The following is a 55,140-nucleotide window of genomic DNA, read 5'->3' as shown; positions in this document are numbered from 1 at the left end:
GGTCATCGCACCACCCACCGACCCGATGGAGGACAACATGTCCGGCACCATGAGGAAGAAGCACCTGCTGGCCGGCCTGGCCGCGGCCGGGGTACTCGGCGTGGGGATCGCGGCGCCGACGGTCGCGTTCGCCGCGGACGGCGGCACCTCGACGCCGAGCGTCAGCGCCAACGAGACCGGCAGCGGCAGCGGCAGCGGCACCGATAGCGGCAGCAGCAGCGATAGCGGCAGCGGCAAGGACGAGCGGCAGCAGCAGCGGGCCGAGCGGCAGGCGGAGTTCGCCGAGGCCCTGGCCAAGGAACTGGGCGTCTCCACCGACAAGGTGACGGCCGCGCTGGAGAAGGTGCACGAGGCTCGGAAGCCGGCCGACCGGCCCGAGCGGGGTGACTCCGCCGACCGACAGGCCGCGCTGAAGGAGCGCCTGGCGCAGGCGGTCGAGGACGGCAAGCTCACCCAGGAGCAGGCGGACGCCATCACCGCCGCCGCCGAGGCCGGCGTCTTCCCCGGCCCGGGCGGTCGCGGCGGGCACGGCGGCCCGGCCGGCAGGTGACCGCACGCCGTCCGCCCCGGCGACCTCCGGGGCGGACGGCGGCGGCTCCGGCGACCTCCCGGGGCGAACGGCGGCGGCTCCGGCCTCGGGCCGCACGGCTCGGGCCGCCGGCCGCACGACTCACGCCGACGCCGCACGACTCACGCCGTGGCGGGCGGCTCAGGCGCCCGGTGGCGGGGCGAAGACGCCGACGTGGTTGCCGGCCGGGTCCGCCAGGTGGGCGAAGGTGAGCCCGTTGCCGGTGGACTTCAGCGGCACCAGCACCTTGCCGCCGGCCGCCTCCGCGCGCCGGCAGGCGTCCGCCACGTCGGCCACCTGCACGTAGAAGATGGCGTAGTCGGGGCCCGCCCCGCCGGTGCCCCGGATCGCTCCGCTGATCCCCGCGCCGGCGCCACCCTCGGTCGTCCGGTACGGCGCTTCAGCCGTGCCCTCCTCGGTGAAGCTCCAGCCGAACAGGTCGCCGTAGAACCGCTGGGCCTCGTCCGGCCGCTCGGCGCCGATCTCGAACCAGGTGACGGCGTTGCTGATGGTCATGTGTGGCCTCCCGTTCCCCGCGCCGGCCGGTCGACCGGCGCCGTCAGGAGAAAGCCTCGGCCCCGCCCACGACACCGTCCTGTCGGTGTTTTCCCGGCAGTTCGACCGGATCCCACACCGGCGGAAGTGTCCAAGAGGGACAGGATGCCGTGCGTGGGAGGGCAGCGCCGCCCCGTCTCAGACCAGGCTGAGCCGGTGGATCCGGTCGTGCGGGATGTCGAGGTCGTCGACGGCCAGCTCACGCTCGGGGATCCGCTCGCCGAGGGCGGCCACCGAGGTGATCCGGTCGGTGCGGAAGGCCCGGATGCCGCCGCGCAGCCGGCACCAGGCCAGCAGGTACCAGTGCCGGGGGTTGCCGAGGAAGCCGAGCGGCTCCACGTCGCGCAGCGAGCCGGCGCCCGCCCGGTCGGCGTAGCGGATGCGCAGCACGCGGCGTGCGCGTACGGCGTCGGCGACCCCGGCCGGGACGGGCGCGACGGGCCCGTCGCCGATCAGGTGCACCCGCGCGGCCAGCCGGTGGGCCTCGGCGGCGTCGGCGGCCGGCATCACGGCGAGCAGCTTGCGCAGCGCGGTGCCGGCCGCGGCGCCGAACGGCGTGCCGCGCATGCGGTGCAGCGCCACCGCCAGGGCGACGGCCTCTGCGGGAGTGAGGTTGACCGGCGGCAGGGTGCGCGCCCGGTCGAGCGCGTAGCCTCCGGTGCGGCCCGGCTCGGCCCAGATCGGCACGCCCGATTCCTGGAGGGCGCCGATGTCGCGCTCGATGGTGCGGGTGCTCACCTCGAAGCGCTCGGCGAGCCAGCGGGCGCTGCGCGGCCGGGGCGACACGGCGCGCAGCTCCTCCACCAGGGCGTAGAGACGGTCCGTCCGGTTCACCCCCGCAACCTACGACGGGGGTGCGACGCGACCGCTCCGCCCGCGGGCCCAGTTGTCGCAGTGCCCGCAGCCCGTGGTCACGGAGCGCAGCGGGGCCACGCCGCCTCCGACGGAGCGCGGGACGGACCGGCTCAGGCGATGCAGGCGCAGACGATCAGGGCGGCGCCGAAGTGGGTGGCGGCGCTGACCCGGGCCGCCGGGTGCGGCTCGTCGGAGCAGATGATCTCGCCGAGCCTGCCCGGGGTGAGCAGGTCCAGCACGAAGAACGCCAGCGCCATGATGGCCAGCCCGATCAGGCCGAAGAGGACCGTCGAGGCCAGCCCCTTGGCGAAGTCGCTGTAGCTGGTCAGGATCGCGGTGAACACGATCCCGGCGATGCCGAGCTGGTTGGCGGCGAGCAGCAGCGCGGCGTTGCCGTTGCGCCGCACCCAGATCAGCTCCCGCAGCTTGCCGGGAGTGAGCACGTCGACCAGCCCGAACCCGGCCGCCATCAGGGCCACCCCGACGACCCCGAACACGACGCTCTGCCAGGCTCCGCTGAGCAGATCCTCCAGCACCGACTGCCTCCCCGACCTCTGCGCCCGGCGGGGGTGCCGGCGCGGTGATCGAGACGATAGCGGCAGTACGCCAGCGGCGGCAGCCCCCGCCCTACAGCGACAGGTAGCGCTGCCGCTCGTAGGGGGTGACCTCGCGGCGGTACTGCTCCCACTCGGCCCGCTTGTTGCGCAGGAAGAAGTCGAAGACGTGCTCACCGAGCACCTCGGCGACCAGCTCGGAGCCGGCCATCACGTCGATCGCCTCGGCCAGGTTCTCCGGCAGCGGCTCGTAGCCCATCGCCCGCCGCTCGGCGCTGGTCAACGACCAGACGTCGTCCTCGGCGCCCGGCGGCAGCTCGTAGCCCTCCTCGATGCCCTTCATGCCGGCGCCGAGCAGCACCGCGAAGGCCAGGTAGGGGTTGGCCGCCGAGTCCGGCGAGCGGACCTCCACCCGGGCCGAGTTCGGCTTGCCGTAGGCGGGGACCCGGACCAGCGCCGACCGGTTGAGGTGACCCCAGCAGACGTACGCGGGGCTCTCGGTGACCCGGTCCGGCAGCGCCTGCGGGAAGAGCCGCTTGTAGGAGTTGACCCACTGGTTCGTGACGGCCGTGTACTCCCGGGCGTGCACCAGCAGCCCGGCGATGAACGCGCGGGCCACCTTGGACAGCTTCATCGGGTCGCCGGCGTCGTGGAACGCGTTGCGCTCCCCCTCGAACAGCGACAGGTGGGTGTGCATGCCGCTGCCGGGCTGGTCGGTGAAGGGCTTCGGCATGAAGGTGGCCTGCACTCCGGTGGAGAGGGCGACCTCCTTCACCACGTGCCGGAAGGTCATGATGTTGTCGGCGGTGGTCAGCGCGTCGGCGTAGCGCAGGTCGATCTCCTGCTGGCCGGGGGCGACCTCGTGGTGGCTGAACTCCACCGAGATGCCGATCCGCTCCAGCGCCAGCACCGCCTGCCGGCGGAAGTCGCGGGCCACCGCGTGGGTGGTGTGCTCGAAGTAGCCGCCGGTGTCGACCGGGACCGGCACCGAGCCGTCCATCGGGCCGTTCTCCAGCAGGAAGAACTCGATCTCGGGGTGGGTGTAGAAGGTGAAGCCCTTCTCGGCCGCCCTGGACAGCGCCCGGCGCAGCACGTGCCGGGGGTCGGCCCAGGAGGGACCGCCGTCGGGCAGCAGGATGTCGCAGAACATCCGGGCGCTCTCGCCGCTGACCCCGCCCTCGAACGGGAAGACCTGGAAGGTCGTCGGGTCCGGCATGGCCACCATGTCGGACTCGAACACCCGGGCGAAGCCCTCGATCGCCGAGCCGTCGAACCCGATGCCCTCCTCGAAGGCCGCCTCCAGCTCGGCGGGGGCCACGGAGACGCTCTTGAGCGTGCCCAGCACGTCCGTGAACCACAGCCGGACGAACCGGATGTCCCGCTCTTCCAGCGTACGGAGGACGAACTCCTGCTGACGGTCCACTTCCACCCCTCGCGACACTGTTGTCCGCCTTCGACCGGGGGCGACCCGGCCTGACCGACCAGTCTCCACCCGCCTCGTTACGCCGACGTTACGCGACCGGCCGGCACGCGTCCCGCCCTGTCCGCGGCTCCCGCCCGACCGGCCGACCCCCGCCCGACGGGACGGGCCGCCGCCGTCGTCGCGTCGCCGCCGGGCCCGCCGCCGCCGTCCGGTAGCGCCCCGCGGCGGTGGCCGCCGTCTCGCCCCGCCCAGCGTGTCGGGCCCGGACGGCTGGGGCAAGATGAGGGCATGCCCACCCTGCGTCTCGCCCTGTGCCAGGTCAACCCGACCGTCGGCGACCTCGCCGGCAACGCCGGCCTGGTCCGTGACTGGACCCGCCGCGCCGCCGCCGCCGGCGCCCAGCTCGTCGCGTTCCCGGAGATGGCGCTGACCGGCTATCCGGTCGAGGACCTGGTCTTCCGGCGGTCCTTCGTCGCCGCGTCGAAGGCCGCGCTGGAGCGGCTCGCCGGCGACCTCGCCGCGGACGGGCTGGGCGAGCTGCCGGTGCTGGTCGGCTACCTGGACGCCGACGGCCCGCCGCAGGTCAGCGGCGACGCCGAGCCGGGCCACGGCGCCCGCAACGCGGCCGCCCTGCTGCACCGGGGCGACGTCGTGGCCACCTACTTCAAGCACCACCTGCCCAACTACGGGGTCTTCGACGAGGACCGCTACTTCGTCCCCGGCGACGCGCTGACCGTCGTCCGGATCGGCGGGGTGGACGTGGCGCTGACCATCTGCGAGGACCTGTGGCAGGCCGGCGGCCCGTTCGCCGCCGCGCGCCAGGCCGGCGTCGGCCTGGTCCTGAACATCAACGGCTCGCCGTACGAGCTGAACAAGGACGACATCCGGCTGCCGCTGGTGCGCCGCCGGGCCGCCGAGGCGGGGGCGACCATCGCGTACGTCAACATGGTCGGCGGCCAGGACGAGCTGGTCTTCGAGGGCGACTCGATGATCGTGACCGCCGACGGCACGCTGCTCACCCGGGCCCCGCAGTTCGTCGAGCACCTGCTGGTGCACGACGTCGAGCTGCCGGCGGCCGGGGAGCCGGCCGGCCCCGACCAGGCGCTGGCCGACGACATGCGGGTGGTCCGCGCCGCGGTCGACGCCGTCCCGCCACCGACCGGCGGTCCCGTCGCCACGGGCGGGACCATCGCCCCCGTGGCCGACGAGGCCGAGGTGTGGCAGGCGCTCGTGCTCGGCCTGCGCGACTACGTCAACAAGAACCGGTTCCCGTCGGTGGTGCTCGGCCTCTCCGGCGGCATCGACTCGGCGGTGGTGGCCGCGCTGGCCGTCGACGCGCTCGGCCCCGACCGGGTGGTCGGCGTCTCGCTGCCCAGCCAGCACTCCTCGGAGCACAGCCGGGAGGACGCGGCGGAGCTGGCGAAGCGCACCGGGCTGGACTACCGGGTCGAGCCGATCCAGCCGATGGTGGACACCTTCCTGGCGAACATGTCGCTCTCCGGCGTCTCCGTGGAGAACCTCCAGGCGCGGGTCCGCGGGGTGATCCTCATGGCGCTGTCGAACCAGGAGGGCCACCTGGTGCTGACCACCGGCAACAAGAGCGAGCTGGCGGTCGGCTACTCCACCCTCTACGGCGACTCGGTCGGCGGCTTCAACCCCGTCAAGGACGTCTGGAAGACGCTGATCTGGCGGCTCGCGAAGTGGCGCAACGCCGACGCCACCCGCCGGGGCGAGACCCCGCCGATCCCGGAGAGCTCGATCGGCAAGCCGCCGAGCGCCGAGCTGAGCCCGGGCCAGTTGGACAGCGACACGCTGCCCGACTACGACGTGCTCGACCCGATCCTGATCGGCTACGTCGACGGCGACCTCGGCCGCGACGGGCTGGTCGCGTCCGGCCACGACCCGGCCGTCGTCGACCGGGTGCTGCGGATGGTGGATACCGCCGAGTACAAGCGGCGGCAGTCCGCGCCGGGCACGAAGATCTCGATGAAGGCGTTCGGGCGGGACCGGCGGCTGCCGATCACGAACCGGTGGCGCGAGGACGGCTGAGCCGTGCCGCTCCCGGGCCGGCGCCGGCCCGGGAGTGACATCCTCCACTGAGCTCTGCCGCCGGCCGGTCGGGTGGTGCGACGATCGCGGCGGAACCCGGGGACCGCGCACGCGGCCTCGAGGAAGGAGAGAGTCATGGTGGAGTCCACCCCGTCCGAGGTGACCGCCCTCTACGGCGGCCCGGCCACCCGGCGGGTCCGCACCCGCGACCTGATCGCCGCCAAGGAGCGCGGCGAGCGGTGGCCGATGCTCACCTCGTACGACCAGTACACCGCCTCGATCTTCGACCAGGCCGGCATCCCGGTGCTGCTGGTCGGCGACTCGGCGGCGAACAACGTCTTCGGCTACGAGACGACGGTGCCGGTGACCGTCGAGGAGCTGCTGCCGCTGGTCCGCGCGGTGGTCCGGGCGACCCGGCACGCGCTGGTCGTCGGCGACCTGCCGTTCGGCTCGTACGAGGAGGGCCCGACGCAGGCGCTGCGCACGGCGGTGCGGTTCATGAAGGAGGGCGGCTGCCACGCGGTGAAGCTGGAGGGCGGCCGGCGCTGCGCGGCGCAGATCGCGGCGATCACCGGTGCCGGTATCCCGGTGATGGCGCACATCGGTTTCACCCCGCAGAGCGAGCACGCCATTGGCGGCTACCGGGTCCAGGGGCGCGGCGACGCGGCCGACGACGTGATCGCCGACGCCCGTGCCGTGGCCGAGGCGGGCGCGTTCGCCGTGGTGCTGGAGATGGTGCCCGGCGAGGTGGCCAAGCGGATCACGGCGGAGCTGCCGATCCCGACCGTCGGCATCGGCGCCGGCCCGGACACCGACGCCCAGGTGCTGGTCTGGCAGGACATGGCCGGCCTGCGCGCCGGCAAGGCGCCACGTTTCGTGAAGCGCTACGCCGACCTGGCCGGGACCCTCACCGACGCGACCCGGCGCTTCGCCGACGAGGTCCGCGGCGGCGACTTCCCCGCCGCCGAGCACACCTTCTGACGCCGGTCAGCCGGTCCGGCGGCCGTGCGCGCCGCCGGACCGTGCGCCGGGCCGAGTTCGGCCGGCGCCGGGGAGCGGCCGCGCAGAGCCCGGCCGGCGTCGAGGGCACAGTGGAGGGCCGCTGCCCGGGCAGACCCGACACCGCTTCGCGGCCCCGGCGAGGCTGGCCCCGCCCGGGGTCAGAGGTCGGTGACCCGGATGCCCGCGTGCGCCTTGTAGCGCTTGTTGATGGCGATCAGGTTGGCGGTGAACGCCTCGATCTGGTGGGCGTTGCGCAGCCGGCCGGCGTAGACGCCGCGCATGCCGGGGATCCGGGCGGCGAGCGCGGCGACCACGCCGACCAACTCCCGCTCCTCGGTGCAGATCAGCACGTCGAGGTCGATCCGGTCGATCTCCGGATCGGCCAGCAGCGGCGCGCTGACGTGGTTGAAGGCGGCGCAGACCCGGGAGTCGGGCAGCAGCCCGGCAGCCTGCTGGACGGCGCTGCCCTCCGGCACGGCGAGCGCGTACGGGCCCTGCTTGTCGAAGCCGAGCGGGTTGACGCAGTCGATGACGATCTTGCCAGCGAGGGGCTCGGCGAGCGCGGCGACGGTGGCGGCGTGCCCGTCCCACGGCACCGCGATGACGACCACGTCGCTGAGCCGGGCCACCTCCTCGTTGCCGGCACCGGCGACCTCGGCCCCGGCCGGGACGCCCGGCAGTGCCGCGATCTCCTCGGCGGACTGCGCGGCCCGCTCGGCGGACCGGGATCCGATCAGCACCGTCTGGCCGGCCCGGGCGAACCGGTAGGCGAGGCCCCGCCCCTGGTCACCGGTGCCGCCGATGATGCCGACGGTCAGCCCGGACACGTCGGGCAGGGTGCTCGCGTCGTAAGCCATGCCGCCATCCTCGCAAACCCGCCCGCCGGCAGCAGCGGCCGGCACTGTGACAAACCCCGCTGCCGCCCCACGCCGACGGCCGCGAGGCGGGCGGCGGCGACCGCCGGGCAGGCGGCAGCCGGCGCGCACGCGGCGCACGAACCGGCAGGCGTTGGCCGGCGCGCGAACGGACAGGCGGAGGCCGGCGCGCGAACGGACAGGCGGAGGCCGGCGCGCGAACGGACAGGCGGAGGCATGGTCGGTGGGCAGGCGGCGTCAGGCCCGCTCGAAGGCGACCGAGCGGGCGACCGGGTCGGCGGTGACCAGCCGGACCCGGACCCGCTCCCCAAGCGGCAGCTCGCCCAGGCAGCGGGCCCGCACCGGCGGGTCGTCCAGCGCCACCGTGCCGCCCGGCCGGCGACCCGGGCGGGCCCGGCCGTCCGGGGCCGCGTCGACGTCCAGCACCGCCGCGTCGAAGGTCTCCCCCACCCGGTGCTGGAGCAGCACCGCCTCGGCCAGCTCGATCGCCCCGCGGGTGGCCGCCGAGGCCGTCCGGTCGGTGGCGGCCATCACCTCGGGCAGCCGGGGTAGCGCCGTGCGGGCCCAGTCGGGCACCGGCCGGCCCTCGTGCAGGGCCAGGCAGACCTCCGTGGCGTACCGGTCGGCCAGGCGCCGCAACGGCGCGGTGACATGGGCGTACGCTGCCGCGACCCCGCCGTGCTCCCGCTGCTCCGGCGGCACGCCGTCGAAGGCGGTGTACGCGGCGCCGCGCATCAGCTCGGCCGCCTGGTCGACGAAGGCCGCCGCCCGGGACTGCGACGGGTCCAGCCCGGCGATCACCTCGCCGGGGCCGGCCCCGTCGGGCCAGTGCACGCCCAGCGGGGCGGCGGCGGCCCGCAGCCGCGCCACCGCCTCGGGCTTCGGCGCCGGCATCGTGCGCAGCAGGCCGATCCGCCCGGCCAGCATGATGTCGGCGGCGGCCATCCCGGTGAGCAGGGAGATCTGGGCGTTGTGCTCCTCCATCGGCACCGGCCCGCGCAGCACCAGCCGCCAGCCGTCGCCGTCGGCCTCCACGTCCTGCTCGGGCAGGGGCAGGTTGATCGCGCCCCGGCGCAGGCCGCGGGCGGTGAGCAGGGCCCCGATCTCGGGCAGCAGGGCGATCGGGTCGGGCAGCCGGCCGGCGTCGGCGGCCGCCTGGACGCCGACGTAGTCCAGCTGGGCCCGGCTGCGGACCAGCGCCCGCTCCAGCGTGACCCCGACGGTGCCGCCGTCGGAGTCGAGGTCGACGGTCCACACCACGGCGGCGCGCTCGACGGCCGGCAGGAGGCTCGCCGCGCCCTCGCTGATGGTCTCGGGGTGCAGCGGCACGGTCCCGTCGGGCAGGTAGACGGTCTGCCCGCGCCGCCAGGTCTCCTCCTCCAGCGCCCCGCCGGGGCGCACGTGCGCGGCCACGTCGGCGATCGCGTACGTCACCCGGTAGCCGCCGCCGGCGCGGCGGGCGAGGTGCATCGCCTGGTCGAGGTCGCGCGAGCCGGCGGGGTCGACGGTGACGAACGGGATGTCGGTGCGGTCGACGGCCGGCCGGGGCGGCGCCGCCGCCGCGTCGTCGGCCTCGCGCTGCGCCGCGGCCGGGAAACCCTCGGGCAGTCCCAGCTCGCGGCGCAGCGCGCCGAAGTCGATGCGGGGCGCGAGTACGCGTCGGATCACCACGGGGTCAATCCTGACAGTGTGGTGGATGATCCGCTTCCCGGCGCGCGCCGGGAGCCGCGACGCCGGGATCAGCCGGTCGCCTTGCGCGCGCCCGCCCGCCCGGCGCGGGGCGCGGTGGCCCGGGCGGGCGCCTTGCGCGCGGTGACCTTCTTGGCCGGCGCCTTGGCGGCGGTGGTCTTCGCCGGGGCCTTCTTCGCGGCCACCTTGCGGGTGGTGGCCGACAACGTCGCGGTCGCCTTCCTCGCCGGGGCCTTCTTCGCCGCCGCCTTGCGGGCGCCGCCGGTGGGTCGGGTCGCGGCCGTCTTGCGGACCGGCGTCGTCTTCGCGGCGGTGGTCTTCCTCGCCGGGGCCTTCGCCGCCGTCGTGGTCTTCTTCGCCGCCGTCGTGGTCTTCTTCGCCGCCGAGGTGACCTTGCGGGCGGCGGTGCCCGTCCTGGCGGGAGCCTTCTTCGCCGGCGCGGTGGTCTTCTTCGCCGCGGTGGTGGCCTTCGTCGCCGCCTTCTTCGCGGGGGCCTTCTTCGCCGCGGCCGTCGTCCGCTTCGCCGCCGCCGTCGTCGTCCGCTTCGCCGCGGTGGGCGCCTTCTTCGCCGCGACAGCCGTGGTCTTCTTCGCGGCCGCCGTGGTCTTCTTCGCCGTGGTGGCGGCCTTGGTCGCCGCCTTCTTCGCGGGGGCCTTCTTCGCGGGGGCCTTCTTCGCGGGGGCCTTCTTCGCCGCGGTGGCCGTCGTCCTCTTCGCTGCGGTGGCCTTCTTCGCGGGGGCCCGCCCGGCGCCACCGGCGGCCTTGCTGGCCGGCGCCTTCTTCGCCGCGGTGGTCGAGGCGGTCGGCCGCGCGGTCCGGGTCGCGCCCGCGGAACGCTCCGCCGCGGCGGTCTTCCTGGCGGGCGTACGTCTGGCGGCCGGGCGGGTGGTGGCCTGCTGTGCTTCGGCCATCTCGGTTCCCTCCTTGGGGACGTGCTCTCGCCCTCGCGGAGCACGGGGTACCTCGACGCGGGCCGTCCCGCGCCGCCTATCTGTCCTCCCCGGCCCAGCGGGCGTCCTCGGCGTCCCACGCTTCGTTGCGCTCCCGCACCAACTGCAGGGCGTTCTCCGCGTCGGCGGCTGAGGCGTACGGCCCGAGAACGTGCTTGGCGGGGCACACGTCGGCATCGGTCTCGACCCGGTGGTGTCGGGTGCACCAGTAGTAGTGCGCACCGCTTCCGCTGTCGCTCATGGGATCACTGTGCACCGCGAACCACCCGGCCGCCACCGGAACACCACAAGTCGCCGATGTTCTCCACAGTAGACGTGGTTCCGGCCGCAGGGGCGGGAACTGCGAAAACGCCGCTTCCGGGCCCTCCGGGGCCGCCCGGCGGGGCCCCGACGGGGCAGCCGCGGGGCGCGCCGGTGTCGCACAATCCCCCGGTGCGACGCGGGGGAGGAACATCGGTGTGGCTGCGGCGCGGGCTGGCCGTCGCGGCGCTGGCGGCCGTGCTGGCGACGGTCGGGGTGGTCGTCGGGCTGCCGCTGCTGCGGGACCGGTCGCAGCAGCGGCTGGAACAGCGGGCGGAGCGGGAGGTGACCGCGACCGCGCAGCTCGCCCGCACGCGGCTGCTCGCCGACCCCCGGGCAGGGGAGTCGACGCTGCGGCAGGCGGCCGGCTCGGTGGCCGGGGTCGAGGTGCTGACGGTACGCGGCGACGGGCCGGCGGTCCGGCTGGTGTTCCGGGTCCGGGTCACCAAGACGGCGGCGTCCGTCTTCGGCTGGCAGCGGGCCGACGCGTCGGCCTGCTTCGCGCAGGTCGTGCACGCCGAGGCCGGCCCGGCCGCCCTCGAACGGCTGTCCTGCCCGGACTGACCCGCCCGCACGCCGCAGGTGCGGTCGACGCCGCCGCCCGGCGGCACCCGGGGCGGGCATCGGCTGAACAGCCGGTTCCGGTGGACGGTGACCGTCGGCAGGATCGGGCGTCGTGATCGACACGACGTCCGACACACGGACGTGCCCCGGATGCGGCGCCGCCACGGTGTCGCTGGCCGAGGCCGTCCCCTGGTGCGCCGGCTGCGAGTGGAACCTCGACGCGTACGACGGCCGGCGGCGTGACCGCGAGTTCGGCTGGGCGTGGGTGGACCGGTGGACCTACCGGCTCGCATTCCGGATGACCCGCGGCCAGTACGCCCGCCTGGTCGGGCGCCCGCTCGGCGCGAACGGGCGGGGTGGCGCCGCGCTGCTGACCGCGGGGGCGTCGCTGGTGCTGATCGGCGCGGTGGTCGCGCTCGCGGTCACCGGGGTCTGGCTGCTCGTGGCGTTCCCCTTCCCGAGCCTGTCCGTCCTGCTCGGCGTGGCGCTGCTCGGTCTGGCCGTCGCGCTGCGGCCCCGGTTCGGCCGGCTCGACCCGGACCTGGAGGTGCTCACCAGGGAGCGGGCACCGGAGCTGCACGCCCTCGTCGACGAGGTGGCGGCGGCGGTGGGCGCGCCCGTCCCGGACGTCGTCGGGGTGGACGGCGACCTGAACGCGTACGCGGGTCTGGTCGGGGTGCGCAGGCGGCGGGTGCTCTGCCTGGGGCTGCCGTACTTCGGCGTGCTCGGCCCGCAGGAGCGGGTGGCGCTGCTCGGCCACGAGCTGGGTCACTTCGTCAACGGCGACCCCCGCCGGATGCTGCTCAGCCAGCCCGCCTTCACCATGCTCGGCTCGGCGGCGGACCTGGTCCGCCCGGTGGACACCGTGCCCCCCGGCGGTCTGGTGGAGATGGTCGGCGAGGCGCTGGGCAAGGCGTTCGGCTGGGTGCTGTCCCGACTGTTGTTCGGCGCGCACCTGGTCCTGGTCAGTATCGCGCTGCGGGACAGCCAGCGCGCCGAGTACCTGGCCGACGAGATGTCCGCCCGGGCCGCCGGGACGGCGGGCGCGGTCGGCCTGCTGGACGTGATGCTCGCGATGGAGTCGACGGCGCGCGCCGTACGCCGGGAGTCGCGAGCCGGGCACGGCGCGGACCGGTGGCGGACGGCGGCGGCCGAGGCCCGCGCGGCGGCCGAGGACCGGCTGCCGCTGCTGCGCCAGCTCTCCGTCCGCGACGAGGTGTCGCTCTTCTCCTCGCACCCGCCCGCCGGGCTGCGGCGGCGGATGCTGGAGAGCCGGCCGGCGCACGAGGCGGCGGTGGTGCTCACCGAGGAGCGGATGGCGCGCATCGACGCCGAGCTGGCGAAGGAGTACGCCCGGGTCGCCCGGGAGATCAGCTGGGCGGGGTGACGCGGGGCGGGCCGCCGACCGGAGGGCGGGTTAGGGTCGCCGGATGGGTGCATCGGACTACATCCTGCGGATCCGCGAACGCGTCGGCCACAGCCTGCTCCTGCTGCCGAGCGTGAGCGCGGTAATCCGCAACGACGACGGCGAGCTGCTGCTCGGCAAGCGCGCCGACGACGGGCGCTGGTCGGTGATCAGCGGCGTCCTCGAGCCGGGCGAGCAGCCGGCCACGGCCGTGGTCCGCGAGGTGTGGGAGGAGACCGGCCTGCACGTGGAGCCGGTCCGGCTGAGCAGCGTCCTCAATCACCCGCACACCTATCCCCACGGCGACCGCTGCGAATACCTGAACCTCGGCTTCCAGTGCCGGCTGCTGGGCGGGGACGCCCGGGTCAACGACGACGAGTCGGTGTCGGTGGAGTGGTTCTCCCCGGACCGGCTGCCCGAGCTGGACCGGCACGCCCGGCTGGTCCTCGCGCACGCCCTCGGCGCCGAGCAGGCCGCCTGGTTCCTGCCTGCCGGCACGGTGTGGACCGAGTCCGATGAGTGACCTCGACCCGGCCCTGCGCCGCTACCTCGCCGACCTGGTCGCCGCCGCCCGCGACGTCCTCGGCGACGACCTCGTCGGGGCGTACGCGGCCGGCTCGGTGGGGCTGGGCGCGTACCAGCCGGGGCGCAGCGACGTCGACGTGGCGCTGGTCTGCGCGGACGCCCTCGACCTGGCGCGCAGGCACGAGCTGGTGGCGCGGCTGCGGCACGAGGCCCTGCCGTGCCCCGCGCGCGGGCTGGAACTGGTCGTCTACCGCCGCGCGGTCGCCGCCTCCGGCACGCCGGAGCCCGGGTTCGAGGTCGAGCTGAACACCGGCGCGCGGATGGCGTTCCGGGCCACCTGGGCCGCCGCCGACCGGCCCGCCGGGGACGGCCTGTTCTGGTACGGCCTGGATCGCAGCATCCTGCACCAGTGCGGGCACGCCCTGCTCGGGCCGCCGGCCGCCGAGACCTTCGCCGACCTCTCCCCCGCCGACCTGCGCCGCCTGCTGACCGACGCGCTGCGCTGGTGGCTGGCCCTGCCGACCCCGCCGGGCGACGGTCCCGCCCCGGGGGCCGAGGACGCGGTGCTCGGCGCCTGCCGGTCCCTGGTGAAGGTCCGCCACGGCGTCTGGCTGTCGAAGGCCGACGCCGGCCGCCGGCTGATCGCCGACGGCTGGCCGGCGGACCCGACCGCCGGAGGCTGGCCGAACGGCCCCGCCGTCGGCCCGGCCGCCGATCCGGCGGCCCGCGACGGCGGGCCCGCCGACCTGGTCGCGCGGTCGATCGCCGCGCGGGCGGGCGGGCCGCCGCCGAGCGGGCCGGAGGCACGGGCCTTCCAGCGCCGCGTCCTGGCCGAGATCAGCGGCTGACCGGCTCCACCGGTATCCACAGCTCTGCCTCCGCCTCGGCGCCGTCCGCCCAGTGCCGAGTACGGGAGATCTCCGGTTGCGTCTCGCGCCCCCTCGGCAATGATCCGTGGGCAGGCGGATGGTGTTGAATCGGCTCCGTGGCGAAGACCTTGAAGATCACCACTCGGAACGCAAGTTTCCAGCAGTGGCAGGCGCTGCTGACCAATCGCAACAAGCGCCAGCGTTTGCGGGAGTTCCTGGTGCAAGGGGTCCGACCGATCACCCTGGCCCTGGAACAGGGATGGGAGATTCGGGCTCTCCTCTACCCCGACCGGCAGGTCCTGTCCCGGTGGTGTCGGGACCTCCTCGATCAGGTCTCGACTACTCGCGTAGCTCTTGCACCGGAGCTGATGCATGAACTAGGCGGCAAGGAGGAGGAGGCGCCCGAGTTGCTGGCTGTGGTGGCGCAGCCCGAGGACAGCCTGGGTCGTATTCCGGTCGGGCCGAAGATGCTTGTCGTGGTCTTCGATCGCCCGAAGACCCCGGGCAACATCGGCACTCTGATCCGTTCCGCAGACGCCTTCGGGGCCTCGGGTGTGATCATTACCGGCCATGCAGCTGACCCTTACGATCCGAAGGCAGTCCGGGCCAGCACGGGATCCCTGTTCGCCCTCCCAGTCGTGCGAGTCGCCAGCCATCGGGAAGTTCTCGACTGGGTGGCCGCAATGCGTGCGTCCGGCCTTCCACAGGTTCAGATCATCGGCACGGACGAGCATGGCGAGGTGGATGTCGCGGCGCATGACCTGACGCGCCCCACACTCCTTCTCGTTGGCAACGAGACACACGGACTCAGCTCCGGCTGGCAGGAGGCGAGTGACCGGATGGTCCGCATCCCCATCGTCGGTGCCGCCAGTTCGCTGAACGCGGCGGCAGCCGGAACGGTCGTGCTGTACGAGGCCGCACGGCAGAGAGCCAAGCAGGGGTAGGTCACGCCGTGCGGGCCCGAGGGTCGTCGTCCGGCCCGGCCGTGGTGCGGACAGAAACTCCGGGCACCGGATGCCGGTGCCCGGAGTGCCTGCCGTACCGATCAGAGCTGGAGGCCCGCCTTACGGCGGATCCGGCTGGCCCCGATCAGGAGGCCGCCGGCGGCCAGCAGGCCGCCGCCCAGGGAGAGGGCCACGGCGGAGTCGTCGCCGGTGACCGGCAGCTCCTTGTCGTGCTTGCCGTCGTGCTTGTCATGGTGCCGGTGGTCGTACTTGCCGCCCCGGATGCAGACGGTGACGGTGACCGGGTCGGAGACCACGGCCTTGCCGTCGAAGGTGCCGGTCGCCCGGGCCGTGTTGACCACCTTCCCGCGCTTGACGTCGGCCTTGGTGACCACGTGCGGCTTGACGGCGTGGCAGTCGGTGCTCGTGCCCGGCGCCAGCGTGGTGCTGTTGCAGACCACCTGGCCGGCGGTCGGGTCGTTGACACCGACGTTGGTGATGGTGACGGTGCCGGTGTTGGCCACCCGGTAGGTGTAGAAGATCTTGTCGCCCTTGGCGGCGTAGCCGTCCTTCTCACACTTCTTGCTGCAGTCCGACTCGACCCGAGCCTTCTTGTCGATCGACAGGCTGACCTGCTTCGGCGGCGCGGGCTTGGTGGTCACGGTGAACGTGGCCTCGTTGGACGGCACCGTCTGCTCGCCGAACCTCCCGAGCGCCTGGGCGGTGTTGACGATCTTGCCGTTCTTCACGTCACTCTTCTTGACGGTGTACGTGCCGGTGCAGGTGGTGCTCTCCCCCGGCGCGAGCGACGTGTCCTCGCAGGTGATGCCGGTGACCGTGTCGTCGTCGATGGTGATGTCGGTGATCGGGTTGGTCGTGCCGGTGCTCTGGTTCGTCACCGTGTAGGTGTAGGTGATCACGTCACCGGCCCTGACGTCCTTGGCCGGGGATCCGGTCTTGGTCAGGTGCAGCTTCGGGTTCACCCGCGGGTTCGACGCCGCGCAGGTGTTGCTGAGCACGAAGAAGTCCGCGGTTCCGGAGATCACCGCGGTGGCGCTGATGAGCGTCCAGCCGGCCGGGGTCCGGATCCACGCCTTGCTGGTGCCCATGTTGTTGACGATGGCGCTGTTCGGGTCGGTGGGGATCGTCCTCGTGACGTTGCCGGTCGGCGTGCTGAACGTCGCGGTGACCGTCTGGAAGGTGCCGGTGGTGTTCGGGTTGCCCGGCAGGTTGAAGACCCACACGTCCTCGTTCGCGAAGGGCCCGCCGCCGAGGTTGGGGTCGCAGTTCTGGGTGACCTGCGACGCCATCGTCGGCACGTTCCCCGGCTCGATGTTGATCGTCGACGCGGCGGTGGCCGGCGAGCCGCCCGCGAGTAACAGGGCACCGGCCAACAGCGCGAACGCCGCCAGCCGTGCGTAGATGCCGCCCCGTCTGCGCGGCGTAGAGGTCTTGCTCATGTAATTCCCCCGTGGTGTGGATGGTTGACACCGGGGGCAACGAGGGGTACCAGGGTACGTCGCGCCCGAAAAGCTAGAATCCCCCACAAGATGGATATATCGGGCATTTTTGTCGGCGCGGGGCCATCGGCGAACCGCCGACGGGAAATCCTGCTGCGCGGCCCGGCAACCACCCGGTGACCGCGACCGGTCTGGTGGGCGACGGACGAGTCGACCTGTACGCCGGATCATGAAGGTGAAACTTGCTCTGAGCAGGCGCGTTTCGTTCGCCTGACACCCGCTCAGGGCGCCGCCAGGGCGTCTGGCGCGAAACAGGCCGCCAGCCACCCTGGCTGTCAGTCGTCGAACTCAAACCCGCTCGCCTCGGCGTCCGTGATCAGCCGCCGCATGCGTTCGCCGTCGGTTGCGACCACGTTCATCCGAGCTCCCAACTCTTCCAGCGCGCCTCGATCGGTGCCGTAAGCGCAGAACATGCCACCCTCGGGGTCATAGGCGAACCGGCCTTCGAGAGTCTGAGCCTCGGTGCTGACGAGAACTTGCGCGACACCTTCCCAGAAGTACCCGTTGGGCTCGTGACCAAGATCCTGGACCAGGTCGTCAACTGGCGTGGTCCCCGCATCCAGCAACAGCGAATACTGCCCAGGGGTCGTCTCGATCAGGCTAAGCAAGGTCATCGGAAGAGCCTGGCACCCATCGGTAGGCGGCGACAAGGATCTGGCAGTCGCTGCCACGGACGCGATTCCGGCTGTTCGCCCTCTCCCACGAGGCCCGCAGCCGGCTCAACACGGCGCTAGCCACCGGCAACTTCATCGGCGCTGCTATCGGCTCCGCGGCCGCGACCACGCTCTGGTCCGCGGGCGGCTGGACAGCGGTCACGATCACGGGAGCGTTGCTCTGTTGCTTCGCGCTCACCGTGTGGGCGCTGGGACGTCGGGGCCCACTCGTGATCGCTTCACCGTAACGGATAGCCGTAACGGGCGCAGCAAAACCTCCCCTCAACCGCGCGACAATGACATATGGCGCTCGTAGCGCTCCGGAGTCGAACTCGCCATAAGACCCTCGCGCCCAGTCCACGCTCCGCTTCTCGGCTGTGACAGGACGTTGGTCGGCGACTAACCTGCCCTTCCTCGATCGCCGGGCCCTGTCGCACATCACCTGACGGAGTTGTATCGCACATCAACTGGCGGATCACAGCCGGCCGCCGGCGAGCGTCGGGCTCCAGTTGATGTATTACGGAAATGTGCTCAGATGATCCGTTACACATCCGGCTAGACGATCTTTGTGTTCGTAGGGTAGCCCGCGAGGGGCTAAGTCGTCGGGATCCATGGCGTGGCCATGTGCCGTAGGTGGCTGGCTCCGAGTCGTGTGGCTGGTTCTGGGTCTTCGATGAGTTCGTTGCAGAGGCCAAAGAACTCGGTGGTCGGGCCGTCGGGTTGTAGGTGCTGTGTGACTGCGTCGTGCAGGTGATCGGCGTATTCGCTGTTGTAGGCGGTGGCGAGAGCGCGAGCGATGAGGCGCAGGCCGTGTGCGTCGTTGCGTTGCAGCAGTGCTTGGCTGGTGGCGTCGGTGACGGCGGTGTCGTGCGGATCGAGGATCAGGCGTAGCAAGACCTCGCCGGAGTCGTTGCGGTGTGCCCATCGGGCCAACTGGCGGCCGGCCTGTGCACGGACGGACCAATCCTGCGAGGAAGCAGCGGCTGTGACTGCAGTCAGGTCAGCGTCGGGAAGCGGCATGCTGGCCAGGCTCTCATGGTGTTGATCGGAGGCCGGTCCGTCGTGGCGGTTCTGGTCTTCGGACCTTGAACCGGGCGATGGGCTTGGTGGTCGTGCGAGGCACTTCCGTCAGGAGTTGGTCGCCGTCGTGGACGCGGAAGGTGGTGTCGGCGTCTTCGATGGTGACGGTTCGACCGGCGTGGCCGAGGCCGACGTGGATCCTCTGGCCGGCGATGACGAGGGCACCGCGGCTACTGACCGTCGTTCGACGCGAAGTGGCTGGGTTGCCGGGGTGGGTGGGTCGCCGCCGCCTGGGCGCGCGCCGGCCGCTGCCGCTGTCGCTCTGCGGCCGTCACGCCTGATGCCGGTGGCTGGCGCGGAGAGCGGGAAGCCCGGGGCCACTGCAGACGGGATAGCGGGGAGAGTGGTGGAGGTTCCTCGCCGGCAGCCGGCCTGCGCCGCGCCTGAGCAGCGCGGCGCTGGGAAGGGCCTGCCGGGTCCGCGCGGCAAGCCCCAAGCATGGGGGCGGTGGCCGCGCGTAGGCATGCCGGTCGTCCAGGAGCCAGCTCCACAGCCGCTCAGGGTCAGGTCAACCGCTCACCTGGGAGGGGAGGGGCGGCCGCCGGTGGCCAGCTCCGGCCCTGGGAGCCGGGTCCGTGCCGGGCGAGGTTGGGTCAACTGCGCCACTGTGGCGGTGTCCGCCGGGGGCGCAGTCCGTGACACGAGAGCCGACCCAGGCTGTGCCGGCAGCGTCCGTACGTGCGTCAAGGTCCGCTTGACGTGGCGGGCCGGGCACTTGGAGGGCGGGTCGGCAGCAGACGGGATGGCTAGGTCGGGGCTTCCTGCTCGCGCGAGGCTCGCTCAGGTGCTAGGCGGGTTTTGGCCGCGCCGCCATACCTCACCTTGGACGGCGTGACGCTCTGCCGCGTACCGCTCTTGCGTAGACCTGGCATCGCGGGCCGAAGCCGAGTCCTCGGGCGAGGAGAGACGCTTTCGGTCACGCCAGCCAACGAAGACGAACGTCGCGATCAGTAACGCGGCGAACGCTATGAGGGACACCACCACCGGCTTCATGCCATCGACGCTACGGCATACGCGCCAGAACGCCCTCCGCCTCAGTCCGGCCGACCGGTCGGGTGACCAACTGGGTGACGACGACGCGGCCAACGCTGGACGCTCATAGAACGGGGGCGGACCGTTCCAGCAGGTCACCCCTACTGCTCCCCAACTCATCGACGGCTGATCATTCCTTCACACGGAAGAAGTCGGTGCCAAGCCGTGGCCGAAGATCGTCGGGCAGTGCTCAGGACGAAGACGTCAGGTCGTCCCGGCACCCTCAGGACGATCGGTGGGTTCACTTCGTGGGGCGGAACCGGCAACATCAACGACCGGATTGAACATCAGCGCGGGAGGCATCACCATGAGCCCGGACGAGGCTGAGCAGCAGGCGAGGATCAGATTCCTCCAAGCCGGGACGGGATTCTTCCGCGCCGGACAAGTGGCTGCCTGGGTGGGAGTGTTCTATGCCTTCGTGGCCGTGATTCAGCGAGTCAGCGGCTAAGGGGCCGGGCCGCCGGCACGTCATCTTTTGCAGGCTGCGGGGGTGTGGGGCACACAGGGGCACAAGACACCGTGAAATGTCGTGAAGTATCGACCAACCATGGCAGCCCGAGACGCCGCCTGAGCAGGCGTCGAGAAGCATCGCTGCTGGTGACCGGATAGCCGATCTAAGTTCCGCCTCAACGTCTGACGTTGGGTCCGGCTCAAACCGACCTCGTCCGTCTCGTTAGGGCATGCCCGCGTATCGAAGTGGGAGCGACGGTCGGGGCCGACGCCACGCGACGTAGGTCAGGATGGTAAACGTGATCAGAAGTACCACCGCGACGAGGATGATCAACCATCCAGATTGATCGCCAGCCTCACGCACCCTGAGGCATGGGTCGCCCTCGGCGTGGTGGACGCGAATGTACTCACCGATAGTAACAGCCCGGTTTGCATCGACCGTAACGCGCAGAACGGATTCGCACACCTCGTCGCGATTTGTAGTGAACTGAACTGTCAGGAAGGTTCTCGCTCCGCGATGCTCGACGTCCATCACCTCGGCGACTGCCTCTGATCCCCGACGCTCGTCTGTGATCGACCATGTGGCCAGGGCCGTGAGGACAATCGCAAAGACCAGACTGAACGCCGAGAACACCCGCAGGAGGTTTCGGCTTGGCCGTCGACGGTTCATGGCCGGACTTTAGAACGGGTCAGCAACGACGCTGGCGTGGTCAACGCGTCTACAGGTAGCCCACGCGTCGAGCTGGCCGCCACTGGGCCGTCTGGGCCGTCGGGGCCGTCAAACGCCGACCAGAGCTGACCAGCAGCACCCGAAGAAACAGCAGGTCAGCCACCATGTGTTGGCGGCTGACCTGGGGGCGACGGACGAGTCGACCTGTACGCCGGATTCTGTGACCGGCACGCGCCCGAAGGCACGCGCCGGCGGCGGCCATCCATCTCGGCCTACCGTCGCCGGCAGGCTCCAGCGGCCTACCCGCAGACATCGGGCGGGCAGCCCTCAAGCGTCTGCGCGGGTCGTCATCCTGCGATGACAACCCTTTCTTGGCCTTGCTCCGGGTGGGGTTTACCGAGCCACCCCGGTCACCCGGGGTGCTGGTGGGCTCTTACCCCACCGTTTCACCCTTACCGTCCCCGATTGGGTCGGCGGTCTGTTTTCTGTGGCACTGTCCCGCGGGTCACCCCGGGTTGCCGTTAGCAACCACCCTGCCCTGTGGAGTCCGGACGTTCCTCGGCGGCGGGCCGGAAGCCCGCCGACGCGACCGCCCGGTCGACTCGTCCGTCGCGCACTCATCCTAACGACGCGCGCCCCGCGTCTATTGCCACCCCTTCCGGGAATAGGCGTCCACCACCCCGGGACACAGCGACCGGCGGCCGGGCAGGGGACGTAATAGCCTCTGGGGACCATGGACCTCTCCGACGTCGCGCTGCTGCTCACCGCCGGTCTCGCCGCGGGCACGGTCAACGCGGTGGCCGGCGGGGGCTCGCTCATCACGTTCCCGGCGATGATCGCCGTGGGCCTGCCGCCGGTGCCGGCGAACGTGAGCAACTCGGTGGCCGTCTTTCCCGGGTACGTGGCGAGCGTGGCGGGCAGCCGGCAGGACCTGCCGCGCGGGCGGGCGCTGGCCACGCTCGTGCCGACCACGATCGTCGGCACGGTCGCCGGCGCGCTGCTGCTGCTGGCCACCCCGGCCAGGGCGTTCGAGCTGGTCGTGCCCTTCCTGGTGCTCGGGGCGACGGCGGTGCTCGCCTTCCAGGACCCGCTGCGCCGGCTGGTCGGGCATCCGCGCGACCTGTCGCCGCGCCGCCGTACGGTCAGCGTGCAGGCCATGGTCGCGGTCGGCGCGGTGTACGGCGGCTACTTCGGCGCGGCGCTCGGAGTGATGCTGGTCGCCGGCCTGGCCCTGGTGCTGGACGCGACGCTGGCCCGGGTCAGCGCGATCAAGAACCTGCTCTCCGCCGCGGTCGGGTTGACCACGCTCGTGGTGTTCGCGCTGTTCGGCCCGGTGAACTGGGCGGCGGTCGCGCTGGTCGCCCCGGCGACGCTGGTCGGCGGGTACGCCGGCGCCCGGATCGTCCGCCGGCTGCCGCCGGTGGTGCTCAGGACCCTGATCGTGGTCTTCGGCTCGGTGATCGGGCTCTACCTGCTCTCGCGCGCCCTGCGCTGACCCGGCGCTGCGGGAGCGACGAGACCCCCGGGGCGGCCCGGGCCAGCGCGGGACAGGGACGCCGGTTCAGTACGCCTCGCCGACCGGCTCCTCCGGCGCGCGCTCGGCGTCGGCGGCGGCCCGGTTCCAGCGGGACCAGAGCACCCGCTCGCCGTGGCCGGCGGCCATCGCGTGCGCGCAGCCGAGATACACCAGCGCGCCGGCCGCGAGCACCGCGGAGCCGACCCAGAACGGCAGGGCGAGGGAGTGCTCGGCGAGCTTGCCGGAGAGGATCGGCGCGGGCGCGGCGGCGCCCCAGCGGACCAGGTTGAACGCGCCGGTGGCGAGCCGCCGGTCGCCGCCACCCAGGCCGAGCGCCAGGTCGGTGAGGTTGGCGTTGGCCAGCCCCATGAACAGGCCGGAGACGACGAGCACCACCAGCGACTGCGCGGTGCTGCCCGAGGTGGCGAAGAGGACCATGCAGACCAGCAGGCCGGCGATCGCGACGCCGACGGTCTGCACGGCGCCGATCCGGTGCGCGAGCCGGTGGCCGAGCAGCAGGATGCCGACGGCCAGGCCGATGCCCCAGCCGGTGAAGGCGAGCCCGAGCGGGATGACGTCCAGGTGCAGGAACAGCGGTGTGTAGCCGAGGACGACGAAGAAGACGAAGTTGTAGGCGGCGGTGACGACGCAGAGCGCGACGAACGCCGGCCGCCGGTAGGTGGCGAAGATCTGGCCCACCCGTACGGGCGGCTGCCGGTCGGCCGGCTCGCGCAGCCGGCGGGCGGCGACGGCGAGCGCGAGGACCATGAAGACGCCGCAGACGAAGAACGGCAGCCGCCAGCTGACCTCGCCGAGCAGGCCGCCGAGCAGCGGGCCGACGGCGAAGCCGAGGCCGAGCGCGGTCTCGAAGAGCCCGACCACCCACTCCCGGTCGACGGCGAGGCTGACCAGCACCACCATGGCCGTGGCGAAGAACATCGCGTTGCCCAGCCCCCAGAAGCCGCGCAGCACGGAGAGCTGCACGATGTCGCCGCTGAACGAGGCGAGGATCGCGGCGACGCCGACGATCGAGACCCCGGCGACGAGGACGGGCTTGAAGCCGAACCGGCCGCTGGCCAGCGTGGCGGGGATCATGCCGAGGGCCATCACCGCGATGTACGCGGTGAAGAGCAGCTCCACCTGCCAGTGGGTGACGCCGATGGCCTCGCCGATGGCGGGCAGGATCGGGTCGACGACGGCGATGCCGGAGATGGCGAGGAAGGCCACCAGCACGGTGGCGTAGATGGCACTGCGGTTCGGTTCGGAACGCCGATCCACTCCGCCTCCCAGATAGCTGTATAGTACAGGTAGTTTTCCTGTACTATACAGCCATGACGGACGACCGGACGACGGAGAGCGAGGACGACGTCCTCGGCCGGATCGAGACCGAGGTGGCGCTGCTGATGCGGCTCGGCGAGGCCACCCGGCGGGGCACCGGCAACGCCGAGCACCGGCTGCTCGACCGCGCGGCGTACGTCATCCTGCGCCACCTGGACCGCGCCGGCCCGCAGAACGTCTCCGCGCTCGCCGCCCGGCTCGAACTCGACGGCTCCACCGTCACCCGGCAGGTCTCGGCGATGCAGCGCGACGGGCTGATCGTGCGCGAGCCCGACCCCGCCGACGGGCGCGGCACCGTGGTCTCCCCCACCCCGATCGGCCTGCAACGCGTGGCCGCCGTCCGGGCCGCCCGCGCCCGGCTCTACGGCACCATCCTCGCCGACTGGCACCCCGACGACCGGCGGACCCTGGCCGAGATGCTGCACCGGCTCAACCAGTCCCTGGAGTCCCGCCCCCGCCGCTGAGCGGGCGGTTCCCGCCGCGTCGGCACCTGGGCACCCGCCGCGCGCCTTGCACCCGGAGGCGCGTCGCCCCCGGGCCGGTCACGACCCGGGGGCGAACGGGCTGCGCGAGCCGCTCAGGCGACCGGTTCCGGGGCGGCGTCGGCGTCCCGGCGCCCACCTGGCACGACCCGCGGGTCGCCCTCGTCGGCGAAGTAGTCGTCCGGCGTGGTGCCGTCGCCGCCGTCGCGCACCTTCGCCGCCCGCAGCACCACCGTCAGCAGCGCCGCCACCGCCAGGTTGACCAGCACGGCCACGATCCCGACGTAGATCGTCTTCGGGGTGTCGAAGCCGAAGTCGGCCAGCGGGAACGCCGAGCCGCCGAAGTGCCTGCGCCCGGTGGCCGCGTTGGGGATCTGGTAGAGCATCCACATGCCCAGCCCCATGCCGGCGACCCAGCCGGCGACGAGCGCGCCCCGGTGGAACCAGCGGGTGTAGAGGCCCAGCGCCACCGCCGGCAGCGTCTGGAGGATGATCACGCCGCCGATGAGCTGGAGGTCGATGGAGAACTGCGGGTCGAGGAAGACGATGCAGGCCACCGCCCCGACCTTCACCACCAGCGAGGTGATCTTCGATACGTTCGCCTCCTGGGCCGGGGAGGCGTCCCGCTTCAGGTACTCCTTGTAGATGTTGCGGGTGAACAGGTTCGCCGCCGCGATCGACATGATCGCCGCCGGCACCAGCGCGCCGATCCCGATGGCCGCGTACGCGACGCCCGCGAACCAGTCGGGGAACTGCTGGTCGAACAGGACCGGCACCACGGTGTTGCTGTCCACGCTCCCTTCCTTCGCCCCGGGCAGCGGCTTCACCCCGGCCGCGATGGCCATGAAGCCGAGCAGCGCGATCAACCCGAGCAGCAGGCTGTACGCGGGCAGCGCCGACATGTTCCGCTTGATGACGCCCCGGTTCCGGCTGGCCAGCACGCCGGTGATGCTGTGCGGGTAGAGGAACAGCGCCAGCGCCGAGCCGAACGCCAGCGTGACGTACTGGAGCTGGTTGTTGGCGCCCAGCAGCACACCGTCGTTCGGGTTCGGCGACGCGTCGAACTTCGCGTCGGCGGCGTCGAAGATCTCGCCCCAGCCGCCGAGCTTGTACGGCAGCCAGATGACCGCCACCAGGATCACGATGTAGATCAGCGTGTCCTTGACGAACGCGATCAGCGCGGGGGCACGCAGCCCGGACTGGTAGGTGTACGCGGCCAGGATCGCGAACGCGACGATGATCGGCAGGTGCCGGGCCAGGGCGCTCTCGCCGGTGACCCCCATCGTCTTGAGCACCGCCTCGATACCGACCAGTTGCAGCGCGATGTAGGGCATCGTGGCCACGATGCCGGTGATCGCCACCAGCAGCGCCAGCACCGGGGAGTCGAACCGGCTGCGGACGAAGTCCGCCGGGGTGACGAAGCCGTGCCGGTGCGAGACGGACCAGAGCCGGCACAGCACCAGGAACACCAGCGGATAGATCACGATGGTGTACGGAACGGCGAAGAACCCGGCCGCGCCGGCCCCGAACATCAGCGCCGGCACCGCCACGAAGGTGTACGCCGTGTAGAGGTCACCGCCGACCAGGAACCAGGTGATCCAGCCGCCGAAGTTGCGCCCGCCCAGCCCCCACTCGTCGAGGTGGGCCATGTCCTTCGGGGCGCGCCACCGCGCGGCCACGAACCCCATCCCGCTGACCAGCAGGAACAGCAACGAGAAGACGATGATCTCGGTGAGGTGGTCCCGCCACATCAGCGCACCACCTTCGTTCGCGACTGCGGGGCTCGCAGGCCCGGCTCACTCCTCGCGCTCACCGGCCACCCCGCTTCTTCGTCATCTGGTACACCAGCGTCGTGGTGGCCACGCCGAGCAGGATGTAGGCGAGCTGGAGCCAGTAGAAGCGGGGGAAGCCGAGGACACGGGGCGAGTCGCCGTTGAAGAACGTCGGGATCAACGGCACCAGGATCGGAATGAAGAGCAACCAGTTCCAGGGGCTCTTGTCCTTCGCCCGGGTCGACGCGGTCGCCCGCGCCTCCGGATCCGGGGCGGCCGGTTCGGGTGCGGCCATCTGACACACCTCCGGGTGGTCGTGGATCGTCAGGTGACCGCCGGAGGTTACGGCCGTGTGACTGCCGTCACGTTCAGCCCGAGGGCGCTGCTGCGCCGAACGGTTGATCCGCTGCGCCAAATGGTGGGCCACCGATTGCCAAGTGGATCTGGCACCATGCCCTGATGCCGACCTTCTCGTCGTACGACGGCACGACCCTCGCCTACCATCGGCTCGGCGAGGGCCGGCCGCTGGTCTGCCTGCCGGGTGGCCCGGCCCAGGCGTCGCGCCACCTCGGCGACCTCGGCGGCCTGTCCGCCAGCCGGAAGCTGCTGCTGCTCGACAGCCGAGGCAGCGGCGACTCGGCAGTACCGGCTGACCCGGCCAGCTACCGCTGTGACCGGATCGTCGACGACGCCGAGGCGCTCCGCGCCCACCTGGGGCTGGACCGGATGGATCTCCTCGCTCACTCGGCCGGCGCGAGCGTCGCGCTGCTGTACGCCACCCGGTTCCCGCACCGCCTTCGCCGGCTGGTGCTGGTCACGCCGAGCCTGCGCCTGCTGCTCACCGCACCGCTCGGAATGGCGGAGGCGCACGCCCGCCGCGCCGACGAACCGTGGTACGCCGAGGCGACGTCGGCGATGGAGGCCTGGGGCGAGGCGATGACGCGCGGCGCCGACGACACGGAGATCAGCCCGCTGCGGCTTGCCGCCGCCCCGTTCTGGTACGGCGAGTGGACCGAGCGAGCCCGCGCCCACGCCGCCGAGCAGGAGAAAGACCGGGCACCCGCCCCGGCCGCCGGCTTCTACGCCGGGATCGACGTCGACCGCGCCGCCCTGCGCGGAGCCCTGGCCGACGTGGCGGTGCCGACCCTGGTCGTGGCCGGCGCGCTCGACGCCGCGCCGGCACCGGAGGCGGTCGACGAGCTGACCGGGCTCCTGCCGAAGGCCGACCTGGCGATGCTGCCGCACTCCAGCCACTTCCCGTTCGTCGACGAGCCCGAGGCGTTCGCGGCGGCCGTGGAACGGTTCCTCGCCGCCGGCTGACTCAGTCGGCGGACAGGTGGGCGGTGTCGTTGACCGTGCGCACGGCGACGCCGCCGTCGGGCCACATGTCCAGCACCGAGATGCCGGCCGCGTCCAGGAAGAGCCGGTGCAGGAAGCCGTCGCCGGCCGCGAGCGCGTCGCGCAGCACCAGCTTGATCGGCGAGACGTGCGAGACCACCACGACGGTCTCCCCGGGGTACGCGCGGCACAGCCCGTCGACCGCGCGGCGGCAGCGCTCGGCGACGTCGGTGAACGACTCCCCGTCGGGCGGGGCCACCCGCGTGGAGGCGAGCCAGGCGTCCATCTCCCCCGGCCACTCCTCGCGGACCTCGGCGAAGGTACGCCCCTCCCAGGCCCCGAAGTCGCACTCGACGAGGTCGTCGTCGCGACGGACCGGCACCCCGCCGAGCGCCCCGGCGATCGCCTCCGCGGTCTGCGTACACCGGGACAGGGGCGAACTGACCACGGCCGCGACGGACGGGGCCAGCGCGGCCACCCGGGCGGCCGTGGCCCGGGCCTGGGCCCGGCCCCGCTCGGACAGCGGCACGTCGCCGCGGCCGGAGTAGCGGCGCTGTTCGGTGTACGGGGTCTCGCCGTGCCGCACCAGGATCAGCCGGGTGGCGGTGAAGCTCGGCCGCGGCTCCCAGGAGGCGGGCGAGGTCGCCGGGTCCGTGCCGACGGTCGCCGCCGAGGCGGCGCGGGCGGCCACCTCGCGGGCCCTCGCCCGGGCGGCCGAATCGGGGCCGGCGACCTCGCGCGGGGGCTCCACGACGCGCGGCGGCTCGACCTCGGCCGGGGCGGCGCGGCCCGCGGCGGCGGCGTCCATGGCGGCGTTGGCAAGGCCGTCGGCGTGCCGGTTGCGCTCCCGGGGAATCCAGCTGAACCGGACCGCCGCGAAGCGGTCCACCAGACCGGCGGCCTGCGCGGCGAGCGGGCGCAGCCCCGGGTGCTTGATCTGCCAGCGGCCACACATCTGCTCGACCACCAGCTTCGAGTCCAGCCTGGCCTCGACCTCGCTGGCGCCCAGCTCGGCGGCCGCCTCCAGCCCGGCGATCAGCCCCCGGTACTCGGCGACGTTGTTGGTGGCGACGCCGATCGACTCGCTCCGCTCGGCCAGCACCTCACCGGTGCCCGGGTCGCGGACCACCGCGCCGTAACCGGCCGGGCCGGGGTTGCCCCGGGACCCGCCGTCGGCCTCGACGACGACCACGCGCGGCGCCACCGGCTACAGGCCGGACTCGTTGGTGCGGACCATGATGCGCCGGCACTCCTCGCAGCGGACGACCTCGTCCGGCGCCGCCTTGCGGATCCGGGCCAGGTCGGCGCCCGAGAGGTCCAGCCGGCAGCCGCCGCACCGGCCGGCGGTGAGCAGCGCCGCGCCGAGCCCCGAGTCCTCGCGGATCTTGTCGTACAGCTGGACCAGGTCGGCCGGGAGGTCGGCCGCGAGCGGCTGGCGGGCGCCGCGCTTGAACTCCTCCTCCTTGGCGATCCCGGCCAGGCTCTCGTCGCGGCGCCGCTCGGCGGCGTCCCGCTTCTCCCGGGCCTCGGCGAGCCGCTTCTCGACGCCGTCCAGCACGCCCTGGGCGGTCTCCCGCTGCTCCATCAGCTCCAGCTCGGCGTCCTCCAGGTCGCCCTGGCGGCGGTTGAGCGAGACCAGCTCGTGCTGGAGGGCCTCCAGCTCCCGGGCCGGGCCGTGGCCGGCGGCCAGCCGGTCCTCGTTCTTGGACTTGCGGGCCCGCACCTGGTCGACGTCCTTCTCCAGCCGGGCGATGTCCCGGTCCAGGTCGTCGACCGCCACCTGGGCGCGCACCCGCTCGTCCTCCAGCGCGGACAGCTCCCGGGCCAGCCCCTCCAGCTCGGCCCGCTCGGGCAGCGTGCGGCGGCGGTGGGCGAGCTGGGCGAGGGCGGTGTCGATCGCCTGGAGGTCGAGCAGGCGGCGCTGGACCTGCGGGTCAGCCTTCACGGTCGGGGCTCCTTGTCGTCCACCGCGGGTGGGGCGGCGTGTACGGTCCACGGGTCGGTGTCCAGGTCGGACACCAGCGTCTCGACGCCCGTCGCCTCCCGCAGGATGGCGGCCAGGTCGTCCAGCCAGGGTCGTTCGGTCGCCCAGTGGGCGGCGTCGAGCAGGGCCGGGCCGTCGGCGGCGAGGTGCTCGCCCGCCGGGTGGTGCCGCAGGTCGGCGGTGAGGAACGCGTCGACCCCGGCGGCGGTCGCGTCGGCGAGGAAACTGTCCCCCGCGCCGCCGCTGACCGCGAGGGTTCGAACCATACGCCCGGGATCCCCGGCGGCGCGAACTCCCCAGGCCGTGGCGGGCAGCACCGTGGCGGCGTGCCGGGTCAGCTCCGCCAGGGTCATCGGCTCCGGCAGCTCGCCGATCCGGCCGATCCCCCGGCCGGCGCCGTGGGCCGGCGAGCCGGGCGCGGGCCGGTGCAGCGGGCGCAGCCCGGTCAGCCCGAACCGGGCGGCGAGCGCGTCGGAGACCCCCGGGTCGGCCACGTCGGCGTTGGTGTGCGCGACGTACAGCGCCACGTCGGCCTTGATCAGCCGGTGGACGATCCGGCCCTTGTAGGTCGTCGGGGCCACCGAGGAGACGCCGCGCAGCAGCAGCGGGTGGTGGGCGACGATCATGTCGACGCCGGCGTCGAGCGCCTCGGCGACCGTCTCGGGCACCACGTCGACCACGCAGAGGACCCGGCGCACCGGGGCGCACGGCTCGCCGAGCACCAGCCCGACCCGGTCCCACTCCTCGGCCCACGCCGGCGGGTAGCGCCGCTCCAGCTCGGCGACCACGTCGGAGACGGTCGGCGGGTCCGCGTTGGTGCTCACGGCGGGCCAGCTTACCGGCGCGGGCCGTGGCCGGGGGCGTCGCCCACCGACGCGACGGCGTGTCCCCGCCTCTGCCGGCGGCGCGCCCGGTGCAAGGAAGGGCCCCTTGCTAACGCATTGCGTTAGCAAGGGGCCCTTCCTTGCACCTCAGGCGGCGGGGCAGAGGCGGTCCCGGACGGCGGCCAGGCCCGCCGCCCACGGGAAGGCGTGCACGTGGCGCTCGCCGGTTCCGGGCGGGTGCAGCGGGACGACGTGGTCGCCGAAGAGCACCGTCACCCCCCACTCCGTGAGCCGGGCGATGCCGGCCCGGAAGGCCGGGTGGGCCGCCATCGCCGCGTTGGTGTACGGCACCGCCACCAGCGGCACCCCCAGTCCCTGCGCCTCGACCAGCAGCCCGAGGGCCAGCGTGTCGGTGATCCCGGCCGCCCACTTGTTGACCGTGTTGACCGTCGCCGGGCAGACGATCATCGCGTCCGCCGGCGGCAGCACGTCGAGGTCACCCGGGTTCTTGTAGTGGGTGCGGACCGGGTGCCCCGTCTGCCGGGCCAGCGCGGCCCGGTCGACGAACTTCGCGCCGTCCGGCGTGGTGACCACACAGACGTCCCAGCCGTCCTGCTGGGCCAGCTCCACGAGCCGGCCGACGTGGCGGGCCAGCGGCGAACCGCAGGCGATGACGTAGAGCACCTCGCGGCGCTCGCTGCTCGGGTGCGGGCCGGTCATCAGGCCGGCTCCGCGCTCATACCCCTACTCCCATGTGCTCAGCCAACTCCGCAATCGGAGAAGGCGGCGCACCACGTGTGCGACGCAAGATGTCCGACATCACCTCGTGCGCGATCGGCCGGCAGCGGATCTCCGACGGGGCGAGGCGGTCGCCGCGCAACAGCATCTCGCCGGCGTTGGACACGTCGCCGACCTGGGCGAAGCCCCGGGCGATGTCGAGCAGGTGGTGGGCCCGGCGCTCGGGCAGCAGCGCGTTGAACGCCGGCTCCTGGATCCGCTGCTGGTGGACCTCCACCGCGCGGCCCCCGTCGCCCAGCTCGACCGCGGCGGCCGCCCGGTGCAGCTCCAGGTTGGTCGGCCCGAACGAGGTCCAGTAGTGGTTGTGGTCGCCGCCCAGCAGGGTCGCCGCCTCCTGCGCGCCGTTGATCAGGTCGCCGACCGTGGCGGAGTCGCCGATCCGGGCGGCGGCCATCGCGCCCTGGAGCAGCAGCATCCCGTAGACCGAGAGGCGGGCCGGGGACGCCTCGTTGCTGCCGCCGGGGGCGAGCCGGTTGGCGATGGTGACGTTGAGTTCGAGGGCGGGGCGGGGCCGGCCCATCGCCACCAGCGCGTTGCAGACCCGGGTGGTGGCGATGCCGGCCAGCAGCGGGTCGTCGGCCCGCTGGGCGACCGCCATCGAGCGGTCGGCGGCCAGCCAGGCCAGGTCGCACTCGCCCAGCTTCCGCAGCACCGACGAGGCGATCTGGTAGACCTGGCCGAGCAGGTGGGCCGCCTCCCGGCCCTCGTCGCCGCCGTAGCCGGCGTCGGCGGCCTGGGCGTCGCGCAGCAGCTTCGGCAGCGCCCGGGTGAGCATCCCGTAGCGGCCGTACTGGTAGGTCAGCCAGGCGTGGTTGACGGCCTTGCGCATGTCGTCCAGCGGGGGCGGGTACGGCGCGGCGTCGAAGTACGCGCTCATCGAGTCGTACCGCTCCAGGGCCGCCCGGATCTCCTGCACCTCGATCTGGTCGATGCAGTTCAACGCGTCCGTACGCCGCTCCGGGTCCTTGCCGAGCAGCAGTTGCACGTCGACCTGGAGGATGTCGGCGATCTCGTAGAGGACGGAGAACTTGTCCAGCCGGCGCACCCCGCGCTCGACCTTGTCCACCCAGCTCTTCGACTTGCCCAGCCGGTCCGCGAAGACCTGCTGGGACATCTTGCGCCGCCCCCGCCAGTAGGCCACCCGCCGCCCTATGGGTAACTCGTCCATCTGCCCATCCCTCCCCTGTCTGGCCTCGGCCTGCGGCCGGGTCGACCCATCGCGGTTGCGGGCGCGGTACGCCTCAGGTTTCCGCTGGTCGCACAGCGTGTACGTCAGCCGTACAGCCAGTTCTCGTATTTTTCGTGCAAGTTGCATGAGCCGTTCGTCAGCTCAACGATCGCGGGTTACGGCAGTGACGGTGCTCGACATGCGACCTGGACGCCGACCGGGTACGGCGAAGGGAGATGGCACATGTGGGGGAACGTCGGGCCGCGCGTCGTGCAACTGTCGCCCTTGGAACGCGTACGGCTGCGTCGGGTGGCCGTGCGCTACGCGGCGCACGGCTGGGACGTCACCCCCGGCGCCTGCCTCGCCCGCAGCCGCTTCGTCTGCGGGCGGGCCGGTTGTCCCACGGTCGGCTGCCACCCGGCGCTGGAGAACTGGGAGCACGCGGCGAGCGCCGACCCGGCCCGGGTGGCAACCTGGTGGCGCACCCGGCCGCACGGCGTGCTGCTGCCCACCGGGCGGGCGTTCGACGTGCTGGAGGTCCCCACGCACCTCGGCCGCCACGTCCTGGACGCGGTGCAGACCCACCCGGCCGGCGTCGGCGTACGCGGGCCGGTGCTGGTGACCCCGACCGGCCGCTGGATGTTCCTGGTCCGCCCCGGCGATCCGCTCCGCCCCGAGTTGGACCACTGCTTCCACGTGGTCCGGCACGGTCCCGGCTCGTGGATCCCGGCCCCGCCGACCCGGCTGCCCGAGGGCACCGTCCGCTGGGCGGTCGCGCCCGAGCAGGCCCGCTGGCAGTTGCCGGACTCCTACCTGGTGCAGAACGCCCTGATCGACGCCCTGCGGGCCACCGGCGTGACGCTCACCTCCGACCTCCTCCCCGGGCACCTGCCGCTGCCCCGCCGAGGCATGTGACCGCCTCCCCTCGACGGCCGCACGGAGCGCCTGTTCCCGCCGAGCAGATCGGACGCGACGCCGGAGCACCGGTTCCCGCCCAGCGGGGTCGGACGCGACGCCGGAGGGCTGGTGCTCGTTGAGCACGGCGACGGCGCGTCCGCGCCGGGAGCGGGGGGTTACATGTCCACCGATGACGCCGCGCGTCAGCCGGGCGGGGCCGAGCCGCCGCCCCGCCACCACCGGCCGCGCCGCCGCTGGGCGGCCACCCGCCCCGCCGGCTCCCGCCCAGGTCGCCCGCGCCCGGTCGGCTCCCGCCCGGCCACCACCCACCGCCCCTTCCGCTAACCCATTCCACCCACCCCACCCCACCCGGGCCCTCGCCCTACCCGCGCCCCTGCCCTGCCCCACCCGCGTCCCCGCCCCGCCCAGCCTCGCCCCGCCTCGCCTCGCCTCGGCGATCTTGCGCTTTGTGCCCGGGCATACCGGCCATTCAGCATGAAACGAGGGCCGAAACTGCAAGATCGCGGGAGCGAGGGGGGCGGGAGCGCGGGAGCGGGAGCGAGGGGGGCGGGGGCGGGTCAGGGGGTTTGGGGGAGGGCGGTGGAGTGCAGGTAGCGGGCGTCGTCGGTGATGACGGCGTGCTGGTGGTCGCGGAGCGTGTCGAGCCAGCCGATGCCGGCGGCGCCCATCGCCACGGCCGCGGTGGCGTACGCGTCGGCCAGGCCCAGGTCGGGGCCGACCACGGTGACCGAGCGCAACCCCCGGGCCGGCGCACCCCGACGCGGGTCCAGCACGTGGTGGCCCCGCTCGTAGACGCCGGAGGTGGCCACGGCCAGGTCGGTGCCGGTGAGCACCAGACAGGTGGCCATCGAGTCCCACGGGTGCCGGACACCGATCCGCCAGGGCCGCCCGGAGGAGGATCGGCCGCGCGCCCGCACGTCGCCGCCCGCGTTGAGGCAGTGGTTCGCCGCCCCGGCGGCGAGCAGCCGGTCCGAGGCGACCTGCGCCGCCCAGCCCTTCACGTAGCCGGACGGGTCGAGCCGGCCGGTGGCGTACGCGTCGAAGTAGCCGTCGGTGCCGGCCCACAGGTCGGCGCAGCGCGCGAGCACGAGCCGCAGGTCCGCGCCGGCCTCGGCGAGCGGCAGCTCGCCCCGGTCGACGCGGCACACCTCGCTGTCGGCCCGGTACGTGCTGAACCGCGCGTCCACCTCGCGCAGCCAGGCGAACACGCCCCCGGCCAGTTCGTCCAGCTCGGCGGCGGGCAGGTCGTCGGCGAGGTCGAGGCTGATCGCGCTGCCCATGACGTGCTCGACGCGGCGCAGCCCGGGCCGGGCCGCCGCCCGACCCCCGCCCGGGGCGCACCCCGGCGACGTGCACCCGCCCGGGGCACACGCTGGCGGCACGCACCCGCCCGGGGCACGTCGCGGCACCGCCGCCGAGGCCGGCACGTCAGTTCGCCGGTCGATCGCGGCCTGCAACGACCGCGCTCGTCGAGCCGGTCGCGCCGCTCGCGCAGCTGCGCCGGGGTCAGCTTCAGCGTCGGCAGCTCGGCGAGCTTCAGTTCGGCCTTCGTCGGGGCGATCCGGTCGGGGTCGAGTTGCCAGCGCAGCCAGCCGTCGATGCCGCGTTCCTTGATCTCGGCGACGACCTGCGGCGTGGCGCCGAAGGTGGCACGGCGGGCCAGGTGCAGGACCGAATCCTTGGCGAGCACGGTCCTGACGGTCACCCTGGTCCCCGCGGCGGCAGCCGCCGGCCCCGAGAAGGTACGGCCACCGGCAGGGCTGTTCTTCTTCAGCGTCTCGCCGGCCCGGGAGCCCATGTAGCTCTCGTTCTGCTCGGTGTAGGTGCGCACCGTGCTCGGCTGCTGCCCGCTCGGACGGGCGGGGGTGCCGTCGGTCACCGTGGTGCCGGTGGCGTCGCCGGCCGCCACGTCGTCGCCGAAGAGGCCGCGGACCTGCGGGGTCATCGCCAGGGCCGCGCCGCCCGCGACCACGGCGGCGGTGCCGCCGAGGGCCGCGAGGGCCCTGCGCCGGCCGACTCCGCGGCCCGGCTCGTCGTCATCGTCCAGGTTGGGCAGTCCGGCGCCGGTCGACGGCGCGGCGGCCTGCTGGGCGAAGCCGTCCGGGCCGATCCACCGCGGGCCGCGCGCGGCCGGGTGGCCGGCGTGGGCGTACGGCCCGCGCGGGTCGACCGGGTATCCACCGGGGTGCGGGGCGGGGGCGTCGTGGCCGTACGGCGCGGTGTGGCTGTCGCGGTGTCCGTCGTAGGCGGGGTGCTGGCGTCCGTCCCGGCCGCGTTCGTCCCACGGTCGGCGTGGTGGCACATTCTGGTCGGCCATGAACCAATCCGTTCTCCACGCGCCGCGACGACTGCGATCGGGCAAGGGGGTGCAGGTGCGGCGACTCGTGCCTGAGGGGGTTTACGGGACGGTAACCAAGGCCCCAGGGGCCATCAAGCAAACGCGGAGAGCGCTCACGAGGGCACTTAAGACGGCCCTCAGCGCGGCGCGCCGGGCGCGGTTTCCCGCCCGCCCCGGCACGGACCTCCCGAGCAGGGCGTACGTGACACGCCACGGGCCGGACGTAACGATTTCCGGCCAGCCGACGCTTGCCGCCGCGTTCAGTGACACAGGCAAATTTAAGGTGCGGATAAGCCTGCCCTGAGGCGCCCGTTCCCCGGGTCGGGCACGCCGCCGCCCGGGCGGGCGGCAAAGTAGCACCAGGACGGGAGCGTGAGCCGCCGCCGCAGCGGGTATGCCGCCGAACCGCTGAACGCGTGAGGGGAAGGCACATGCTCAGCAAAGAGGATCAGCGCAGGTTCGAGCAGATCACCCGTCACCTCCGGGAGAGTGACCCGGCGTTCTTCGCCCGGCTCGACCACCGGGCCCGGGCCCGCCGGAGCCGGTGGCTGATGCTTCTGACCATCGTGCTGTGGGCCTCGCTCCCGGCGATGACCGTGCTGGCCGGCCGGCTGGCGGGGGCCATCTGCGCGGTGGTGCTGGTGGCCAACGCCGCACTCATGTGGCGGTTCCGCCGCCGCTGGCTGTGACCGGGCGACGACGGTCCCGGCGGGCCGGCGCGGCCGCGCCGCGCCGGCGGCACCGCGCCGGGTGACACCGGCCGGCGATCCGCCGGAAGGGAAGGCTCACCGGCCGAGCAGCCGGTACGCCCGCCGCAGCCGTTCGACCAGGCCGGGCCCGCCGATGGCGGGAGCCGGCGCGCCGAGCTGCCGCAGCAGCAGGTCGGGCCCGGTCGCCAGGCTGGGCGGACGGTCGGGCAGCGGGACGGGCGGCAGCCAGAACCGGTCGACCGACTCGGCCAGCGGCGCCGGCGGCAGGCCGGCCAGGGCCCGCGCGGCCCCGACCGGCGGAGGGTCCACGGTGTCCCGCCGGTCGCCGGAGCCGGCCCGGTCGACAATGGACGGCCTGCCGCCGGCATCGCGGGGCCGCCCGGCGGACGGCCCGCCACCGGCGGCATCGCGGGACTCCGGTGCGGACGGCGTGGCGCCGACACTGCGGCGCTCCGCGGTGGACGGCGCGGCGCCGACACTGCGGCGCTCCACGGTGGACGGCCCGCCGCCGGCATCGCCGCCGGGCCCGGTGGACGGGTTGGCCGGCGCATCGGCGACGGCGGTCCCGGCCCGCAGGGCGCGCAGCCGGTCGAGCAGCTCGGCCCGGCCCCGGCCCCGCCAGTGCAGCAGCTGGAACGGGTCGGCGTCGAACGCCTCGGCCAGCAGGTAGAAGGTGGCCGCGAGGTGCTTGCACGGCACGGCGAAGTCGGGGCAGCTGCACCGCTGGCGCAGCTCCGCCACCCCGGCCGGGAAGAGCGGGGCGCCGGCCGCCGCGAACAGCTCCTCCAGCTCCGGGGGCAGGTCGCCGGCGAGCAGCCGGGCGCTGAAGAACGCCTGGGCGGCCAGGTCCGCCTCGACGCGGGACCACAGCTCCGGCGGGAACGGGGTCAGCGCGATGCTCACCTCGTACGGCTGCGCGCGGGAGCCCTGCACCACGGCGCTGACGGTGCCCGGGGCGACGTGCAGGCGGACGACCTGGCCGGCCCGCGCGTACGCCCGGCCGCGGGTCAGCCGGGTGCCGAGGGCGAAGGACTCCAGCACCTCCAGGAAGCGCCGCGACCACCAGGACCGGCCGATGGCGCCCCGGGTGCTGCGCGCCTTCAGCCCGCCGTCGACCCGGCGCGGACGGCCGTAGTCGGCGAAGCGGCCGGTCGTCCCGCCGTCGCGTTCGGGCTGCCCGCTCACTCCACCACCGCCCCGGCGTCCAGGGTGAACAGCTCACGCAGCTGCGCGGTGGACAGCTCGGTCACCCACTGCTCGCCGGTGCCGACGACGGACGCGGCGAGGCTCCGCTTGTCGGCGATCAGCGCCGCCACCTTCTCCTCCACCGTGCCGGCGCAGACGAACTTGCGGACCTGCACCCGGCGCCGCTGGCCGATCCGGAAGGCCCGGTCGGTGGCCTGGTCCTCGACGGCCGGGTTCCACCACCGGTCGACGTGCACCACGTGGTTGGCCTCGGTGAGGGTGAGCCCGGTGCCGCCGGCCTTGAGCGACAGCACGAAGATCGCCGGCCCGGCCGGGGACTGGAACCGGGTGACCATCGCGTCCCGGTCGGCCTTGCCGACGCCGCCGTGCAGGAAGAGCACCTCCCGGCCGAACCGGGCCGACAGGTGGCCGCGCAGCATGCCGCCGAACTCGGCGTACTGGGTGAACAGCAGGGCGCGCTCCCCCGCCGCCAGGACCTCGTCCAGGATCTCCTCCAGCCGGGCCAGCTTGCCGGAGCGGCCGTCCAGCGCCGACCCGTCACGCAGCAGCTGGGCCGGGTGGTTGCAGACCTGCTTGAGCCGGGTCATGGTGGCCAGCACCAGCCCGCGCCGCTCGATGCCGTCGCTGGACTCGATCCGGGCCAGCATGTCGTCGACCACCGCCCGGTAGAGCGACGCCTGCTCGGCGGTGAGGTTGCAGAGCACCTCCATCTCCAGCTTCTCCGGCAGGTCGGAGATGATCGAGGAGTCGGTCTTGAGCCGGCGCAGCACGAACGGGCCGGTGATCCGGCGCAACCGCTCGGCCGCCTCGGCGTCGCCGTGCCGCTCGATCGGCTCCGCGTACGCCTTCTTGAAGGTCGCCGCCGGGCCCAGCAGGCCCGGGTTGGCGAACTGCATGATCGACCAGAGGTCGGCCAGCCGGTTCTCCACCGGCGTGCCGGTCACCGCGATCCGGTGCCGGGCGGGCAGCGCGCGGACCGCCTCGGCCTGCCGGGTGGCGGCGTTCTTGATCGCCTGGGCCTCGTCGACCACCACCCGGTGCCAGTCGATGCCGGCCAGGTCGACCGCGTCCCGGGCCGCCACCGAGTAGGTGGTGACGACCAGGTCCGCCTCGTGCACGGCCGTCGCGAACGCCGCCCCCCGCGCCCGTTCCGCGCCGTGGTGCACGTGTACGCGCAGCCCCGGCGTGAACCGGGACACCTCCCGCTGCCAGTTGCCCACCAGCGACATCGGGCAGACCAGCAGCGTCGGGCCGGCCTCCGGCGGGTCCTGCGCGAGCAGGGCGAGCAGTTGCACCGTCTTGCCGAGCCCCATGTCGTCGGCGAGCACCCCGCCGAGCCCGAGCGACTGCAGGAACGCCAGCCAGGCCAGCCCCCGCCGCTGGTACGGCCGCAGCGTGCCGTGGAACCCGGGCGGCGGATCGAGCGGGGTGAGGCGCCGCTCCACCGCCCCGGCCAGCAGGTCGCCGAGCGCGCCGTCCGCGCTCACCTCCAGCACCGGCAGGGCGTCGGGCTGACCGCCGTCGGCCAGGCCCAGGCGGAGCAGGTCGGCCACGGTCAGCTCGCCGGAGGAACGGAGCAGCCGCAGGCCGGCCGCGAGGCGCTTCGGGTCCAGCTCCACCCACCGCCCGCGCAGCCGCACCAGCGGGGTCTTCAGCGCGGCCAGTGACGCCAACTCCTCGGCCGTCAGCGGCTGGTCGCCGAGGGCCACCTCCCAGCGGTAGTCGACCAGGGCGTCCAGCCCGACGCCGCCGCCCGCGGCGACGGTGCCCGGAGCGGTCCGGCTGCGGGCCTGCAACCGGGCGCCCAGCCGCGACGAGGGACGCCGCCACCAGGACGGCAACAGCACGGCGAAGCCGGCGGCGTGCAGCACCGGCGCGCCCTCGCGGAGGAACCGGTGCGCGCCCTCGACGTCCAGCTCCAGCGCCTCCGGCGTCGCGGTGCGCAGGGCGGTGTCCAGTTCGGGCCAGAGCCGGCTGGCCCGGCCCAGCTCGGCGAGCAGGGTCTCCTGCGGGTCGTCCCGCCGGCCGGCCAGCCCGGCGACGGTCTCCGGCGACCGCCAGACCTGCCCGGCGTCCACGTGCAGGCTCGGCTCGTCGGCCGCCTGGAGCCCGAACTCGACCCGCCACGTCCCGTTCGTCGCGACCGGTGCCGCCGGGTCGGCCGGCACCACGACGACCGGCTCGGCGATCTCGTCGGCGGGTGGCTCGACGACCGGCTCGGCGATCTCGTCGGCGGGTGGCTCGACCAGGCGGAAGCTCGCCCGCACCGCGCCGCCGGCCGCGTCGCGCTGCCAGGCGGCCAGCTCGGCACGGAGGGTGTCCAGCGCGGCCGGCTCGGCGGCGAAGTCCCGGACCGGTCCGGAGAGGGCGGCCAGCCAGGCCGGCACGGCGCCGTTCGGGCGTACGCCCCGGGCCAGCGCGGTCTCCGCGAGAGCCGCCCGGACCGCGGCGTCCGTGAGCACGTCGAGCGCGTCGGCGACCAGCGCACCCGGCCCGTCGTCGATGCCCGGCCCGTCGTCGACGGTGGCGCGCGGGCGGCCGGACGCGTTGGCGGTGGCGCCCGGGCGGGCCGGCGCGTCGGCGGTGGCGCGTGCGGCCGGCGGCAGGGCCAGCGCCAGCGCCCGCGCCCAGGCGGCGTCCGTGCCGGTCAGCAGGGGCCGCCACACCGCCCGGGCGGACACCCGCTGCCCGTCCACCGTGGACCAGTCGCCGCCCTGCGACGCGCGGCGGCGCGTGCCGTCGTGGCCGGGTTTCCCCGACCTGCCCGCGCCCTCGGGCCGCCCGGTCGGCGCGGGGGCGCCGTCGGTGGAGACCGCCGGCGCCGGGGCGGCGAGGCCGGGCAGGACCCGGCCCCGGGCCGCCAGCTCGACCGCGAAGTCGGCCAGCTCGGCGAGGTGGCGCAGGGTCGCGCCGGGCACGACGGCCAGCCCGTCGAGCCCGCGCAGCAGGGCCAGGGCGGCGTCCGGGGCGTACCGGAGGACCGGAACACGCCACCCGGCGAGGGTGACCGGCCCACGGACCGGCTCCGCGACGGTGGTGCGGACCAGCTCCGGCGAGTCCAGCGGCGAGCCCGCCCGGGTGGGGAGGGTGAGCAGCGCCGTGCCGAGGTCGGCCGGATCGGCCGCCTCGGCCAGCGCGGCGGCCAGCGTCGGGTGGCCGGCCGCGAACGGGTGCGGCCGCTCCCGGGGCGCGCGGCCGGGGCGGCGCGGCGCGCGGGCCGGCAGCGTGCTGTCCTCGGCCCAGACGGCGAGCCCGACGCCCCACCGCCACACCCCGTGGACGACCAGCACGCGTCCCCCTCCTCGTGACGACTCGGCGAGGATATCGGGCCGGCCGCGACCCCGGCGCGCACGCCGTGCCCGGTGTGGCCGGAGGCGCCGGACGGGCCCGGATCGTCCGATCGGTCGGTCTCCGCCGTTTTCCGAACGACTTTCGGCGCCGCCCCCGCACCCCTCCCCCCACGGCCCCCGGCCGGCGGCTAGATTGCGCTGGCTCGACAACGGGGAAGGTTCTTCACAAATGTCACTGCGCGTCCACCGTCGGATCACCCGGCGTCGTGTGTTGGCCTCGGGTGGCGCGCTGGCCGCGGCCACCGCCGCGCCCTCGGTGCTCGCGGCGCCCGCCGCGCCCGCCCGGGCCGACGGCCCCGGCTACGACCCCGAGCAGCGGTTCATCCAGCTCGTGGGCGGCGGCAACGGGGTCATCTTCGCCATCCAGGCCGACGGGTCGCTGCTCTGGTACCGGCACTGGGGCTGGCAGACCGGCGTGACCGGGTGGGCCACCGGCTCCGGCCGCAAGATCGGCTCGGGCTGGCACCAGTTCCGCACGGTCCTCGGCAGCGCCGACGGCTCGCTCTACGGGGTGCGGGCGGACGGCACCATCCACTACTACCGCTACGTCTGCACCAACTACACCACCGGGGCCGGCTACTGGAGCGGCAGCAGGCAGATCGGCAGCGGCTTCCAGAAGTTCCCCCGCCTCTTCGGCTTCGGCGGCACGGTCTACGGGGTCGACGCCGAGGGCGACCTGTACGGCTACCAGTACACCCCGTCGACGGGGAAGTGGACCGGCGGCAGCCGGATCACCCGGGGCTTCAAGAGCTTCCAGGGCGTGGCGGACGGCTCCGGGGTGATCTACGCGTACCGGCACGGCGCCATCTACTGGTACCAGCACCTGGGCGGCGGCAGGTGGGCGGCCGGCTCCGGCATCCGGATCGGCAACGGCTTCAACGAGCTGACCATCAACGGGCTGATCTGCGTCGGGCAGGGCACCCTCTACGGCGTGCAGCCGAGCGACCCCACCCGGCGCGCCACCGGCAGCCTGGTCACCTACCGGATCACCAACTGGTCCAAGGCGGGCGCCGACCGGCGGGCGACCTGGGCCAACGGCGGCTCCGGCCGCACCGTCGGCAGCGGCTTCACCCTGCAGAGCCAGGCCGCCCTCCAGGGGTACGCGCGGACGCCGACCGTGACCGCCGGCTCGACCGCGCGGATCGCGGTCTCCACCACCTTCCCGACGCTCACCGCGTCGGTCGTGCGGGTGGCGCCGAGCGAGGGCGCGCCGGAGGTGGTGAAGAATCCGACCGGCGTGACGGGCAGGCTCCAGGTGCTGCCGACCGGCTACCTCCAGTCGGGCTGCGACTGGTCGGACACGCTGACGCTGTCGATCCCCGAGAGCTGGCCGTCCGGCCTGTACGCGGCCCGGCTGGAGGGCCCGCACAAGCTGCGCCGGCACGTGCCGTTCGTGGTGAGGCCGGCGACGCCCCGGCACGACATCGCGATGCTGCTGCCGACGAACACCTACCACGCGTACAACACGTGGGGCGGGCACTACCAGTACTGCGGGGACATGGCGGGGACGCGCACGTTCTCGCTGCGCCGGCCGTCGACGGAGCTGAACGTCGAGGCGACCGGCAACCTGGAGCACACCCTCTGGTCGGACGTGCTGCTGATGCGCTGGATGACCGGGCAGGGGCTGGAGTTCGACTGCTACGACGACACCGACCTGCACGTCTCCGGCGGCTGGCTGGCCCGGTACCGGGTGCTGGTGCTCGGCAGCCACCCCGAGTACTGGTCGGAGGAGATGCGCCAGCACCTCGCCGACTACCTCGCCGGCGGCGGCCGGGTGATCTACGCCGGCGGCAACGGTCTCTACGAGCGGGTGCGGTTCAGCGCGGACCACAGCGCCGTCACGTTCCGCACCCCGGAGGGGCGGCGGGACACCTACAACTCGCTGGGCCTGCCCGCCTCGCAACTCCTCGGGGTCAACTACACCAGCGCCAGCTGGTTCACCTTCGCCCCGTACGCGGTCCTGCGCGACCACGAGCTGCTGGCCGGCACCGGCCTGACCGTGGGCAGCCGCTTCGGCCTCGCCGGCTACAACGGCGCGGCCAGCGGCTGGGAGACCGACGCCATGCTCGGCCTGGACGGCGAGGCCGATTCGACCGAGGTCATCGCCCGGGGGCAGAACACCGGCGGCGGCGCGGCCATGGTGCTGGTCGAGAAGCCCAACGGCGGCTTCGTCTTCAGCGCCTCCTCGATCACCTTCGCCGGGGCGCTGGCGACCGACGCCGCGATGTCCCGGCTCTTCCGCAACGTCTTCGACCTCGCGCTGGCCGAGGGCCCGGCGGTCCGCCGGACGACGGCGCCGCGGCAGCGCACCGCCCCCGCGCCCGACCAGCTCGAACCCCAGCCGCTGGAGTGATCCCCGGAGCGGGTCGGCCGGCAGCGCGCTGCCGACCCGCTCCGGCTAGGGTCGGCGCATGTTCGACCTCCTCGTGATCGGTGGCCTCGGCGTGGACGTGCGGGTGCGGGTGCCCGCGATCCCGCTGCCCGTCGCGGACTCCGTCACCGTCGACCCCATCGAGCTGCGGATCGGCAACACCGGTTCCGGGCTGGCGCTCGCCGCGCACGCGCTCGGGCTCCGGGTGGCGGTGGTCGACGTCCTCGGCGCGGACCCGGCCGGGGACGTGGTCCGGGCGGCGCTGGCCCGCGCCGGTGTGCACGCCGTGCTCGGCGACGCCCCGGCCGGCACCCGGCGGTCGGTGAACATGGTGGACCCGGCGGGGCGGCGGATGTCGCTCTACGACCCGCGTCCGTGGCGGGGGCCGGCCCCGTTCACGGCGGCCGAGCTGGCGGCGCTGGTCCGCGACTCGGCGCACGTGCATCTGTCGATCATGGACTGGGTCCCTCCCCTGCTGCCCGCCCTGCGCGCCGGGCTCGCCGACGGGGCCGTCCTCTCCACCGACCTGCACGACTGGGACGGCGAGAACCCCTACCACCGCCCCTTCGCGGAGGCGGCCGACCTGGTCTTCGTCAGCGGGGTCCGGCTGGGCGCGGGCTCCGCCGCGCTGGCCGCCGCGCTGGCGCCCCGCACGGTGCTGGTGACCCACGGGGCGGACGGCGCCGACCTGCACGCCGGCGACGGCGGGCCGACCCGGGTGCCCGCCGCCGAGGCGCCCGCCCCGGTCGTCGACACCAACGGCGCCGGGGACGCGTTCGCGGCGGGCGTGATCGCCGCCCGGCTGCGTGGCGCGCCACCGGCCGCCGCGGCGGCGTACGGGGCCCGGGTCGCGGCGGCGGCCTGCACCCACGACGGCATGGAGTACCCGGCCGGCCTGCTGCCGCGCCCCTGACGTCGGGGTGCGGGCGGCACCGCCTCCCCGGTGGCCGTCAGACGGCGCCGGTGGCGCCGTCGGTCAGCTCGCGGAGCATGTCGGCGTGCCCGGCGTGCCGGGCGGTCTCCTCGACCATGTGCACCAGGATCCAGCGCAGCGAGACCTCGCCGAGCTGCGGGTGCGGGACGACGTGGTCGAGGTCGAACCGCCCGGCGACCTCCCGGGATCGGGCGCAGGCCCGCTCGTACGCCCCGGCGAGCCGCTCGACCGTGTCCTCCGCCGTCAGCGCGAAGCTCGCCGACGCGTCCTCCTCGGAGGTGAGGTAGACGTCGCCCGGGCCGGGCGCGAGCAGGCACGGGAACCAGTTCTGCTCCACCAGGGTCAGGTGCTTGACGAGGCCGGCGACGGTGGTGGCCGAGGGCACCAGCCGGCGGGCCGCGTCGGCGTCGGACAGCCCGCGCAGCTTGCGCAGCAGCACACCACGGTGGAAGTCGAGGAACGCTTCGAGCACGGCCCGCTCGTCGCCCGTGCGGGCCAGTACCGGGCCGAGCGTGGGGTCGATCCGAATCTCCGCCATCCGTGGACCCTAGTCGTCCGGCGGGCCGCGCACTGCCCTCGCCGTGCCGTCCGGCGGGCCCGCGCTGCCCTCGCCGTGCCGTCCAGCGGGCCCGCGCGCTGCCGCGCTATCCGCTGCGGGGGTCGGGCCGGGCGGGGCAGGATGGGCGCATGGCATCAACGGCAGAAATCCCGCTGGCGGGTGGCCCGGCCGATGGCGAGACGGTCACCGTCGAGCTGGACACGAACGGCCGCCCGCCGCTGACCCACCACCACCTCGGCCCGGAGGGGCTGGCCGAGGCGGAGATCTACGAGCTGGAGTCCGTGGATGCCGGGGCCGACCGGTGGCGCTACTGCTGGCGCGGGCCGGCGGTCTGAGCCCCGCTCGGGGCCCGGGCCCGCGTTCGGCGGCGGTCGGCGCCGGCGCGGAGCCCGGGCCCGGTCCGGCGGCGGGACGGGGCCGGTGGGCGTCACCCCTCAGGACACCCCGCTCAGTGTGCGGGCGCGGAGGCTCTCCAGCACCGCACGGGTGACCTGCGAGGTCCCCCGGGCCTCGTCGCACACGCCGGCGACCCGCCGGGCGGTGGCCTCGGCCCGCTTCTCCCGCTCGTCCCAGAGCCGGTCGACCTCGGCCAGCAGCGGGCCCTCCACCTCCCGCTCCACGCCCCGCAGCGCCGGCACACCGAGCCGCTGGGCCAGGTCGAAGACCTTTCCGGCGTACGGCAGCGGCAGGAACGGCGTGCCGACCATCGCAGCGAAGATCAGGAAGTGCAGCCGCATGCCGACGGCCAGGTCGAAGTGACGCATCAGCCCGAGCACCTGCTCGGGCTGGTAGCTGCCGTGCAGGATCCGGCCCCGCTCGGCGGCGGTCATGTGCGACAACACGCCGTGCGAGTGCCGGATGTCGTCGCGCTCCATCGGGACGAAGAGCACGTACGCGTCGATCCGGTGCACGAGGAAGTCGCCGATCTGGGCCAGCAGGCGGTGGTAGCCGTCGACGTCGAGCCGCTCGGCGGCCCGGCCCGGCTCCCGTACGCTCATCCCGACCAGCCGCTTCCCGGCCGGCACGCCCTCCTCGCGGAGCAGCTCCGCCGGGAAGTCCTCGGGTTCGAGCAGGAACGCCGGGTCCGCGGTGACCGTGATCGGGTTGAGCAGCCCCGCCTCCTCCAGCACCATCCGCGACTCCTGGTCCCGCACGGTCACCTGGGCGGCGCTGGCCAGGGTCTCCCGCACCATCCCGGTGTCGATGCTCTCGCTGAGCGGCCCGACCCCCACCGCGTACGTCAGCAACGGCAGCCCGCGCTCCTGGGCGACCCGGACCACGCGCAGGTAGCGGCGGGCCTCCCGGTCGTAGAGGATGCCGCCGCCGCCGAGGATCAGCACGTCGAGCTGGCCCAGGACCAGCGCGGAGTCGGTGCGGCTGATCCCCTCCCACGGCACCGCCTCGACGTCGGGGTGGGCGACCCGGGTGTGCTCGGGGTTACGGGAGAAGACGATGATCCGCCCGTCCGGCTCCTGCTCCCGCAGGTCTGCCAGGAGGCCGGTCAGGATCGCCTCGTCGCCGAGGTTGCGGCCCCCGTACGAGCCGAGCACGCCGATCGTCAGTCCGCCGCCACGCGTCATCCGTCGCTCCTCCCCAGGTGCGTCCGGAGGCGGTTTCCCGCTGCGCCGGGGAACACTCCTGGGCGGCCGGCCCGGGCGGGGCACACGCCCCGTCGGGTCCGGTTCCCGGGTGTCCGGGCGTGGTCACGTTCCGTGGGTCACCGGTCGGTCGCGCCGCCCACCAGTCGGGACACGAACGCCACGATCACCTCGTCGGGGTCGAAACCGGCGTCGATGGACGTGCTGAGCAGGTCGAGCAGCAGCCCGTCCATGGCGTAGTGCAGCAGGGCGACCTCGAACGCGCCGCCCGGCAACCCGGACGCGACATGGAACGCGACGTCGTCGCGGTAGCCCCGGCGCAGCGTGTCGCCGAGGACCCGGGCCAGGTCGGGCCGGCGGACCGCCTCCAGCCGCAGCTCGATCAGGGCCCGGGTGAGGTCGGGCTGCCGGGTGGTCCGCTCGACGATGTACCGCAGGTAGTCGACGAACAGCTCCAGCGACGGCTCGCGGGCGCCCAGCTCGGCCAGTACCCCCTCGTCCGGGGCGAACCGCTCCATGATCCGCTCGCCGAGCGCGCCGAGCAGGGCGTCGCGTGAGCGGAAGTAGTTGGAGGCGGTGCCCGTCGGCACGCCCGCCTCGGCGTCGACGGCCCGGTGGGTGAGCCCCCGCGCCCCCGTTGCCGCCAGCACCCGCAGCCCCGCGTCCGCCAGGGCCGCCCGCCGCTCCACGTTCCGCGCCATGAGAAGAACCCTAGCAGGATCCACGACGGCTGTAGTACAGTCATCCACGACACCAGTAGTGATTGGGGAACCGGTTTGCGCAAGCTCGTGTACTACGTCGCCAGCACCCTCGACGGCTTCATCGCCGCCCCCGACGGGTCGCCCGACTTCCTCCGTCTGGACGCCGACGTGGCCGCGCACCTGGCGGCGAACTGGTCACAGACGCTCCCCACGTTCACCCACCCGCAGTTCGGCATCGACGAGCCGGAGGGCCGCTTCGACGCCCTGGTGATGGGCCGGGCCACCTACGACCCGGCCCTCAAGATCGGCGTCACCAGCCCGTACGCCCACCTGAAGCAGTACGTCTTCTCCCGCACCCTGCCCCCGGCCGCCGAGCCGGAGGTGGAGATCGTCTCCACCGACCCGGTCGAGTTCGTCCGCGAGCTGAAGCGCCGGCCCGGCCGCGACATCTGGCTCTGCGGCGGCGGCCAGCTCGCCGGCCAGCTCCTGCCCGAGGTCGACGAGCTGATCATCAAGCTCAACCCGTACGTGATCGGCAGCGGCATCCCGCTCGCCGACCGCGGATTCGACCCGCGCCGGTTCGACCTGGTAAGCACCCGCCCGTTCGACAGTGGGGTCGTCATCCTCCACTACGCCCGCCCCGCCCAAGCAGGGTAACCGGGCCGCCGAGGGGGCGGACGCGGGAATCGGACCCCGCGTCGGCCCCGGAACGAGGCGTCCGATCGCCGCCAGACCGGGATCGGCCGCCCCACCGACGATCATTGGCATGACGACACTGAACGGAAAGGTCGCCCTGGTCACCGGCGGCACCCGGGGCATCGGCGCCGCCGTCGCCCTGCGCCTGGCGCAGGACGGGGCCGACGTGGCGATCACGTACGAGCACTCCACCGACCGCGCGGCGGTGGTGGTCAAGCAGGTCGAGGCGCTCGGCCGGCGGGCGCTGGCGGTCCGGGCCGACAGCGCCGACCCGGCCGCCGTCCGCGACGCGGTCGACCGGACGGCCGCGGAGCTGGGCCGGCTGGACATCCTGGTCAACAACGCCGGGGTCTTCCTGGTCGGCCCGGTGACGGAACTGGGCGACGACGAGGTGGAGCGGACGCTCGCGGTCAACGTCCGGGCCCCCTTCCTCGCCGCGCAGGCCGCCGCGCGCCACCTCACCGAGGGCGGCCGGATCATCAACATCGGCAGCAACGTCGGGGAGCGGGCCGTCTTCCCCGGCCTGTCGCTCTACTCGATGAGCAAGACCGCGCTGGTCGGCCTGACCCGGGGCCTCGCCCGGGAACTCGGGCCGCGCGGGATCACGGCCAACCTGGTGAATCCGGGGCCGACGGACACCGACGCCAACCCCGCGGACGGGCCGAACGCCGCCGCGATCGCGGGCTTCACCGCTCTCGGCCGCTACGCCGCGCCGGCCGACATCGCCGCGACCGTCGCGCACCTGGCCGGCCCGGAGGCCGGCTACGTCACCGGGGCGGTGGTCAACGTGGACGGCGGCTTCACCAGCTGACCCGGCGCCGGGCGCGGCGGTGCTCCCGGGCCCGCCGCGCCCAGCCCCGGTCCACGTCCAGCCCGGCCCGGCGGGTCCCGGCGTCAGCCGGGCGTCGCCACGGGATGGGTCAGGAACGGCAGGACCGCGGCCGGCAGCGCCGGCGAGGCCGCGATGTCGTAGTGGGTGAGCCCGGGCAGCACGGCCAGCCGGGAGGCCGGCCGGTCGGCGCCGTCCCAGCCGGCGTCCCGGTGGCCACCACCGAGCAGCCCGAAGAACTCCACCATGTGCGCCGTGCTGACCGAGTCGGCGTCGGCGAAGACGAGCAGAGTGGGCACGACGAGGGCGGCCACCTCGGCCGACCAGTCGTAGTCGCGCCGCAGCAGCTCGCCCGTCTTCGCCCAGAGCGTGGGCCACTCCTCCGGCCGGGGCGCGATCCGCGTGTAGAGCTGGTGCGGCGGGGTGCCACGCATCCGCTCGCCCGCCTCCTCGTCGGGCTCGGGCATGCCCGCCAGCACCTCCGGATACCAGCCCTGCCGCCGGCACGGCGCGGAGACGACGACCAGCCGGCGCACCAGCGCCGGATGCTGGATCGCGGTACGCAGCGCCACGCCGCCACCGAGCGAATAACCCAGCAGGTCTGCCTCGGCCAGGCCGAGCCGGGTGACAAGCGCCGCGACGTCGTCGGCCATCGACTCGAAACGCAGCGGACGGTCGACGTCGGCGGTGCGCCCGTGCCCCTGGAGGTCGACCGCGATCACCCGGCGACGCCCGGCCAGGGCCGGCAGGATCGCCGAGAACATCTCCACCGCCCCGAAGCCGCCGTGCAACAGCAGCAACGGCGGGCCCTCGCCGTGCTCCTCCCACCACAGGCGCAGCCCGTTGACCTCCGCGTAGCTCACCCCCTCATCCAACCTCGTCCGTACGGCATCCGCCGGCCGTCCGGCGGTGGGGCGGCCGAGGAGCTGTGCACCCGGGCACTGCGGACGGCGTACGGGGGCGAGGAGGTGGCACGATGACGCGATGTCGGTTCCCACGCGGGTCGCCCTGCGTCCGCAGTACCCGGTCCGCACCGAGCGGCTGCTGCTGCGGCCGCTGACCGGCGGTGACGTCGACGCGCTGCTCGCCTACCGCAGCCGACCGGACGTGTGCCGCTACGTGCCCTTCGAGCCGATGACCCGCCAGGTCGTCGTCGACCGGATCTCGTCGGTGTGGGCGCGCCGGGAACTCACCGACGAGGGGCAGTCGCTGACGCTCGGCGTCGAGGTCGCCGACACCGGCGAACTGGTGGGCGACGTGGTGCTGTTCTGGCACAGCCGCCTGCACGGGAGCGGCGAACTCGGCTACGCGGTGAATCCCGCCTTCGGCGGCCACGGCTACGCCACCGAGGCGGCGCGGGCCCTGCTCCGCCTCGGCTTCGAGGACCTCGGCCTGCACCGCGTCGTCGCGCGGGTCGACGAGCGCAACGACCCGTCGGCGCGGCTGGCGCGCAGGCTGGGGATGCGGCAGGAGGCCCGCCTGGTCGAGAACGAGTTCTTCAAGGGCGGGTGGAGCACCGAACTCGTCTTCGCGATACTCGCCGACGAGTGGGCCGCGCGTCGCGGGATCTGAACCTGCCGGGCCGAGGGGCCACGGCGACACGCACCGGAGGCCGCCGGCCGGCACCGGCGTGCCGTCCTCCCCGGCTACAGCCGCTTGCGCATCTGGAGAGCCGTCACCTCGAAGCCCATCTGTTCGTACAACGTCCGGGCGGGAAGGTTGAAGCCGAAGACGCTCAGGCCGATGGAGACGACTCCCCACTCCCGGCACAGCTTCTCGACCGCCTGGATCATGGCGCGGCCGTAGCCCTTCCGCCGCAGGTCCGCCCGCACCTCGAAGTCGTAGCCGAAGGCGTGCGGCCCGTCCGACTTCTGTTCGACGTGGAGCCACAGCATGCCGACCTCGTCGTCGCCGTCGTAGGCCGCCCACAGGTGGTGGCCCTCCGTCGCCAGGCCGTCGGGCAGCAGTTTCCCGTAGTCCTCCTGCGCCTTTCGGCGCGCCTCCGGCAGCGGCATCGCCCCGGAATCGCAGATGTTCTGCGCGTAGCTCTCCTCCGCCCGCTCCCGGTAGCGGAGGTACTGCCTGTCGGTCATCGGCTCGAGCCTCAGGGTCACCATCCCCGGCACCGTATGCCAATCCCCGCTTCCGGGCTGCCCCGCGCAGCCGCCGTCCCGGCTATCCCGGCCGGACGCACGGGTCGGTGACCGTGTAGGTCGCGCTCCGCGCCGTGCGGCCGTCCGCTGTGGTCGCCCGTACGGACCAGGTCAGCGTCGGCGCACGCAGCCGCCCGACGGTCACCCGCGCGGCCGATCCGTCCGTCGTCATGGCCCGGACCGACGTCCTGCCCCCGGTGGGTGTCCAGTGAACCTCGGCACCGCCGAGCGTGGCACTGCCGGTGGCCTGCACCACGAGGCTGTACGTGTCCGCGCCACAGCGCACCCGCGCGGTGGCGGAGACCGTGAACGGCGTGGCAACCTGCGGTGTGCCGGTCGGCCGGGGCACGGTCGGTGGTCTGGAGGTGGCCGGTGCGGCGCCACCCGGCACCACACCGGGCGCGGCGGGCGCATCGGTCCGGACGGCCCCGTCACCGCCCGCCGGCCCGGCCACGGTCCCGGGCGTCGAGGCGGTGCCGGCCGGCACCGGCGTGTCGGCTCGGGTGCCGGCTGGCGTGGCCGAGCCGGACGGCAGCGGCGCGGCGGCGGGCTCCGCCGGGCCACCGGCCGGTGATGCGAGCGCCTCGGAGACCGGTCGGCCGGAGCCGTCCCGGCTGGCGGTCGGGCGACCGGTCGTCAGTGCCCAGGTGCCGAGGACGGCGAGAAGGATCAGTAGAGCCGCGGTCGCGGCCATCCGCCGACGGCGCCGGTCGCGGCCCGGCGGGGTCGTCCGCACCGCGTGGTCCGCACCGGCGGCGGGCCGGGTGGTACGAGACCGGCCGGATCGTGGCGCCACCGCACGGTGCGTCGCACCGCCCGGCACCACCGCACCGCCCGGCACCGCCTCGCCGGCCGGGGCCACCGCCGCACCGTCCGGGGCCGCGGCCTCACCGCCCGGGGTCACCGCCGCACCGTCCGGGGCCGCGGCCTCACCGCCCGGGGCCACCGCCTCGCCGGCCGGGGTCACCGCCGTACCGTCCTGGGCCACCGTTCCGCCGGTCGTCGGCGTGGGCCCGTCGACGAATCTGTCCGCCGGCCCGGTATCCCCCGACCCGGAGGGTTCGTCGGCCGCCGGGTCGGCCAGGGCACCGGTCGCGCAGACCTCGGCCAGCCTCGGCCACACCGTGTCCGCGACGACCAGGAAGGCCGGCGCCGTGTACGCCGACAGCAGCACGGACGGGCTGAGCTGTTCCCGTCGGACCAGTCCGCACACCGCGCAGCTCTCGATGTGCCGCGAGACCCGCTTGCGCAGGGTCGGCGTGAGCCGCCCCTGCCAGCCGTCGATCAGGCCGGCGAGGGTGGGGCAGTCCCGGGCCCCGGTACGGGCCACCAGCAGCGCCCCCAGCGCCCGTTCGAGCTGCGAACGGGCACGCGACAGGCGGGCGTGCGCGTGGTTCGCGGGCACCCCGAGGGCCGCGCCGATGTCGGCGGACGACAGGTCGTGGCGGATGGCCAGGTGCACCACCTCGCGGTCGCCCGGGTTCAGCGCGGCGGCGGCGGTGTGCACCAGGTCGCGTACCTGCTCGGCGTTGACGCCCGTGGCCGGGTCGGCGGCGTCGGCCACCGGCTCGTCGGCCTCCTCCAGCGGCAGGGAGCGGGCCCGCTCCCGGAGCTGCCGGAGGCATTCGTTGCGCACGATCGCGTACAACCAGGGGCGCAGCCGGTCGGGCTCCCGGAGCTGGCCGATGCGCTGGCTCGCGGTGAGGAAGGCGTCGTGGACGGCGTCCGCGGCGGCCTCCGGCTCGCGCAGCATGGTCCGGGCGTACGTGTACAGCCGGTCGGCGTACCGCCGGTACATGCCCTCCAGCCCGGCCCGCTCGCCGCGGCGCACCGCCTCGACCAGTGCGGTGTCGTCCTGTGCCGCCGTGTCCATCCGTGTCCCTCGCTGCTCCTCGACGCGTCCAGTAAAGCCGCCGAATTTTTTCTTCGGGAGTTTCTGTTGGCATCCCGACCCCACCGCGCTCCTACCGGTGTCATCGCTACGAACAACCCAGGAAGGAAAGACACCATGCGAGAGGGATCGAACCGCACCCGGTGGTCGCGTCGGACGGCCGCCGTGGGTGGGGCGGCGCTGAGCGCGCTCGTGCTCGGCCAGGTGGTCCTCACCGGGCCGGTGGCGGCGGTGCCCGGCCTGAGCATCAAGACGACGACCGGCCCCAGCAACACCTTCGCGAAGTCGCAGCCCGCGACGTGTCCGTCCGGCACCAAGGTCATCGGTGGTGGCGGCGCGATCACCGGCGCGGGCCTCGGGCAGGTCGGCATGGACATCATGCGGCCGCTGGTCGACGGCAACACGTACTCGGTGACCGGCCGTGAGGACGAGAACGGGGTCGGCGGCGACTGGGCGGTCACGGCGAGCGCGGTGTGCGCCCCCGCGCCCGCGGGCCTGGTGACCGTGTCCGGCAGTTCGGCGCCCAGCAGCTTCGGCACCTCGAACTGGTTCGAGAAGTCCTGCCCGCCCGGCAAGCACGCCATCGGGGTCGGTGGCGCGGTCGTCGGGGCGTCGAACAGCGAGGTCGTCCTGGAGGATCTGCGCATCCACCAGAACAGCGTCGTGGTGGCGGGTGCCGAGGACGGCACCGGCTTCGCCGGCACGTGGTGGCTGGACGCCACCGCGATCTGCGCCGACCCGCTGCCCGGTGAGCAGCGCGTCATCAACGACAGCCTCTACAACTCCGCCGCCACCCGGTCGGCCGTGGCCACCTGCCCGCCCGGCACCCAGGTGCACGGAGTGGGCGGCGAGATCCTCGGCGGCGACGGCCAGGTGCGCCTGACCCAGATGCTGCCCACGACCTCGACCACCGTGACCGTCAGCGCCGCCGAGGACGAGGACGGCTTCAGCAGCAACTGGAAGGTGCGGGCGTACGCCGTCTGCGCGAGCTGACCCGCCGGGCTGCTCAGCAGTACGACGACTTGGGACGCAGCGGGCCGCCGGTTGTTCCGGCGGCCCGCTCGCATGCTGGTCGGAGTGCTGGGCTTGGCTCGTAGTGCTCTTGTTGCAGCGCCGTGGGCGGCGCTCCCAAGTCCAGCCCCTGTCGCGAAACTTATGGATTGTCCTGTTTTAGTCACCTGAGCAAGCAAAAGATGGTGTGGTGGTCAGCGCGCCAGTTTGCGCCATATATACCGCTTCAGGCAGGACGCAGCTTGCGAGACGCCTCCTGCGAGCAGTACCCACGGAGGGTGTTCTGTGACAGTTAGATCCATTCATCTCATTCGGCGAGCAGTCCTGCCGGCGCTCGGGGCTTCCGCGGCTGTCGCCGTGACCGCCACCTTGCTGGTCCTCAACGCGACCGCCGCCAACGCCCAGGAAGCGCCGGTGGGCCTGGGGACGGCCGGCGACTACTCCGTGCTGGCCGGGGCCGAGCCCACCAACACCGGCCCAAGCTTCCTGGCCCAGAATCTCGGGAGGTACCCAGGGAACACTGCGGCGGGCTTCGAGACGGCAACGATCGAGGGCGAGGTTCACCTCGGCGATGCGGAGGCTCTACAGGCCCAGAGCGACCTGACCCTCGCCTTCAACGACGCCGCCGGTCGGACCCCGTTCACCAACCTTCCCGCAGAACTCGGCGGCAACAACCTCAACCCCGGGGTCTACCGGATCGGGGCCGCCCAACTGACCGGGCAGTTGACGCTCAACGGTCAGGGCAACCCCCAGTCCGTGTTCATCTTCCAGGTCGACTCCATGCTGACGACGGCGTCGAGCAGCAGCGTCGTCCTCATCAACGGCGCTTCGGCCTGCAACGTCTTCTGGAAGATCGGCAGCTCGGCGACGATCGGCACGGAAACCGACTTCGTGGGCACCATCATGGCTCAGGCGTCGATCACCATGGCCACGGGTGCGGATCTCCATGGCCGTGCGCTGGCTCGAACCGCCGCCGTGACCCTCGACGACAACGTCATCACCGCACCTTTGTGTGCCGGCCCGTCCGGCCCCCCCGGCCCGTCCGGCCCGCCCGGCAGTCCCGGCGCCCCCGGCAGTCCCGGCGCCCCCGGCAGTCCCGGCGCCCCAGGCAGTCCCGGCGCCCCCGGCAGTCCCGGCGCCCCCGGCAGTCCCGGCGCCCCCGGCCCGTCCGGCCCCCCCGGGCCGTCCGGCCCCCCCGGCGCCCCAGGCAGTCCCGGCGCTCCCGGTGCGCCAGGCTCTCCTGGCGCCCCAGGCAGTCCCGACAAAAAACCCGACATGCTGCCGGTAACCGGTAGCGGCCTGGTCCCGGCCATAACGGGCACGGGAGGTGTCATGGTCGTCCTGGGCGGGCTCATGTTCTTCCTCTCCCGGCGTCGAGCCCACGAGTCCTGATCGGAGGCCCGGCCGGTGACCTGCCGGCCGGGCCCCAACAGATAACGGGCTCTGAGGCTCTCGCTGTACGTCCACAGACCCACACGGCTGCATCGCCCTGGCGGGATACGAGCACGTCCCGGCCTCCATACCGGTGCACCCTGGCGGCCGGCTCGTCGATGTCCACCGGTGCCGGCGGTAGATCCAACGGGGCGTACTGCTCGGTAATCCGCCTCACAAGGGTCTTGTCGTGGTCGCACATTGCCAAGTGCGTGCCATCGCTGACAACCGTCTCGTGCCGCACCAGGTCGACAGCAGCAAGAGAACCGATCGAGGTAGCGGACCCATCCCCATCCGTCCGTACGCAGCATCACAGGCGGATCGTCCAGGTGCAGATCCTCCATGCGAATGCCCCTATGCGCGCAGCCCTGCTGCTCCACTCGAAAAAGGAGCATGCGCGGGTCGAGGGGATCCCGGAAGTTCAGCTCGTTCAGCCGGCGCATCCGATGTTCGTTGCGTGCCAGGTCGTCCCGCCAGCGAACAGCGCGTAGGCCTCATGCACCGCAGCTGGCAGCGGGACGACCAACTGTTGTTCGGCAGCGGCGATGGCAGCGGAGCTCTCTCCGCCGTCGTGTGCTACAGAGACTGAATGGTCAGGGTCAGGGTTAGGGCGAGGTCGATGCGGCGTGTCGACGTGACCGTGTTCGATGGATGGCGTATCTGGTTCGGGTGCGCTATCCCGATGGTGGTGG

The 55,140-nt window shown here is 73.7% G+C and carries 50 protein-coding genes, 1 other RNA gene and 3 pseudogenes; 22 read left to right on the top strand and 32 right to left on the bottom strand.

Annotated elements, in window-relative coordinates; genetic code table 11:
• The first annotated feature begins 37 nt into the window (after positions 1-37).
• Positions 38-550 (top strand): hypothetical protein, encoded by a 513-nt coding sequence (locus tag ACZ6Q9_RS31735; RefSeq protein WP_396830872.1) that lies wholly within the window; start codon positions 38-40, stop codon positions 548-550.
• A 159-nt stretch (positions 551-709) separates the two neighbouring features.
• Here ACZ6Q9_RS31735 and ACZ6Q9_RS31730 read toward each other — a convergent pair whose 3' ends face one another.
• The 4 genes from ACZ6Q9_RS31730 to glnA form a co-directional block, all read right to left on the bottom strand.
• Positions 710-1,084 (bottom strand): VOC family protein, encoded by a 375-nt coding sequence (locus tag ACZ6Q9_RS31730; RefSeq protein WP_350707841.1) that lies wholly within the window; start codon positions 1,082-1,084, stop codon positions 710-712.
• Between the two features lie 177 nt (positions 1,085-1,261).
• On the bottom strand, positions 1,262-1,957 hold the full coding sequence (locus tag ACZ6Q9_RS31725; protein ID WP_393263032.1) for a helix-turn-helix transcriptional regulator: 696 nt from the start codon (positions 1,955-1,957) through the stop codon (positions 1,262-1,264).
• Between the two features lie 131 nt (positions 1,958-2,088).
• Entirely contained in the window at positions 2,089-2,514 is a 426-nt protein-coding gene (locus ACZ6Q9_RS31720; protein ID WP_357451054.1) for a DUF350 domain-containing protein, read from the bottom strand.
• 91 nt (positions 2,515-2,605) lie between these two features.
• Positions 2,606-3,955 (bottom strand): type I glutamate--ammonia ligase, encoded by a 1,350-nt coding sequence (gene glnA / locus ACZ6Q9_RS31715; protein ID WP_350679748.1) that lies wholly within the window; start codon positions 3,953-3,955, stop codon positions 2,606-2,608.
• A 288-nt stretch (positions 3,956-4,243) separates the two neighbouring features.
• On the opposite strand from glnA, the gene ACZ6Q9_RS31710 reads away from it, so the two are divergent.
• Together ACZ6Q9_RS31710 and panB are read left to right on the top strand one after the other, a co-directional pair.
• A complete protein-coding gene (locus ACZ6Q9_RS31710) occupies positions 4,244-6,004 on the top strand; it encodes an NAD+ synthase (RefSeq protein ID WP_396830873.1) in 1,761 nt (586 codons plus the stop codon).
• Between the two features lie 135 nt (positions 6,005-6,139).
• Complete coding sequence (gene panB / locus ACZ6Q9_RS31705; RefSeq protein ID WP_393263037.1) at positions 6,140-6,985, top strand: 3-methyl-2-oxobutanoate hydroxymethyltransferase; 846 nt, start codon at positions 6,140-6,142, stop codon at positions 6,983-6,985.
• Positions 6,986-7,164: 179 nt separating this feature from the next.
• Here panB and npdG read toward each other — a convergent pair whose 3' ends face one another.
• From npdG to ACZ6Q9_RS31685, 4 genes are all read right to left on the bottom strand, one after another.
• Complete coding sequence (gene npdG, locus ACZ6Q9_RS31700; protein WP_393263039.1) at positions 7,165-7,863, bottom strand: NADPH-dependent F420 reductase; 699 nt, start codon at positions 7,861-7,863, stop codon at positions 7,165-7,167.
• Between the two features lie 255 nt (positions 7,864-8,118).
• A complete protein-coding gene (locus ACZ6Q9_RS31695) occupies positions 8,119-9,552 on the bottom strand; it encodes an RNB domain-containing ribonuclease (RefSeq protein WP_396830875.1) in 1,434 nt (477 codons plus the stop codon).
• Positions 9,553-9,620: 68 nt separating this feature from the next.
• Positions 9,621-10,481, bottom strand: coding sequence for a histone (locus ACZ6Q9_RS31690; protein WP_396830876.1), 861 nt, complete (start codon positions 10,479-10,481; stop codon positions 9,621-9,623).
• A 76-nt stretch (positions 10,482-10,557) separates the two neighbouring features.
• Entirely contained in the window at positions 10,558-10,761 is a 204-nt protein-coding gene (locus ACZ6Q9_RS31685; RefSeq protein ID WP_350707829.1) for a hypothetical protein, read from the bottom strand.
• Positions 10,762-10,976: 215 nt separating this feature from the next.
• Between ACZ6Q9_RS31685 and ACZ6Q9_RS31680 the strand changes: the two genes are divergently transcribed.
• The 5 genes from ACZ6Q9_RS31680 (at position 10,977) to ACZ6Q9_RS31660 (ending at position 15,127) form a co-directional block, all read left to right on the top strand.
• On the top strand, positions 10,977-11,384 hold the full coding sequence (locus tag ACZ6Q9_RS31680) for a hypothetical protein (protein ID WP_466021460.1): 408 nt from the start codon (positions 10,977-10,979) through the stop codon (positions 11,382-11,384).
• A 112-nt stretch (positions 11,385-11,496) separates the two neighbouring features.
• Positions 11,497-12,771, top strand: a complete 1,275-nt coding sequence (locus ACZ6Q9_RS31675) for a M48 family metallopeptidase (protein ID WP_396830878.1) — start codon at positions 11,497-11,499, stop codon at positions 12,769-12,771.
• A gap of 43 nt (positions 12,772-12,814) precedes the next feature.
• Entirely contained in the window at positions 12,815-13,312 is a 498-nt protein-coding gene (locus ACZ6Q9_RS31670) for an NUDIX hydrolase (protein WP_393263052.1), read from the top strand.
• Positions 13,305-14,162 carry a nucleotidyltransferase family protein gene (locus ACZ6Q9_RS31665; protein WP_393263053.1) on the top strand — a complete coding sequence of 286 codons (858 nt, stop codon included), beginning with the start codon at positions 13,305-13,307 and terminating at the stop codon, positions 14,160-14,162. Before ACZ6Q9_RS31670 ends, ACZ6Q9_RS31665 begins: the two co-directional genes overlap by 8 nt.
• A gap of 137 nt (positions 14,163-14,299) precedes the next feature.
• Complete coding sequence (locus ACZ6Q9_RS31660; RefSeq protein ID WP_393263055.1) at positions 14,300-15,127, top strand: TrmH family RNA methyltransferase; 828 nt, start codon at positions 14,300-14,302, stop codon at positions 15,125-15,127.
• A gap of 101 nt (positions 15,128-15,228) precedes the next feature.
• Here the strand turns inward: ACZ6Q9_RS31660 and ACZ6Q9_RS31655 are convergent, their stop codons facing one another.
• The 5 genes from ACZ6Q9_RS31655 to rnpB all read right to left on the bottom strand — a co-directional run bounded on the left by ACZ6Q9_RS31655 (position 15,229) and on the right by rnpB (position 21,137).
• Positions 15,229-16,587 (bottom strand): DUF7507 domain-containing protein, encoded by a 1,359-nt coding sequence (locus ACZ6Q9_RS31655; RefSeq protein WP_393460960.1) that lies wholly within the window; start codon positions 16,585-16,587, stop codon positions 15,229-15,231.
• A gap of 335 nt (positions 16,588-16,922) precedes the next feature.
• On the bottom strand, positions 16,923-17,261 hold the full coding sequence (locus ACZ6Q9_RS31650) for an immunity 51 family protein (RefSeq protein ID WP_393263057.1): 339 nt from the start codon (positions 17,259-17,261) through the stop codon (positions 16,923-16,925).
• Positions 17,262-17,894: 633 nt separating this feature from the next.
• Positions 17,895-18,320, bottom strand: a complete 426-nt coding sequence (locus ACZ6Q9_RS31645) for a hypothetical protein (RefSeq protein WP_393460963.1) — start codon at positions 18,318-18,320, stop codon at positions 17,895-17,897.
• A 1,765-nt stretch (positions 18,321-20,085) separates the two neighbouring features.
• A complete protein-coding gene (locus ACZ6Q9_RS31640; RefSeq protein WP_393460966.1) occupies positions 20,086-20,532 on the bottom strand; it encodes a hypothetical protein in 447 nt (148 codons plus the stop codon).
• A 191-nt stretch (positions 20,533-20,723) separates the two neighbouring features.
• Positions 20,724-21,137, bottom strand: an RNA gene (gene rnpB, locus ACZ6Q9_RS31635) — RNase P RNA component class A.
• A gap of 128 nt (positions 21,138-21,265) precedes the next feature.
• Here rnpB and ACZ6Q9_RS31630 point away from each other — a divergent pair.
• A complete protein-coding gene (locus ACZ6Q9_RS31630) occupies positions 21,266-22,027 on the top strand; it encodes a sulfite exporter TauE/SafE family protein (protein ID WP_393460969.1) in 762 nt (253 codons plus the stop codon).
• A 66-nt stretch (positions 22,028-22,093) separates the two neighbouring features.
• Here ACZ6Q9_RS31630 and ACZ6Q9_RS31625 read toward each other — a convergent pair whose 3' ends face one another.
• The gene (locus ACZ6Q9_RS31625) at positions 22,094-23,326 is read right to left on the bottom strand and encodes an MFS transporter (protein ID WP_393263082.1); all 1,233 of its coding nucleotides are present in this window, start codon (positions 23,324-23,326) and stop codon (positions 22,094-22,096) included.
• A gap of 53 nt (positions 23,327-23,379) precedes the next feature.
• Here ACZ6Q9_RS31625 and ACZ6Q9_RS31620 point away from each other — a divergent pair, with 53 nt between their 5' ends.
• Positions 23,380-23,850 (top strand): MarR family winged helix-turn-helix transcriptional regulator, encoded by a 471-nt coding sequence (locus ACZ6Q9_RS31620; protein ID WP_396830882.1) that lies wholly within the window; start codon positions 23,380-23,382, stop codon positions 23,848-23,850.
• Positions 23,851-23,963: 113 nt separating this feature from the next.
• Here ACZ6Q9_RS31620 and mctP read toward each other — a convergent pair whose 3' ends face one another.
• Together mctP and ACZ6Q9_RS31610 are read right to left on the bottom strand one after the other, a co-directional pair.
• A complete protein-coding gene (gene mctP, locus ACZ6Q9_RS31615) occupies positions 23,964-25,619 on the bottom strand; it encodes a monocarboxylate uptake permease MctP (RefSeq protein WP_393263086.1) in 1,656 nt (551 codons plus the stop codon).
• A 58-nt stretch (positions 25,620-25,677) separates the two neighbouring features.
• Entirely contained in the window at positions 25,678-25,935 is a 258-nt protein-coding gene (locus tag ACZ6Q9_RS31610; protein WP_393263087.1) for a DUF3311 domain-containing protein, read from the bottom strand.
• A gap of 164 nt (positions 25,936-26,099) precedes the next feature.
• On the opposite strand from ACZ6Q9_RS31610, the gene ACZ6Q9_RS31605 reads away from it, so the two are divergent.
• Positions 26,100-26,960, top strand: coding sequence for an alpha/beta fold hydrolase (locus ACZ6Q9_RS31605; RefSeq protein ID WP_393460975.1), 861 nt, complete (start codon positions 26,100-26,102; stop codon positions 26,958-26,960).
• Position 26,961: 1 nt separating this feature from the next.
• Here ACZ6Q9_RS31605 and ACZ6Q9_RS31600 read toward each other — a convergent pair whose 3' ends face one another.
• The 5 genes from ACZ6Q9_RS31600 to ACZ6Q9_RS31580 all read right to left on the bottom strand — a co-directional run bounded on the left by ACZ6Q9_RS31600 (position 26,962) and on the right by ACZ6Q9_RS31580 (position 31,752).
• Entirely contained in the window at positions 26,962-28,182 is a 1,221-nt protein-coding gene (locus ACZ6Q9_RS31600; RefSeq protein WP_393263089.1) for a bifunctional RNase H/acid phosphatase, read from the bottom strand.
• Between the two features lie 3 nt (positions 28,183-28,185).
• Positions 28,186-28,923, bottom strand: coding sequence for a zinc ribbon domain-containing protein (locus ACZ6Q9_RS31595; RefSeq protein ID WP_393263091.1), 738 nt, complete (start codon positions 28,921-28,923; stop codon positions 28,186-28,188).
• The gene (locus ACZ6Q9_RS31590) at positions 28,920-29,750 is read right to left on the bottom strand and encodes a Nif3-like dinuclear metal center hexameric protein (protein WP_357694704.1); all 831 of its coding nucleotides are present in this window, start codon (positions 29,748-29,750) and stop codon (positions 28,920-28,922) included. Before ACZ6Q9_RS31590 ends, ACZ6Q9_RS31595 begins: the two co-directional genes overlap by 4 nt.
• Before the next feature lie 183 nt (positions 29,751-29,933).
• Positions 29,934-30,506, bottom strand: coding sequence for a flavoprotein (locus ACZ6Q9_RS31585; RefSeq protein WP_393263092.1), 573 nt, complete (start codon positions 30,504-30,506; stop codon positions 29,934-29,936).
• Between the two features lie 16 nt (positions 30,507-30,522).
• Positions 30,523-31,752: a helix-turn-helix domain-containing protein gene (locus ACZ6Q9_RS31580; protein WP_393263093.1), complete on the bottom strand. Its 1,230-nt coding sequence runs from the start codon at positions 31,750-31,752 to the stop codon at positions 30,523-30,525.
• Positions 31,753-31,995: 243 nt separating this feature from the next.
• Here ACZ6Q9_RS31580 and ACZ6Q9_RS31575 point away from each other — a divergent pair, with 243 nt between their 5' ends.
• On the top strand, positions 31,996-32,667 hold the full coding sequence (locus ACZ6Q9_RS31575) for a bifunctional DNA primase/polymerase (RefSeq protein ID WP_350707799.1): 672 nt from the start codon (positions 31,996-31,998) through the stop codon (positions 32,665-32,667).
• 560 nt (positions 32,668-33,227) lie between these two features.
• Here the strand turns inward: ACZ6Q9_RS31575 and ACZ6Q9_RS31570 are convergent.
• Together ACZ6Q9_RS31570 and ACZ6Q9_RS31565 are read right to left on the bottom strand one after the other, a co-directional pair.
• Positions 33,228-33,950 carry an FAD:protein FMN transferase gene (locus ACZ6Q9_RS31570; protein ID WP_396830885.1) on the bottom strand — a complete coding sequence of 241 codons (723 nt, stop codon included), beginning with the start codon at positions 33,948-33,950 and terminating at the stop codon, positions 33,228-33,230.
• A gap of 209 nt (positions 33,951-34,159) precedes the next feature.
• Positions 34,160-34,360: pseudogene (locus ACZ6Q9_RS31565) on the bottom strand (DUF1800 family protein); the annotation flags it as partial.
• Between ACZ6Q9_RS31565 and ACZ6Q9_RS31560 the strand changes: the two are divergent.
• Together ACZ6Q9_RS31560 and ACZ6Q9_RS31555 are read left to right on the top strand one after the other, a co-directional pair.
• Positions 34,350-34,472: a hypothetical protein gene (locus tag ACZ6Q9_RS31560; RefSeq protein WP_393263340.1), complete on the top strand. Its 123-nt coding sequence runs from the start codon at positions 34,350-34,352 to the stop codon at positions 34,470-34,472. The pseudogene ACZ6Q9_RS31565 and the gene ACZ6Q9_RS31560 overlap by 11 nt on opposite strands.
• A gap of 967 nt (positions 34,473-35,439) precedes the next feature.
• A complete protein-coding gene (locus ACZ6Q9_RS31555; protein ID WP_111132775.1) occupies positions 35,440-35,697 on the top strand; it encodes a DUF3040 domain-containing protein in 258 nt (85 codons plus the stop codon).
• 96 nt (positions 35,698-35,793) lie between these two features.
• Here the strand turns inward: ACZ6Q9_RS31555 and ACZ6Q9_RS31550 are convergent, their stop codons facing one another.
• The 3 genes and pseudogenes from ACZ6Q9_RS31550 to ACZ6Q9_RS31540 form a co-directional block, all read right to left on the bottom strand.
• Positions 35,794-36,903 carry an SWIM zinc finger family protein gene (locus tag ACZ6Q9_RS31550; protein WP_396830886.1) on the bottom strand — a complete coding sequence of 370 codons (1,110 nt, stop codon included), beginning with the start codon at positions 36,901-36,903 and terminating at the stop codon, positions 35,794-35,796.
• A pseudogene (locus tag ACZ6Q9_RS31545) lies at positions 36,900-39,065 on the bottom strand (DEAD/DEAH box helicase); the annotation flags it as partial. The pseudogene ACZ6Q9_RS31545 and the gene ACZ6Q9_RS31550, both read right to left, overlap by 4 nt.
• A gap of 86 nt (positions 39,066-39,151) precedes the next feature.
• Positions 39,152-40,214: pseudogene (locus ACZ6Q9_RS31540) on the bottom strand (ATP-dependent helicase); the annotation flags it as partial.
• A 229-nt stretch (positions 40,215-40,443) separates the two neighbouring features.
• Here ACZ6Q9_RS31540 and ACZ6Q9_RS31535 point away from each other — a divergent pair.
• Complete coding sequence (locus ACZ6Q9_RS31535; RefSeq protein WP_396830887.1) at positions 40,444-42,627, top strand: N,N-dimethylformamidase beta subunit family domain-containing protein; 2,184 nt, start codon at positions 40,444-40,446, stop codon at positions 42,625-42,627.
• Positions 42,628-42,685: 58 nt separating this feature from the next.
• Positions 42,686-43,558 carry a carbohydrate kinase family protein gene (locus tag ACZ6Q9_RS31530; protein WP_396830888.1) on the top strand — a complete coding sequence of 291 codons (873 nt, stop codon included), beginning with the start codon at positions 42,686-42,688 and terminating at the stop codon, positions 43,556-43,558.
• 37 nt (positions 43,559-43,595) lie between these two features.
• On the opposite strand, the gene ACZ6Q9_RS31525 is transcribed toward ACZ6Q9_RS31530, so the two are convergent.
• Positions 43,596-44,117 (bottom strand): DinB family protein, encoded by a 522-nt coding sequence (locus ACZ6Q9_RS31525; RefSeq protein WP_396830889.1) that lies wholly within the window; start codon positions 44,115-44,117, stop codon positions 43,596-43,598.
• 149 nt (positions 44,118-44,266) lie between these two features.
• Between ACZ6Q9_RS31525 and ACZ6Q9_RS31520 the strand changes: the two genes are divergently transcribed.
• A complete protein-coding gene (locus ACZ6Q9_RS31520; protein ID WP_393263104.1) occupies positions 44,267-44,473 on the top strand; it encodes a hypothetical protein in 207 nt (68 codons plus the stop codon).
• 99 nt (positions 44,474-44,572) lie between these two features.
• Here ACZ6Q9_RS31520 and ACZ6Q9_RS31515 read toward each other — a convergent pair whose 3' ends face one another.
• Positions 44,573-45,718 (bottom strand): polysaccharide pyruvyl transferase family protein, encoded by a 1,146-nt coding sequence (locus tag ACZ6Q9_RS31515; protein WP_350707785.1) that lies wholly within the window; start codon positions 45,716-45,718, stop codon positions 44,573-44,575.
• Positions 45,719-45,855: 137 nt separating this feature from the next.
• Positions 45,856-46,437: a TetR/AcrR family transcriptional regulator gene (locus tag ACZ6Q9_RS31510; RefSeq protein WP_393263105.1), complete on the bottom strand. Its 582-nt coding sequence runs from the start codon at positions 46,435-46,437 to the stop codon at positions 45,856-45,858.
• Between the two features lie 75 nt (positions 46,438-46,512).
• Between ACZ6Q9_RS31510 and ACZ6Q9_RS31505 the strand changes: the two genes are divergently transcribed.
• Positions 46,513-47,094 (top strand): dihydrofolate reductase family protein, encoded by a 582-nt coding sequence (locus tag ACZ6Q9_RS31505; RefSeq protein ID WP_393460504.1) that lies wholly within the window; start codon positions 46,513-46,515, stop codon positions 47,092-47,094.
• Positions 47,095-47,203: 109 nt separating this feature from the next.
• Positions 47,204-47,944 (top strand): SDR family NAD(P)-dependent oxidoreductase, encoded by a 741-nt coding sequence (locus ACZ6Q9_RS31500; RefSeq protein ID WP_393460507.1) that lies wholly within the window; start codon positions 47,204-47,206, stop codon positions 47,942-47,944.
• A gap of 83 nt (positions 47,945-48,027) precedes the next feature.
• On the opposite strand, the gene ACZ6Q9_RS31495 is transcribed toward ACZ6Q9_RS31500, so the two are convergent.
• Complete coding sequence (locus tag ACZ6Q9_RS31495) at positions 48,028-48,825, bottom strand: alpha/beta fold hydrolase (RefSeq protein WP_393460510.1); 798 nt, start codon at positions 48,823-48,825, stop codon at positions 48,028-48,030.
• Between the two features lie 121 nt (positions 48,826-48,946).
• Between ACZ6Q9_RS31495 and ACZ6Q9_RS31490 the strand changes: the two genes are divergently transcribed.
• Positions 48,947-49,534, top strand: a complete 588-nt coding sequence (locus ACZ6Q9_RS31490; protein WP_393460513.1) for a GNAT family N-acetyltransferase — start codon at positions 48,947-48,949, stop codon at positions 49,532-49,534.
• A gap of 74 nt (positions 49,535-49,608) precedes the next feature.
• Here the strand turns inward: ACZ6Q9_RS31490 and ACZ6Q9_RS31485 are convergent, their stop codons facing one another.
• Positions 49,609-50,055, bottom strand: coding sequence for a GNAT family N-acetyltransferase (locus ACZ6Q9_RS31485; RefSeq protein ID WP_393263113.1), 447 nt, complete (start codon positions 50,053-50,055; stop codon positions 49,609-49,611).
• An 82-nt stretch (positions 50,056-50,137) separates the two neighbouring features.
• Positions 50,138-51,988, bottom strand: a complete 1,851-nt coding sequence (locus tag ACZ6Q9_RS31480) for a sigma-70 family RNA polymerase sigma factor (protein ID WP_393460516.1) — start codon at positions 51,986-51,988, stop codon at positions 50,138-50,140.
• A 135-nt stretch (positions 51,989-52,123) separates the two neighbouring features.
• On the opposite strand from ACZ6Q9_RS31480, the gene ACZ6Q9_RS31475 reads away from it, so the two are divergent.
• Together ACZ6Q9_RS31475 and ACZ6Q9_RS31470 are read left to right on the top strand one after the other, a co-directional pair.
• Positions 52,124-52,999 (top strand): hypothetical protein, encoded by an 876-nt coding sequence (locus tag ACZ6Q9_RS31475; RefSeq protein ID WP_393460519.1) that lies wholly within the window; start codon positions 52,124-52,126, stop codon positions 52,997-52,999.
• Between the two features lie 375 nt (positions 53,000-53,374).
• Positions 53,375-54,409 (top strand): ice-binding family protein, encoded by a 1,035-nt coding sequence (locus tag ACZ6Q9_RS31470; protein ID WP_396830893.1) that lies wholly within the window; start codon positions 53,375-53,377, stop codon positions 54,407-54,409.
• The last annotated feature ends 731 nt before the right edge of the window (positions 54,410-55,140 follow it).

This window comes from Micromonospora sp. NPDC049139 (assembly GCF_055586845.1).
Note: the sequence above shows the minus strand (reverse complement) of the source record. Positions and strands in the feature narration are given on the sequence as shown.

Bases quoted from the DNA above. Each gene is read 5' to 3' on its own strand.
- ACZ6Q9_RS31735 (WP_396830872.1), top strand. From the start codon at position 38: ATGTCCGGCACCATGAGGAAGAAGCACCTGCTGGCCGGCCTGGCCGCG.
- ACZ6Q9_RS31730 (WP_350707841.1), bottom strand. From the start codon at position 1,084: ATGACCATCAGCAACGCCGTCACCTGGTTCGAGATCGGCGCCGAGCGG.
- ACZ6Q9_RS31710 (WP_396830873.1), top strand. From the start codon at position 4,244: ATGCCCACCCTGCGTCTCGCCCTGTGCCAGGTCAACCCGACCGTCGGC.
- panB (WP_393263037.1), top strand. From the start codon at position 6,140: ATGGTGGAGTCCACCCCGTCCGAGGTGACCGCCCTCTACGGCGGCCCG.
- npdG (WP_393263039.1), bottom strand. From the start codon at position 7,863: ATGGCTTACGACGCGAGCACCCTGCCCGACGTGTCCGGGCTGACCGTC.
- ACZ6Q9_RS31690 (WP_396830876.1), bottom strand. From the start codon at position 10,481: ATGGCCGAAGCACAGCAGGCCACCACCCGCCCGGCCGCCAGACGTACG.
- ACZ6Q9_RS31685 (WP_350707829.1), bottom strand. From the start codon at position 10,761: ATGAGCGACAGCGGAAGCGGTGCGCACTACTACTGGTGCACCCGACAC.
- ACZ6Q9_RS31670 (WP_393263052.1), top strand. From the start codon at position 12,815: ATGGGTGCATCGGACTACATCCTGCGGATCCGCGAACGCGTCGGCCAC.
- ACZ6Q9_RS31665 (WP_393263053.1), top strand. From the start codon at position 13,305: ATGAGTGACCTCGACCCGGCCCTGCGCCGCTACCTCGCCGACCTGGTC.
- ACZ6Q9_RS31655 (WP_393460960.1), bottom strand. From the start codon at position 16,587: ATGAGCAAGACCTCTACGCCGCGCAGACGGGGCGGCATCTACGCACGG.
- ACZ6Q9_RS31650 (WP_393263057.1), bottom strand. From the start codon at position 17,261: ATGACCTTGCTTAGCCTGATCGAGACGACCCCTGGGCAGTATTCGCTG.
- ACZ6Q9_RS31645 (WP_393460963.1), bottom strand. From the start codon at position 18,320: ATGCCGCTTCCCGACGCTGACCTGACTGCAGTCACAGCCGCTGCTTCC.
- ACZ6Q9_RS31640 (WP_393460966.1), bottom strand. From the start codon at position 20,532: ATGAACCGTCGACGGCCAAGCCGAAACCTCCTGCGGGTGTTCTCGGCG.
- ACZ6Q9_RS31630 (WP_393460969.1), top strand. From the start codon at position 21,266: ATGGACCTCTCCGACGTCGCGCTGCTGCTCACCGCCGGTCTCGCCGCG.
- ACZ6Q9_RS31620 (WP_396830882.1), top strand. From the start codon at position 23,380: ATGACGGACGACCGGACGACGGAGAGCGAGGACGACGTCCTCGGCCGG.
- mctP (WP_393263086.1), bottom strand. From the start codon at position 25,619: ATGTGGCGGGACCACCTCACCGAGATCATCGTCTTCTCGTTGCTGTTC.
- ACZ6Q9_RS31610 (WP_393263087.1), bottom strand. From the start codon at position 25,935: ATGGCCGCACCCGAACCGGCCGCCCCGGATCCGGAGGCGCGGGCGACC.
- ACZ6Q9_RS31605 (WP_393460975.1), top strand. From the start codon at position 26,100: ATGCCGACCTTCTCGTCGTACGACGGCACGACCCTCGCCTACCATCGG.
- ACZ6Q9_RS31585 (WP_393263092.1), bottom strand. From the start codon at position 30,506: ATGACCGGCCCGCACCCGAGCAGCGAGCGCCGCGAGGTGCTCTACGTC.
- ACZ6Q9_RS31580 (WP_393263093.1), bottom strand. From the start codon at position 31,752: ATGGACGAGTTACCCATAGGGCGGCGGGTGGCCTACTGGCGGGGGCGG.
- ACZ6Q9_RS31575 (WP_350707799.1), top strand. From the start codon at position 31,996: ATGTGGGGGAACGTCGGGCCGCGCGTCGTGCAACTGTCGCCCTTGGAA.
- ACZ6Q9_RS31570 (WP_396830885.1), bottom strand. From the start codon at position 33,950: ATGGGCAGCGCGATCAGCCTCGACCTCGCCGACGACCTGCCCGCCGCC.
- ACZ6Q9_RS31555 (WP_111132775.1), top strand. From the start codon at position 35,440: ATGCTCAGCAAAGAGGATCAGCGCAGGTTCGAGCAGATCACCCGTCAC.
- ACZ6Q9_RS31535 (WP_396830887.1), top strand. From the start codon at position 40,444: ATGTCACTGCGCGTCCACCGTCGGATCACCCGGCGTCGTGTGTTGGCC.
- ACZ6Q9_RS31530 (WP_396830888.1), top strand. From the start codon at position 42,686: ATGTTCGACCTCCTCGTGATCGGTGGCCTCGGCGTGGACGTGCGGGTG.
- ACZ6Q9_RS31525 (WP_396830889.1), bottom strand. From the start codon at position 44,117: ATGGCGGAGATTCGGATCGACCCCACGCTCGGCCCGGTACTGGCCCGC.
- ACZ6Q9_RS31520 (WP_393263104.1), top strand. From the start codon at position 44,267: ATGGCATCAACGGCAGAAATCCCGCTGGCGGGTGGCCCGGCCGATGGC.
- ACZ6Q9_RS31515 (WP_350707785.1), bottom strand. From the start codon at position 45,718: ATGACGCGTGGCGGCGGACTGACGATCGGCGTGCTCGGCTCGTACGGG.
- ACZ6Q9_RS31510 (WP_393263105.1), bottom strand. From the start codon at position 46,437: ATGGCGCGGAACGTGGAGCGGCGGGCGGCCCTGGCGGACGCGGGGCTG.
- ACZ6Q9_RS31500 (WP_393460507.1), top strand. From the start codon at position 47,204: ATGACGACACTGAACGGAAAGGTCGCCCTGGTCACCGGCGGCACCCGG.
- ACZ6Q9_RS31490 (WP_393460513.1), top strand. From the start codon at position 48,947: ATGTCGGTTCCCACGCGGGTCGCCCTGCGTCCGCAGTACCCGGTCCGC.
- ACZ6Q9_RS31485 (WP_393263113.1), bottom strand. From the start codon at position 50,055: ATGACCGACAGGCAGTACCTCCGCTACCGGGAGCGGGCGGAGGAGAGC.
- ACZ6Q9_RS31480 (WP_393460516.1), bottom strand. From the start codon at position 51,988: ATGGACACGGCGGCACAGGACGACACCGCACTGGTCGAGGCGGTGCGC.
- ACZ6Q9_RS31475 (WP_393460519.1), top strand. From the start codon at position 52,124: ATGCGAGAGGGATCGAACCGCACCCGGTGGTCGCGTCGGACGGCCGCC.